The organism is Streptomyces griseobrunneus, assembly GCF_046713465.1.
Taxonomy (GTDB): Bacteria; Actinomycetota; Actinomycetes; order Streptomycetales; family Streptomycetaceae; genus Streptomyces; species Streptomyces microflavus.
Map to the genome: position 1 here is coordinate 902,351 of NZ_CP177080.1, position 56,423 is coordinate 958,773.

A 56,423-nucleotide genomic window follows, 5' to 3' on the forward strand; every position below is an offset into this window, starting at 1 on the left:
AGTACATGACCTTCAGGAACTCGGCGACGGCCTGCGGGTGCTTCGTCTTCTTCACCACGGAGTAGAAGTTGTTGGTGTTGCCGACGACGTTCGCCTGCTCACCCTTGCCGCCCGCGACGGAGGGGAAGGCGCTGTATCCGAGGTCGCTCTTCGCGAACTCGGGGTGGGCGTCCTGGTGCGTCGAGTACGCCCACGAGCCCATCAGCTCGAAGCCCGCTCTGCCGGTCGCCAGGAGCGTGGGGGAACCCTGGTCGGTGAACTTCACCGAGTCGTAGTTGGTGCCGAAGGCTCCGGCGTCCACCAGTTCCTTGATCCTGCTCAGCGCCCTCCGGCTGTCCGGACTCGCCCAGGCTTCCCGGTCGCCGTCCAGGGCCTTCTGGAAGAGCTCCGGGCCGGCGATGCGGTCGTACAGGTACTCGAACCACATCAGCGTCGGCCACCGGTCCCCGCCGCCCAGCGCGATCGGGGTGACGCCGTCGGCCTTCAGCGCCTCGACCGCCGCCAGCAGGTCGTCCCACGTCTTCGGTGGTTCGACGCCCGCCTTCTTGAGGACCTTGCCGTTGTTGAACAACAGCACGGGCTGCGTACCGCGCATGGGGATCCCGTAGGACGTGCCGTCGACTACCGCGCTGTTGAACACGGACGGCAGGAACTTCGCCTTGAGGTCCGGGTCCTTGGCGATGAAGGGGTCCAGCGGGAGCAGCAGGTCTGCGTCGACGAACGGCTTGATACTGCCGCCGCCCCAGTTGAAGAAGACGTCCGGTGCCTGCTTGCTGTTGATGATCGTCTGCAGCTTCGCCTGGTAGTCGGCGCCAGGGATCGTGTCCAGGACGGCCTTCACCTTCGACGTCTTGTTGAAGGTGGCGACGATCTCCTTCTCCACCTTGTTCGCCGCGTCACCGTAGACGAGGACGTGGATGGTGTCGTCGCCGGCCGCGTCGGAGTCCTCGCCGCATCCGGACAGGGACAGCACCAGGGCCAGCACGGCACCACCGACGACAAGGGTCCGCGAGGACCGTGCGCGTCGCTTCATCGGCACACCTTTCGAAACTTTTTCGGAGTAGTTACCGAAACTTCCTGAGTCGGGACGCTAGAACTCCTCATCTGGGGGGTCAACCCTCAGTCGCGGCGTTATCAAAGCGTTACGCCTGGGCGGCAGTTGTCCCGTGCTTTATGCTCCTCGCCATGCGCGATGACGAGAAGATGGGCCGCATCACCCTGGCCCAAGTGGCCGAACGGGCCGGCGTCTCCATTTCGACAGTTTCGAAGGTCCTCAACGGACGGCAGGACGTGGCGACCTCCACGAGGATCAAGGTGGAACGCCTGCTGGAGGCCCATGCGTACCGACGCACGCCCCGGTCGGCCGGCGAGGCGCCCCTCATCGAGATCGTGTTCCACGAGCTGGAGAGCATCTGGGCGATGGAGCTGATCCGGGGAGTGGAGAACGTCGCCAAGGCCCACGGCGCCGGGGTGGTCCTCACCGAAAGCGGAACCCGTCACTCGCCCGGCCCCGACTGGATGGAGGCCATGCTCCAGCGGCGGCCGCTCGGTGTCGTCCTCGTCTTCTCCACTCTGCCCAGCGAAGTGAAGCAGCAGCTCAGGGCGCGTTCCATCCCGTTCGTCATCATCGACCCCGCGGGCGACCCCGACCCCGACGTTCCCTCGGTCGGCTCGGCCAACTGGAATGGCGGACTGGCCGCCACCCGCCATCTCATCGAGTACGGCCACCGGCGCATCGGGGTCATCACCGGACCCGAGGACATGCTCTGCTCCCGCGCCCGGCTGGACGGCTACCGGTCGGCGATGACCATGGCAGGGCTGGAGGTGGACCCCGGACTCATCCTGTTCGGCGACTTCCACGTGGAGGGCGGATACGACCGCGCCACCGAGATGCTGTCCCGCCCCGAGCCGCCCACCGCGATCTTCGCGGGCAGTGACCTCCAGGCGCTCGGCGTACTCGAAGCAGCCCGGGTGCACGGCCTGCGAGTCCCCCACGACCTCTCGGTGGTCGGCTATGACGACGTGTCGATCGCCCGCTGGGCCAGCCCGGCCCTCACCACGGTCCACCAGCCGCTGCTCCAGATGGCGGAGGAGGCCGCGCAGATGCTGATGCGGCTGCGGGCCCAGGAACCGGTGTCCACGCGGCTGGAGCTGGCCACGAGCCTGGTCGTACGCAAGAGCACCGCGCCGCCCCGCCCATGAGGTCGCGGGCGGGGCTCCGGTCGGCCGGAGCCCCGCCCCCTGTTCGGTCGGTCAGCCGGACAGGTCAGCCGGTGGGGAAGGAATCGGGGGTGCTGATGCGACTCTTGAGGAGCGCCCCCGATTCGGTCAGCACACCGCTGCTGCTGTAGTCACCGCCGTCGCACGTGCCCGGCCTGAAGGCCGCGCTGCTCTCGTTCGCGTCGGAGTAGGTCCAGTTCGCGTAGCCGATCTTCAGCTGATCGAGCAGGTCCAGCCAGGCCGTCGTGCTCGCCCGGTCCATCGCTCCCCCGCCGGTGGCGCTCACCGTGCCGAACTCGGTCACGAACAGCGGCAGCTGGGAGGCCGCGCGGCTCAACGTGGCGCGGTAGGAGTCCTTGTGACTGGCGGCGTAGAAGTGGAAGGCGTACATGATGTTGTCCGCCCGGACGGGGTTGTTGACGACCTCGCTCTCGTTGGACCCGTCCGAGACGCCCAGTGAGGACCAGCCGCGGGTGCCGACGATGATGACGGCGTCCGGGTCCGCGGCCCGGATCACTGGGATGACCTGCTCGGCGTAGGACTTGATGGCCGTCCAGCTCACGCCGTTGGGCTCGTTGGCTATCTCGTAGATCACGTTCTTCTTGTCGGCGTTGCGGGCCGCGACGGACGCGAAGAACGTCTTGGCCCGGTCGAGGTTGTGGTTCGGATCGCCCGGCGTCAGGGTGTGGAAGTCGATCATGGCGTACATGCCACGCGCCTCGGCCATGTCGACGAGGCCGTTCACCCGGCTGGTGAAGCCCGCCGGGTCGGTCTCGTAGCCGCCTTCCTGGACGTACATGGCCACGCGCAGCAGGTCGGACTTCCAGTCCTGTGCGAGCGCGTCCACGGACGCGGCGTTGTAGCACTTGCTGAACCACTGGATGCCGTGGGTGCTCATGCCCCGCAGCTGTACGGGGCGGTCGTACTGGTTGCACAGGTGCACGCCGCAGACGTGGAGCTTGCCGTTGACGTCCACGGGGGTGCCGGTGCCCGGGACGGGCGGGTCGACGGGCGGGGGGCCGTCCACGGAACCCGTACAGGCGACGCCGTTCAGTGTGAAGGCCGTCGGTTTCGGGTTGGCGCCCGTGAAGGACCCCACCATCCCCAGATCGGCAGACGCACCGGTGGCCAGGGTGCGGTTCCAGTCGACGGGGACGGCGGTGACCGCGGAACCGGACTGCGACCAGGTGGCGTTCCAGCCCTGGACGAGCTTCTGCCCCGCGTCGGGCATCGTGAACTTCAGGGTCCATCCGGTGACGGGGTCACCCAGGTTGGTGACCTTCACTCCGGCCTGGAAACCACCCTGCCACTGGCTGGTGACCGTGTAGTCGACCTTGCATCCGGCGGCAGCCGCCGCCTGGGGACTGAACAGGGCGGTGAGGCCCAGGGCCATGGCACAGGCGGCCAGTAGAGCGAGTAGGCGTTTCACAGCGATTCTCCTCTTACACGGTAGGAGCGGGCCGGCCGCTCATCGTCGTGATGCCGTCCCGCAGGCCTTGCCGTTCAGCCTGAAGACCTGGGGGTCGTGCACGAGGCCGGTGGGCAGGCCGTTGAAGCCGAACCGCACGGTGCCGCCGGGCGCGAGAGCGGCGTTCCAGCTCAGGGCCTCGGCGGTGACCCGGGGCCCGGTCTGCCCGATGTCGGCACCCCAGGCGTCGGTCACCCGCTGCTGGTCGGCGAACGTCCAGTCAAGCCGCCAGGGCTGGACGGGGCGGTCGCCGGTGTTCTTCAGCGTGACGTGGGTGGTGAACCCGTTGCTCCAGCGCTGCGAGGTGTAGGTCACCTCGCACTGCGTCCGCACGGGCTCACCGCCGCCCAGATCGTCCACGTAGGACGCGACCCACGCGAGCGGGGCGTTCCAGTTGATGGTGATCTCGTTCGTGGCCCAGGACTCGATGTCGTCGATGTAACACATCGCCGGTGCGCAGCCCTTCAGCTTGGCCTGCGCGACCGGGTCCTCGATGGACGCGTTCGGACCGCCGGCCAGGGATCCCGGTGCGGGATTCGGCAGGGCCGGGTCGAGCTGGTCGGCCCAGAAACGGTGGTGCTGGTTGCGCGAGTCCCGCTCGCCGTACCCGGTGACATAGGACTGGTTCAGCGCGTTGCGGCCCAGCAGGTAGTCGAGTCCGCGCAGTACGGCGTCACGGTAGGCGGTCCTGCCGGTCAGGTCGTGCGCGGAGCCCAGGACGACCATGTTGTTGGCGACCTGACTGTTCGAGCCCCATACGTAGTGCCCGTCGTCGGGGGCGTACGGAAGGCCGTAGGCGGCCCCGGCCGAGTCTGCCGCGTAGCCGTCGGCGGCTTCGGTCACCATGCCGCGCACCGCAGCCAGTTGCTCGGCGGACAGCTTGCCCGGCACACTCGCGAGGTTCAGGGCTCCGAGCCCGGCGACCGAGCCCCACGACATGCCACCACGCGGGAAGACCGCGTCGGTGTCACCGTGCAACGGGGAGCGGAGGAGTTCCTGGCGGTAGCCGTCCTCACCGGTGGTGAGGAAGAGCTCCGCCGCCGCCCAGTAGAACTCGTCCCGTACGTCGTCGTCGTTGTAGGCGCCGCCGCCCGTGGCGTCCTGCGGGTCGGCGAGGATGTCCGGGTGGGCCTTGGCCGCTGTCCACGCTGACCGCGCGGCCGACCGGCACTGCGCGGCGAAGTCCGCGTCGTAGACCCGGAAGAGGCGGGCGCACTGGGCCGCGGTGGCCGCCAGGTTGAGGGTGGCCGCCGTGGTCGGCGGATGCAGTTCCCGGGGCTGGGGGTCACGGTCCGGCCGGAGCGGCAGTCCGGTCCACGCCTTGTCGTGCAGCTTGTGGTGGGCCATACCGGCGAGCGTCTCCCCTGCGGGCACCTGCATCCGCATGAGGAACTCCAGCTCCCAGCGCGCCTCGTCGAGGATGTCGGGGGTGGCGTTCCCGTGCTCGGGCAGCCGGAGTGCGCCGTCGCCGAGCGGCCCGGCTTCGGCGGTCTCCGCGTACAGGGTCCGTTCGAACGTGGACATCAACTGGGCTACCGATATACCCCCGTTGACCACGTACTTGCCGTGGTCGCCGGCGTCGTACCAGCCCCCCGCCGCGTCGAGGCGGTAGTCGCACACGCCCGGCTGGCAGGGCACGTCGTTGTCGCCCTGGTTGGGGCTCACCCCGACATGGCCGGCGGGCCGTGCGTACTGCTCGCCCACGATGTCCGCGTCGATCTCGATGCCGCTGCGGTTGTGGTAGAAGTACGCGAGCGCGTCGGTGCGCAGTGACGCGTAGAGGTCGTCGCCGATGGCGAACGGCTCGCTCTTCTCGCCCGCGACCGTGACGGTGTACCCCTCCCCCGCGGTCGCCACCGCGCTGAAGTCGAAGGTGTGGACGTTTCGCCGCGAGGCGGTGTCCACGCCCGCCGGAGTGGTGGTGCCGTCGGCCACGCGTGTCCCGGCGGCCGATTCGAGTGTCCAGGGCAGCGGGTCGGTCCCGTCGGTGACGACGGTGCCGGCCTTGGGGCCGTGCGTGAGGTACCCGACCTGGTTGACCCGGACCGGGGAGCCGGTGTCCGGTTCGTACGGCGGCGGCGCGGTCCCGCCGAGCAGCGACACATCGTCGACGCAGAAGGTCAGGGCCTCGGCACTGCCCCCGATCTGGAAGGCGAGCTGCGCCGCGTCGTGATCGGCTCCGGCCGTGAAGGTCTCCGTGACGCGTTCGGCGGTCGCCCCGACCGGCTGCGCGGTGGAGAGCTCCGTGGTCCACGGCTCGGTCGCCATCTGCACGTTGGTGCGGATGGTGACCGGCACGGTGGACGTCGCCGTGTAGCTCAGGGTGTATCCCTCGCCGGCGGTCAGGGCGAGCCCGTTCTGCCCGATGATGGCGTCCCACGCGTTGGCCGTGCCCCCGGGGACGTCGGCACAGAGACGTCCGTCCGAGACGGCGACGGGGCTGTTGGCCGTCGACCACCAAGGGGCGGTGCCCGCGGAGAAGTCCCCGTTGACGATGAGCTCGGGGGCCTCGGATGCCTCGTTGACGGGTTGGGCCGCACCGGCGGGTGCGGCGAGAGTGCCGGCCAGCAGCCCGGCGGTGGCTGCGAGGCCGGCTAACAGGCTGACGCGTCTGGTTCGGTTCGGTCGGCGGAGCCTACGGGACGGGCGGGGAACGAGTGGTTGGTGTTGCGGCACACCGAAGTCCTTCCGGGAGGGGGCAGAGCACGCGGTGATAGGGCACCCGCTTGTGTCCGGCGGGGTACGACCAGGAGTGGGAGCGCTCCCAACAACTTCGGGGTCGGGAGCCGCGCCGTCAAGCGGTTGCACAGGATTCACCGCTCGCTCCCGCGGACTCATGGGAGGTAGCCGTCCGGACTGACGACACCACACGACTCCGGCCCGACAGGTCCCGGCGTCGCGCGTTTGCCGCCGCCTCGTCAGGGCGTAAGGCCGGTCACCGCTCTTCCGCTCTTCTCGCAGATCGCGCGAGCCGTCGGGGACGCGCTGATCGAGGCCGGCGGGCGGCGGGCGATGGCCGCGCTCATCCGGCGTACCCGTAGGGCGAGACCTGTTTGGCCGCATCGGACAGCGTGACCGCGCCCGACTGCGGCCGTCTTGCAGCGGGGCGGTACGTGCCTTGCGGGCGGCGTGTCCCTCCCGGGCGGCGGGGTGGTGAGTACCGCAGAACGCGGCCGGGGTCGCCGGGCGTGGCGGTGACCGCAGGGCGTAGCGGTGACCGCAGGGCGTGGCGGGCGACGGCTTCGAGACGGCGGAGCAGAAGACAAGACCGAATCGCCGCTGTCGCCCGTCGGCGGCCGATGAAGGGGAGCGGCGGGATCACGGTGCGTCCGCTGCTGGAGGAGCCGGGCCCTGACCCGCGACCCCGTCGATCCGCGCGACACATCTTCCACGATGGGTTGTCAGGAGCACGGCAACGCTCCTACAGTCCGAAGTGTCAGCGAGTGGGAGCGCTCCCATGACTGAACCACCGGGCGCTGCCGATTCCGTGATCGCCCCATCCGGTCGTTCCTCCCAAAGAGGCTCCGCATGCGAGCGTCCGTCACCGCAATCCCCCAGTACCCCGCGCACCCTGCCTATCACTCCTGCCCACTTCGGCCCGAAGCGGCCCGGTCCCCGCCGGATCCCGCCCGTGCCGGACCGGCCTCACCGGCACGGCCGTATCTGAACCGATCCACGCATCCGCACACAAGCCGGCCCGGCCTTCATCACCTTCCGGTACAGGGCGGAGGCCCGGCGATACGCTCAGCGCCGCACGCGGCGCCGCGCGTTTCGGTCCGCACATCGTCGACCCCCGCGGTGCGACAGGCGGTCCGCGCTCGGCGGCCGCCGACCGGGTTCGGCCGGTTCACCTCCGGTGGGACCGATGACTACGGATTGCACCGGCCCCAGCGATAACGCCTGCCTGGCAGCGGCGCTCGCCCGGGCCGGCGCCCCGCTGATCCAGGTGCCCCCCCCCAGACTCCTCGGCCGACGGTTGCCGCAGGAGAGAAGTACAGACGGAAGTCCATCCCCTCACGGCACAGGAGACCTCATGGCCCGACGCAAGAAGCTGTTCACCTCTCTGGTGGCGGTGCTCGCGACGCTGCTAGGCGGAATCGGCCTGACCTTAATGGGCCAGGACAACGCCCAGGCGCACGGCGTCACGATGACACCGGGATCGCGCACCTACCTCTGCATGCTGGACGCCAGGACCGGCACCGGCGCTCTGGACCCGACGAACCCGGCGTGCAGGGCCGCGCTCGACGAGAGCGGCCCGACCGCGCTGTACAACTGGTTCGCCGTGCTCGACTCCAACGCGGGTGGACGGGGGGCGGGTTACGTCCCGGACGGAAAGCTGTGCAGCGCCGGTGACCGGTCGCCGTACAACTTCACCGGCTACAACGCCCCACGTTCCGACTGGCCCCGGACGCACCTGACGTCCGGGAAGACGATCCAGGTCCAACACAGCAACTGGGCGGCGCATCCGGGCTCCTTCCGGGTGTACCTGTCCAAGCCCGGCTACTCGCCCAGCACCGAGCTGGGCTGGGACGACCTGGAACTGATCGAGACCGTTTCCGACCCGCCGCAGGCCGGCGGTCCCGGCACGGACGGCGGCCACTACTACTGGGACCTGGACCTGCCCTCGGGCCGCTCGGGTGACGCCGTCATGTTCATCCAGTGGGTGCGCTCGGACAGCCAGGAGAACTTCTTCTCCTGCTCGGACATCGTCTTCGACGGCGGCAACGGCGAGGTGACCGGCATCCGCGGCTCGGGCGGCACTCCGACCCCGACGCCCACTCCGACCCCGACCCCGAGACCCACCGACCCGCACACCGGGTGCATGGCCGTCTACAGCGTGACCAACTCCTGGGGCGGCGGCTTCCAGGGTTCCGTCGAAGTCATGAACCACGGCACGACGGCGCGTGAGGGCTGGGCCGTGCAGTGGAAGCCCGGCGTGGGCGCCAACGTCAACAGCGTGTGGAACGGTGCGCTGACCACAGCACCCGATGGCACGCTCACGGTCAGAAGCCTCGATCACAACCGCAAGATCGCCCCTGAGGGCAGTGTCACCTTCGGGTTCACTGCGACATCGACCGGAAACGACTTCCCTGTCGGCTCGATCAGCTGCGTCACCCCGTAGCGACTGACGCGCGCGGCGCCGGTTCCCGCACCCTGCGGGAACCGGCTCTGTCGTGTGGTGAGGGCGACGGCTGGGCCATTGCGAGGCCACGGCCCCCACATCGCCACGCCCTCCCAGGGCACTGCGTTCGAGTGATGCGAACCTAGTTGTTTTGGTACGCGAACGGAGCGACTCGACGCGTTCGCCGCACCGGACAGGTAGCGAAGCGACGAGCGCGCCCTAATCGGTCAGGGAGCCAACGAACAGCGACAACGCCTTTCGCCTGTGTCGCTTTCCACGCCGAAACAGCTGCGGAATCCAGCACAACACACCCCACGCCACATCAGCCAAGCCATCGCCGAGTCCCGCCCCGTCTGGCGCGGGCAAGACGGCGACCACAGCGCGACCTGAGCGTGCACAGGGTGACTCCGGCGTTCGCCGTTCAACCCACGGTATCGAAACTTTCGAAAGGAACAGGGAAACTTTTCCCTGTCGAAGGCATTGACGATGCATCACCAACACCTCAATCATCCTGTTTGGGGAACCGGCCACAGTTCGTTCGACACTCCGATCGCACCGGCCTTGGGGAGTCCGTGCCGCACAGCAGATCCGCGCATCAAAGCACCTGCACCACCTGTTTCACTCCGGTGAGGTTCGCACCAACGCATCCTGGCTCTTCACACAGTGGGAGAAGTACGCGGTGCGGCTTGGTGGCCATGACCCCCGGCTGAACCCCGATGGAGCCCCCGTGACCTGTCTCGAGAATCATCCCCTGCCATGACCGCGGTGTTCGGTGGTTCCGTGCTGCCCGGGCTCCGGCCCGCCCCGTCGGCCCGTCCGACGGTCCGTCCGTCCGTCAGCCCGTCGAATGGGCGCGGCCGACGCACCCCCTGCGCTGTCGGCCCTTCCGTGATTTCTACCTAGGAGGCACAGTCATGGGCTCGTATGCCCTTCCCAGAACCGCTGTCCGACCGAAGATCCGCAGCCTGCTGTTAGCGCTGGTCGTCGGCGTCCTCGGCGTGGTCACCATGCTGGTGGCCCCGCCGACCTCGCACGCCGCCGAGAACACGCTCGGCGCGGCGGCGGCGCAGAACGGCCGGTACTTCGGCACCGCCATCGCCTCGGGCAAGTTGAGCGACTCGGCGTACACGACGATCGCCGGCCGTGAGTTCAACTCGGTGACGGCCGAGAACGAGATGAAGATCGACGCCACCGAACCGCAGCGGGGCCAGTTCAACTTCACCGCCGCCGACCGCGTCTACAACTGGGCGGTGCAGAACGGCAAGCAGGTGCGCGGCCACACCCTGGCCTGGCACTCCCAGCAGCCCGGCTGGATGCAGAGCCTCAGCGGCAGCACCCTGCGCCAGGCGATGAATGACCACATCAACGGCGTGATGGCCCACTACAAGGGCAAGATAGCCCAGTGGGACGTCGTGAACGAGGCTTTCGCCGACAGCAGCTCGGGCGCCCGGCGGGACTCCAACCTGCAGCGCACCGGCAACGACTGGATCGAGGTCGCCTTCCGCACCGCGCGCGCCGCCGACCCGGCGGCCAAGCTCTGCTACAACGACTACAACGTCGAGGACTGGACCTGGGCCAAGACCCAGGCCATGTACGCCATGGTCCGGGACTTCAAGCAGCGCGGCGTGCCGATCGACTGCGTCGGCTTCCAGTCGCACTTCAACAGCGGCAGTCCCTACAACAGCAACTTCCGCACCACCCTCCAGAACTTCGCCGCCCTCGGCGTGGACGTGGCCATCACCGAACTCGACATCCAGGGCGCCCCGGCCTCGACCTACGCCAGCGTGACCAACGACTGCCTGGCCGTCCCGCGCTGTCTCGGCATCACCATCTGGGGCGTGCGCGACAGCGACTCCTGGCGGCCGGATCACACGCCGCTGCTGTTCAACAACGACGGCAGCAAGAAGGCCGCCTACACCTCCGTCCTCGACGCGCTCAACGGCGGCTCGTCCACACCCCCGACCGGTTCCGGAGGGATCAAGGGCGTCGGTTCAGGCCGGTGCCTGGACGTGCCGAACTCCAGCACCACCGACGGCACGCAGCTACAGCTGTGGGACTGCAACAGCAGCACCAGCCAACGGTGGACTTCCACCGCAGCAGGCGAGCTCCGGGTCTACGGCAACAAGTGTCTGGACGCCGCCGGGACCGGCAACGGAGCCAAAGTCCAGATCTACAGCTGCTGGGGCGGCGACAACCAGAAATGGCGCCTCGACTCCAACGGCTCCATCGTCGGCGTGCAGTCCGGCCTCTGCCTCGACGCCGTCGGCAACGGAACTGGCAACGGAACCCTGATCCAGCTCTACTCCTGCTCGAACGGCAGCAACCAACGCTGGACCCGCACCTGATGGGAGCTGCCATCGACGAGCGGGCGACACCGTGCGGGCCGACAGTGCGGATTCTCCCGCCCACTCCAGGAAGACAACATTGATGGTCCTGGGGGTCGCCGCCGTGGTGGCGGCGACCGCCGGGAACGGGTATCAGCCCCGCGCTGAATCCGGCGCCCGCCGAACCCGCGACGGTGGACACCGGCGAGGGGCCGACCACGACGGGTCCAACCAGCAGTGCTTTCACCCGGACGTCCACAAGATCACGGCTGCCGGGGCGGCGCTCTCTGCCCACTTCAACGTGCGGCGCACCACTCTCACCGCCGAGCCCCAAAGTAATGACTCGCTGACTCGGTCAAGGACGCCGGTCCCCAACTGGTCCCCAAAAATGATCAAGGGCCGGTTTCGTATTGCTCCGAAACCGGCCCTGATCTGCGACTGTCTCCAGTCGGGACGACAGGATTTGAACCTGCGACCCCTTGACCCCCAGTCAAGTGCGCTACCAAGCTGCGCCACGTCCCGGTGCCCGTCTGACCTGGGGTTTCCCCTGGCTGAACGCGCATGAGAACAATACCGCACTTGAGCAGGTGGTCACGAACCGCTTTCCCGGCTTGACCTCAACCTTGGTTGATGTTGAACGCTCGGTGTCATGACGAACACGACCGCCGCCCCGGTACGCGGCCTCCGCCACTCTCCTGACTTCCACGACCTCGGCCGCCTGATCAGCCTGATGACCGGCGCCGAGAAGCACGCCCCCGCCGCGCATTCCACGATGGACGCGTTGTGGGTGCTCTACGACAGGGTTCTGCGCGTGACGCCCGCCACCGCCGACGATCCCGGGCGGGACCGCTTCCTGCTCTCCAAAGGGCACGGCCCCATGGCGTACTACGCCGTCCTGGCGGCCCACGGGTTCTTCGACGAGGAGGTGCTGCGCGGCTTCGGGACGTACGGCTCACCGCTGGGCCACCACCCGGACCGGCTGCTCGTGCCGGGGGCGGAGATCGGCAGCGGCTCGTTGGGGCACGGACTGCCGCTGGCCGTCGGGACCGTCCTCGGGCTGCGGGCCCAGGGGCTCACCGACCCCCGGGTGTGGGTGCTGGTCGGCGATGCCGAGCTGGACGAGGGCAGCAATCACGAGGCCATCGCCCATGCCGGCCCGGCCGGTCTCGAACAGCTGCACACCCTCGTGATCGACAACGCCTCCGCCACCCATGGCTGGCCCGGTGGCATCGCCTCCCGGTTCGAGGCGGCCGGGTGGTCGGCGGCGACGGTGGACGGCCGCGACCACGAATCCCTGTACGCGGCGTTCACCGCTCCCCACCCCGGCCGGCCCCGGGTCGTGGTCGCCCGGGTCGAGCCCAAGCGCTGACCCCGACCCCCGTAAACCCAGCTCAGGCCGGTCCGTCACCGGCGGATTCTCAGGAGGACCCCTTCATGGACACCATGCGTGACCGCTTCATCGCCACCACCTCACAGCTCCTGGGCGAGGAGCCCCGGCTGGCCGTCGTGCTCGCCGACATCAGCGCCGACGGCTTCGCACCGGCCCGGCGGGCCCACCCGGACCGGGTGATCAACGTCGGCATCAGGGAGCAGCTGCTGATCGGGGCCGGAGCGGGGATGGCCCTGACCGGGATGCGGCCGATCGTGCACACCTTCGCGAGCTTCCTGGTGGAGCGGCCCTTCGAGCAGGTCAAGCTGGACTTCGGACATCAGGGGGCCGGCGGGATCCTGGTCAGCGCCGGGGGCTCCTACGACTGGCCCGCCGGGGGCTTCACCCATATGGCACCGGGCGATGTGGCGCTCCTGGACACGCTCGACGGCTGGACGGTCCATGTGCCGGGCCACCCCGACGAGGCCGAGGCGCTGTTGCGGAAGGCGGTGGACGGGGACGACCGCGTGTACGTACGCCTCTCGCTCCAGGCGAACCGGGAAGCGCGGCCGGTGGGCGTCGGCGCCGGGTTCTCCGTGGTCCGCGAAGGGCGGGGCGGGACCGTCGTCGCGGTCGGCCCGATGCTCGACAATGTGCTCGCGGCCACCGAGGGGCTGGATGTGAGCGTGCTGTACGCGACGACCGTGCGGCCGTTCGACGCGGCGGGCCTGCGCCGTGCCGTCGGGGCGGGTCCGGGCGCCGACGTGGTGATCGTGGAGCCCTATCTGGCGGGCACGTCGACGGCCCCGGCGAACGAGGCGCTCATGGAGCTGCCGCATCGGGTCCTCGGCCTCGGGGTGGGGCGCGCCGAGCTGCGGCGGTACGGGCGGATGGACGAGCACCTGGCGGCACACGGGCTCGACCCGCAGGGTCTGCGGGAGCGGATCACCGGGTTTCTGCGGGCCTGAGTCGCCGGACGGGCCGGAAGGGCCCGCAGTAGCGCCCGCCGGGCGGACCGCCCTGTACCGCCGGACGGGCCCGCCGGACGGGGCCCGGGCGGCGTCCGCCCCGCACCCACCGGGCAGCGCCTCCCCGATCGCCGCCCGACGCCCCCGGCGACGCGCAACCCCTCACCCCTCCCCCTCCCCCGGCCCCTCCGGCTCCGGATGCTCCGCCTGCAGCAGGCGCGGGGCCACCTGCCGCCAGGAGTCGGCGAGGATGGCGGCCAGCTCCCCGGCGTCCTCCAGTGCGGCCAGCCGGACCCGCATCCAGGCGTAGTGGTCGTCGTGCCCCTCCTTGAGGAAGAACTTCTCCGGCTCGGCGGCGATCAGCTCCGCGCGGTCCTCCTTGGGGCACTTCACCCCCATCGCCGTTTCGTCGTCGCCCAGTGAGGCGAAGATCTTGCCCGCCACCCGGAAGGTGGGCTGCCCCCACGCGAGCTTCTCGGTGGTGTCGGGCAGGGACAGCGCGGCCGAGCGGACGTCAGCGGCGGTGAGGGTGGAGGTGGTGGCCTTGCTCCGGGGACTTCTGGGGCTTCTCGGGCTTCTCGGGCTTCCTGCGGTCATCCCGGCTCTCCGATCGGGTGGACCCCGGCGGCCGTTGCCGGGATTCGACCGTAACGCCCGGGACTGACATCCACCCCCGGCCGGAACCCCCGGCGCACCCGGACCGACGGGCCCCGCAGACCCATTGACCCCGTCGGAGCGGTTAACCTGCCCTGAACGGCGTACTTCAGAAAGCGCTTTCTGCACCCCGCAGTCGGCATCCACCGCACAGGGAGCGCCCCATGAAACGCCGTTCGTCACGCCGGGCCGGCCGCGTCGGCCGATCCCCCGGCGCCCCGTCCCCCCTCATCGCCGTCACCTCGCTCCTGGCGCTGGTCCTCGCCCTGCTGGTGGCCGCGCCGCCTTTTTGTGGCGCAGGCGGCGGCCCCGTACCGGATGCTCGTCTACTCCGAGGTCACCAACTTCACCCATGACTCCCTTCCGGCCGGAATCGGGGCGGTGAAGAAGCTCGGGGCCGAGCACGGCTTCGAGGTGGAGGCCACCGATGACTCCGCGGTCTTCAACGACGCCGACCTCGGCCGCTTCCAGGCCGTCGTCTTCAACAACACCAACTCCACGCCGGAGAAAGGCGACTTGCTGACCGCCGACGAGCGGTCGGCGTTCCAGCGGTTCATCCGCGCGGGCGGCGGCTGGGTGGGCGTGCACGCCGCGGCCGCAGTACGCGGCGACGGGTGACAACACCGACCCGTTCGCCTCGGACGGCTTCACGCCCATCGACGAGGGCGAGGGGCGGCGCGCCTGGGACGCGCAGATGACCGCGGGCAACACCAACGACCTGCGCGGCAAGGTCCTGCGGATCACCCCGCAGGACGACGGGACGTACACCGTTCCGGAGGGGAACCTGTTCGCCCCGGGCACGGAGAGGACGCGCGCGGAAATCTACGCGATGGGCATGCGCAACCCGTTCAGGATCACCTCCGATCCGCGCAGCGGCGCGCTGATGGTCGCGGACTACGGCCCCGACGCACGGGCAGCGGTGGCGGACCGGGGGCCCGAGGGGACCGTCGAGTACACCCGTATCACCGAGGCGGGGAACTTCGGGTGGCCGTACTGAGGCGGGAACAACACCCCTTTCAACGACTACGACTTCGCGGCGAAGAAGTCCGGCCCGAAGTTCGACTGCGCGGCGCCGGTCAACGACTCGCCGAACAACACCGGCCTGCGTGAGCTGCCGCCCGCCCAGCCCGCCACGGTCTGGTACGCGTACTCCGCCTCGGCCGAGTTCCCGGAGCTGGGTACGGGAGGCGGCGGGCCCATGGGCGGTCCCGTCTACGACTACGACCCGGACAACACCTACCGCACCAAGTTCCCGCAGCACTTCGAAGGGAAGGCGTTCCAGTACGAGTTGACCCGGCGGTGGTTCAAGACCTTCTCGTTCCAGGAGGAGGACCAGACCTTCACCGATCCCCGGTTCGACCCGGTGGAGGCGGGTGACCTCCACTCGATCAACGGCATCTTCGAGGACATGGAGTGGAACCAGCCCTTCGACGCGGACTTCGGTCCCGACGGGGCGTTGTACGTCATCGACTTCGGGCTCGGCAGCGGGACCGGGCGGGGTGGCAGCAACGAGGGGGCCGGTATCTACCGGATCGACTACGTCGGTGACGGCCGGCTGCCCGACGCCAAGCTCTCCGTCGACCGGGACAGCGGCCCCGCCCCGCTCACGGTGGAGTTCTCCAGCGAGGGATCGGGCCTGCCCGGTGATCAACCTGTCGGCTATGACTGGGACTTCGACGGGGATGGCACCACGGACTCGACCGAGGCCAACCCCTCGCACACCTACACCACGAAGGGGCTCCACACAGCCCGGCTGACCGTCACCGGGCCCGACGAGCTGACAGCGCTGGCGGTGCAGGACATCACCGTGGGCAACACCCGGCCCGAGGTGACCATCCAACAGCCCTTGGACGGGGGGACGTTCAACTTCGGCGACACGATTCCCTTCACGGTGGAGGTGACCGACGAGGAGGACGGGCAGAGCGGTCCGATCGACTGCTCGCGGGTCGTGGTGCAGTCGCAGCTCGGCCATGACACCCATCTGCATCCGCTGGACAACTACACCGGCTGCACAGGTGAGATCGCCACGGATGCGGGGGACAGCCACGGGCCGGGACAGAACCTCTACTACGGGATCACCGCCCAGTACGAGGACAAGGGCGCTCCCGGCGCTCCTGCACTGACCGGCTCCACTTCCCTGACCCTGCGCACCTCCTACCGCGAGGCCGAGCACTTCACCGCGACCGGTGGTGGCAACGGCGGTGCCGAGGTGGGGAGTCGGACGGACACATCGGGCGGGAAGCAGCTGATCGAGATCGAGGACGGCGACTGGGTCACCTTCGATCCGGTGAACCTGAAGGGGGTCGGCTCCGTCACGGTCGGCGCGTCGTCCGGCGGGCTCGGCGGCACGGTGGAGTTCCGGGCCGGCTCCCCCACCGGCGAGTTGCTCGGTCGGTGACCGTTCCGAACACCGGCTGCTGGGAGAGGCCGATCTCGCCGACGACGGAGCTCAAGGATCCGGGTGGCACGACAGAGCAGTACGCCGTCTTCACCAACCCGGAGTGGAACACCGGCAAGGCCGACCTGCTCTCGGTCGACTGGCTGCACTTCAACGGGCCGGGCGTGGAGAAGGCGGGCGGTACGGAGGTGACGCTGAAGGCACAACCTGCCTCCGGTGCAGCCCCGTTGACCGTCGCACTGAGCAGCACGGTCGAGCCGGCGGAGGACCGGACGATCTCCTCGTACCACTGGGACTTCGGCGACAGCGTGAAGCCGACCGGGCCCGAAGGTGCGACAGCGACGCACAGGTACGACCGCAAGGGCGTCTACACCGCGCACCTGACGGTCACCGACAACAAGGGCGACACGAGCACCGGTGCCGTGCGCGTCGACGTGAAGTGAGAGGCGGAGAAAGCGTGATCAGCACACGGAGAGCCTTTCTCGGTACGGCGCTGGGTGCGGCCGCCGCCGGCACGGGCATCGGCGCGGCACCGGCCTCGGCGGCCTCGGAGGCATCGACGGCTTCGGCGGCCGGACGGCGGGGCTGCCGGCGCGTCCCGCCGTCCGGGATCGGGATGCATCTGTACACGATGCGGACGCCACTCGCGGTGGACTTCGCCGGGACGCTGGAGCAGCTCGCCGAGATCGGATACGCGACGGTCGGAGTGAGCGGAAGGCACGGCAACTCCCCTTCCGCGATACGGCAGATGCTGGTCCGGGTCCGGCTGAAGGCGGTCCTGGAGCACGTCGGCTACGACATCGTGACCGGCTCCGGGCTGCCGCAGGCACTGGAGGACGTCCATACCCTCGGCGGCCGGTGGATCGTGGTGCCGAGCCTGCCCGGTCCACTCCACTCCCCCGCCGGATACCGGGAAGTGGCAGGGCAGTTCAACCGGGCGGGGCTCGCCGCCCGGGAGTCCGGGCTGAAGCTGCTGTACCACAACCATGGCGGCGACCACGAGGTGGTGGACGGGGTCAGCCTGTACGACATCCTGCTCGCCGAGACCGATCCGGAGCTGGTCGGGTTCGAGCTGGATCTGTACTGGGCGGCCAAGGGCGGCTCCTCCGCCCCGGGCGAGCTGTTCGTGCGGCATCCCGGGCGGTTCCCGGCGCTCCATGTGAAGGACATGGCGCCGAACGGGGAATTCGCGGACGTCGGTTCGGGGGTGCTGGACTTCCCGAAAATGTTCGACACCAGGCGCCAGGGCGGGGTGCGGCAGTGGCTGGTGGAGCATGACGCTCCGGCCGATCCGTTCGCCTCGGCTCGGGCCGGCTACCGGTATCTGTCGCGGCTGCGCTACTGAGGGGTGGTGCGTGCGGTGGTCCGGCCCCGGGTGTGCGGTTCCTACCCTGGGCCGGGCCGCGAGAGGGGCCGGGGGCCGGCCGTGCCCAGTAGTGCGCGCCCAGTAGTACACGGCGGTCCGGGCCGTCTTCAGTGGTGCGCGGCGAGGAGTTCGCCGTACCAGCCGAGGGTGGCGTCGACGGCTTCCTCCAACGGGGTGGGGGTGAGCCCGAACTCCCGCTCGATGGCCGAGGAGTCGACGATCTGCGCCTCCGTGTGCTGGTAGAACATCTCCGCGTACTCCGCCATGAAGGCCTCGTCGAAGGGGCCGAAGGGGCGGGGTTCGGCGATCACGGTCAGCTCCAGCGGGCGGCCGATGCGCTCCTCGACGAGGGCGAGGACCTGGCGGGTGGTGCGCGCGGGGGCGGTCGGCAGGTGCCAGACGCGGCCGTCGCCTTCCGGGTGCTCCCCCAGCGTGGCGAGCCCGGCGGCGACGTCCCCGATGTATGTGTAGCTGTGCGGCAGGTCGATGTCGCCGAGCGCGGGCACCGGCTGCCCGGTGAGGGCGGCGGGGAAGACGGCGCCCCCGAGCGTGGAGCTGAGGACCCCGGGGCCGACGAAGTCGGCGGAGCGTCCGAGGACCACGGGCAGCCGGCCTCCGCGGTGGGCGGCGAGGTAGCGGGCGTCGAGCTCGGCGCGCATACGGCCCTTGCGGGTGGTCGCGTTCCACGGGGAGTCCTCGGTCATCACCGCGCCGCGCGTCTCGCCGTACGGGTAGAGCGTGTCCAGGACGACGAGCCGGGCGCCCTCCTGCTCGGCCGCACCGAGGACCGCCTCCTGGATCTTCGGCATCACCTCCACCTGGAGGTGATATCCCACGTTGACGCAGTGGTACACGACGGCGGCTCCGGCCACGGCCGCGCGGGCGCCCTCGGGGGTGGCGACATCGGCGGCGTACCGCTCGACGCCCTCGATCGCCGGGCCGCTGCCCGACCGGTCGACGAGCCGGACCGGGTGGCCGCGGCGGACCAGCTCCGTGGCCAGCGTCGTACCGGCGGGCCCGGAGCCGAGGACGGTGTGCAGAGCGGGTGCGGTGGTCATGGTGTGCCCCTTCGGGATCGGCCGGCCGGCCACTCCGACCTGTCGCGCCGCGTCGCCGCCGCACCATCGGAATGGCTAGTCACTTATGTTAGAGACCATAACTCGTGCGACAGATCATCGCAATAGCGCTTGTTAGACTCTGTAACAGAAGTGAGTACGGTCGGCGAGAGGGGACCGTGATGGAACGGGCCCAGCAGGGACCGCGCGCCCGGTACCGGGAACAGACCCGCGCGGAGATCAAGGACCTGGCGCTGCGGCAGCTCGCGGAAGGCGGCGGCACCGCCCTCGCACTGACCCGGATCGCCAAGGAGATGGGCCTCTCCGGCCCTGCTCTCTACCGCTACTTCGCCGGACGGGACGATCTGCTCGACGCCCTGATCAGGGACGCGTACGACGATGCCGCCGCCGCGATGGCACGGGCGGCGGCCCGCTCGGCGAAAGGCTCCCAGGGCGTCCGCGCACAGCTGCACCACCTGGCCGAGGCGTACCGCGCCTGGGCCGTCGCCGAACCCCACCGCTACCTGCTGCTCCAGGGCACCCCGGCGCCCGGCTATGTGGCCCCGCCGGACACGCTGGAACGGGCCCGCGCGGTGCTGGGCCCCTTCCTGCCGCTCTTCGCCACCGGGAACCCCGGGCCTGCGGTGGCCGCCACGGTGAACGAGATGACGGCCTGGCTCACGGCGGAGGAATCGGTGAGGGCGTGGGTGGCCCGGTACGCCCCGGAAGCCGCAGAGGTCACGGAGGCCACAGAGGGCACGGAGACCGGCGGCGCGGCGACCGCCGCGGCCGCGCATGCCCTGGCGGGCGCCGTGCTGGCCTGGGCGCAGCTGCACGGCTCGGTGAGTCTGGAGGTGGCCGGCCAGTTCGCCGGGATGGCGCACCGGGGCGGCACGCTGTTGGGCGCCCAGATGGAGCTGCTGGCGGACGCCTTCGGGCTGGAGTGAGGGAGGGCGTCAAGGACGTGGTGAGGGGCGGCGTGAAGGACTGCGCGAAGGACGCGGTGAGGGACGGGCGCAGGACGGCGTGAAGGCCCGGAGTGACGGACGCGGTGAGGAACGGGCACAGGAGGGCGTAAAGCCCGGAGTGACGGACGCGGTGAGGCCGCCCCCGTACGGCAGCCTCCCCCGCCGCCCCTCACTCCTGCGCCGACACCGCCCCCAGCAGGTCGCGGATGTGCGCCGTGGCCGCGCGGAACTCCGGGCGCCCCAGGGTCTCGGCGTAGTCGCGCTCGGCGGGCAGCCCCACCTCGATGATCTCCGTGATGGTGCCTGGCCGCGGGCTCATCACCACCACCCGGTCGGCCAGATAGACGGCCTCCGAGATCGAGTGGGTGACCAGCAGGACCGTGGTACCGGTGGACCGCCAGATCCGGTTCAACTCGGTGTTCATCTGCTCGCGGGTCAGGGCGTCGAGCGCGCCGAACGGCTCATCCATGAGCAGGACCGGCGGCTCGTGCAGCAACGCCCGGCAGAGCGCGACCCGTTGCTGCATCCCGCCGGAGAGCTCGTGCGGGTAGGCGTCCTCGAAACCGGTCAGGCCGGTCATCCGGATCAGGTCGTCGGCCGAGCTGAATCCGTATGTCCGCGCGGGCGGCCGGGTGGTGGTGGTCAGCCGGCACCGGTCGCTGCGGGTGGACACCGTGCAGCCGGAGAACCGGGCCGGGGCGGCGGAGCTCGCGCGGGCGCTGGTGGCGCTCGGGCACCGGGAGTTCGCCGTACTGACCGGGCCGCCCGAACTGACCACGGTGGCCGCCCGGTTGGCGGGGTTCCGCGAGGGTCTCGCCGGGGCGGGCATCGGTCTCGGCCGGGTGGTGCGGGGGGCGTTCACCCGGGAGGGCGGGCATCTGGCGGCGCGGCGGTTGCTGGCGGCCGAAGGCCCCCGGCCGACCTGCCTCTTCGCGGTGACCGATGTGATGGCGGTCGGTGCGCTGGACGCGCTGCGCGAGGCGGGGGTGCGGGTCCCGGAGGACATGTCGCTGGCGGGGTTCGACGACATCCCCCTCGTACGGGAGTTGTCGCCGCCGCTGTCCACGGTGGCGCTGCCGCTCACCGAGATGGGCGAGCGCGTGATCGCCCTGGCCCTGCGCGCACCGTCGGCGGCGGCCCGGTCCCGGGTGGTGCGGATCGACGGGGAGGTGGTGCTGCGGGGCAGCACGGCCGCGCCGCCCGGGAGTTGAGGAATCCTCGGCCCGACGGGCCGGTCAGGGACGGTGGTAGCCCTCCCGGTGGTCGATCTGCAGGACGAGTTCCTGGGCGAGGGACTTGATGGTGTCGAGACCGGCGCGGCCCCAGGGGCGCGGCACGGTGTCGACGGCGCAGACGGTCCCCAGGGCGATGCCCGTGCGGTCGATGAGCGGCGCGCCGAGATAGGAGCGGACGCCTATCTCGTCGACCACCGGATTGCCCGCGAACCGCGGGTAGTCGCAGACGTCGTCCAGGACGAGCGCCTTGCGCCGCACGACGACGTGCGGGCAGTAGCCGTGGTCGCGGGCCATGTAGCGGGCGCTGCGGTTGCTGCCCGCCGCGGCCGCCCCGAGGTCCTGGCCGCCGCGGTTGCCCGCCGGGGTGTGCAGCCCGGCGAAGAACTGCCGGTTCTCGTCGATGAAGTTGACCATCGAGAAGGGTGATGAGGTCACTTCGGCGACCTTGTCGGCGAAGGCGTCGAAGTCGTCGAACGAGGCGTCGGGGCGTTCACCGAGGTCCAGCCTCCGCAGCCGCTCCGACCGGGCCGGGCCGTCCCGGTCGGCGGGGGTCAGCAGCATCCGGCCGGTGGCGAAGGACGTCACTGGTGGGCTCCGAAGGCCTGGAGCGGAGCGGGAGGCGAGGTGGCGTTGATGAGGTGCTGTACGAGGGTGACCAGCGCCCCGGTACTGGAGCTGGCGATCCGGGCGTCGCACAGCACGACGGGCACCTCGGGTCCGAGGTCGAGTGCGGAGCGCACCTCGTCGGGCTCGTAGCGGTAGGCGCCGTCGAACTCGTTGACCGCGACGATGAATCCGATGCCGCGCCGCTCGAAGAAGTCCACGGCGGCGAAGCACTCCGCCAGCCGCCGGGTGTCGGCGAGCACCACGGCTCCGAGCGCGCCCTGGGAGAGCTCGTCCCACATGAACCAGAACCGCTCCTGGCCCGGCGTCCCGAACAGATAGAGGACGTGCTGCTCGGAGAGGGTGATGCGGCCGAAGTCCATGGCGACGGTGGTGGCCGTCTTGGACTCGACGCCCTCCAGGTTGTCGGTCCCCACACTGACCTGGGTCAGCAGTTCCTCGGTGCTCAGCGGAGCGATTTCGCTGACCGCGCCGACGAAGGTCGTCTTGCCGACGCCGAAGCCGCCCGCGACCAGGACCTTGAGGGCCACGGGGAAGAACTCGGTGGTTCCGGTGCGGTCAGAGCTGTCGTCGTAAACCATCGAGCACTGCCTCCAGCAGGGATCGGTCGGTGGGTGTGTCATGGAAAGCGGGGGCGTGCGCGGTGACCGCGCCGCAGTCGACCAGGTCCGAGAGGAGGACCTTGGTGACGACCGCGGGCAGCCGGAGGTGTGCGGCGATCTCGGCGACGGACATGGGCCCGTCGCACAGTCCGAGGGCCACGGTGTGTTCGGGGCCGAGGTGGATGTCGGGCTGGATGCCCGTGGCCATGACCAGGGAGAGCAGATCGAATCCGGTGGACGGCCGGGTGCGGCCGTTGCTGACGGTGTACGGGCGGATCAGCCGGCCGGCCGCGTCGTCGAGCAGGGGCCCGTCCTGCGGGGCCGGCATCCTCACAGCCCCGAGGTGAAGGGCGCCCCGGCCGGCTGCCGCAGCGGGGTCATCAGATACGGGCGGACGCTCTTGACCAGCATCGCCATCTCGTAGCCGAGCACCGCGGCGTCCGCCTCACGTCCGGCCAGGACAGCGAGACAGGTGCCGGATCCGGCGGTGGAGACGAACAGGAGCGTGGAGTCGAGTTCGACGACCACCTGCCGGACATCGCCGTTGTCGCCGAAGCGGGCGCCGGCGCTGCGGCCCAGCGAGTACAGCCCGGCGGCCAGGGCGGCCATGTGGTCGGCGCTGTCGGGGTCCATGCCGTGGACGGATTTCACCAGCCCGTCGGCCGAGAGCAGCACCGCGCTGCGCGTGTAGGGCACGCGTTGGACCAGTCCGCTCAGCAGCCAGTCCAGGTCCGAGACCTGGCCGGCCTGCATGTCGCTCGCCATCGTGTCTACTCCTTGAAAGTCGTGTCTTTACGGGGTTCCGGCACGGCGTGGCCCGGCAGGAAGGGGTCGTGCCCGGTCTGCGGGCGGCCGATGGGCGCGGGCGCTCCGGCCGCTTGTCCGGCTCCGCGTACGGGGAGGGGGGCGAGGGTCTCCAGGGGGGCGTCGAGCGCGGTCGGCGCGGGGGTGGCACCGCCGTATCCGGTGCCGGTCCCCTCCTCCTCGGCGGTCTGGGCCTCGGCGAGGTCGACACCCCGCCGGAAGGCGGCCATGAGGCCCGGGTCGTGCAGGGCGTGCTCGTCCTCGACCCGGGGGGCGGGCGCTTCGCGGAGTTGCGGGACGAGGTGTTCCTGGTTGGCCCGCTTGGGCAGTTCGGGGCGGGCCGCGGGCGGTGCGGGCCGGTCGACCCGCTCGGGCACGAAGGCGGCCGGTGCGGGCCGGTCGGGGGCGGACGCGGCCGGTGCGGGCCGGTCGGGGGCGGACGCGGCCGGTGCGGGCCGGTCGGCCCGTTCGGCGCGCAGCGGGAGGGGTGGGGCCTCGTCACGGGGCTGCGGCGGACGGCTCTCCGGCGCGGCATGTGCGTGCGAACCCGGGGCCTGGGCGTCGCGCGGGTGGCCGGCGGGCGCCTGGGCGGGGGAGGCGGGGACGGCCGACGGCCGGACCGCCTGAACCTGGGGCGGTGCGGGCGGGGCCGGTGGCCCGTCGTCGGCGGGTGGCCGGTGTACGGCTCCGGGCGGCGGTACGGGGGCGGTGCCGGGCGGGGCCGCGGTGTCGGGGTCGGTCCCGAGGAGGGTCTGCGGCAGGACGAGGACCGCTTGGGTGCCGCCGTAGATGTTGCTCTGCAGGCGGACCGCGATGCCGTGGCGGCGGGCCAGGGCCGAGACGACGAACAGGCCGATCCGGCCGTCCTGGAGCAGGTGGGCGACGTTGACCTGGTCGGGGTCGGAGAGCAGGGCGTTCATCCGGTTCTGCTCGTGGTCCGGCATCCCGAGGCCTCGGTCCTCCACCTCCAGCGCGAGCCCGGCGGTGACGCGCTGGACGCGCAGCAGCACCTGGGTGTGCGGGGCGGAGAACACCGTGGCGTTCTCGACCAGTTCGGCCAGCAGGTGGATCACGTCGGCGACGGCGTGGCCGCGCAGGGTGCCGTCCATCGGCGGGACCAGCTTGACCCGGGGGTACTGCTCGACCTCCGCGATGGCCGAGCGCAGCACCTCGGTCATGGTGACCGGGTTGCTCCACTGGCGCCGGGAGACGGCCCCGCCGAGGACGGCGAGGTTCTCCGCGTGGCGGCGGATGCGGGTGGCCAGGTGGTCGACGTGGAAGAGGCCCTTGAGCAGGTCGGGGTCCTCGACCTCGTGCTCCAGCTCGTCGAGGATCTGGATCTCGCGGTGGACGAGGGATTGCAGTCGCCGGGCGAGGTTGACGAAGACCTCGACCTTCTGTTCGTTGCCCGTGGAGCTGAAGAGCTGGGACGCCTGGACGACGGCGGTGACCGCGGCGTCCTGGGCGCGCCCCAGCTCCTGGGCGAGGAGGTCGAAGGCGTCGCCGTCGGGGGTGGGCGGCGGCGGGGGGCGCCGCGGACCGACGGGTTCCCCGGCGCGGAGCTGCTCCACCACCCGCTGGAGTTCGGCCTGGCCCTGGGCGCTGGCGCGGCGGAGCGTCAGCGCGCGGTCGAGCACGGCGCCGGCCACGCGGTGGGCGCCGAGGTAAGCGGCCGCGACGGCGGCGACGGCCAGGGCGGCCGATCCGCCGAGCGCGGCCCAGAGGCTCGGGGAGGGGTCGACGGCGCCGTCGCGGATGGTGAAGATGACGGCTGCCGCGCCGCTGAGCAGGGCGGCGATGGTGGGAAGCAGTGCGGTGCGCAGCAACTGGGGGCGTATACGGCCCTCGGGGGAGGGCTGGGCTGCGCGCGGCCTGCTCGTGGCCGAGTGGGCGCGCGCGCCGGGGCGGCCGTGCCGCCCGCCCTCGCGGCGGTCCGGTCGCGCGGCGGGTGCGCGAAGTTGAGACATCAGCGTCCTCGGTACAGGGGGCACCAGGAATCGGCGTTCCTGTCGGCGTTCATGCGGTGGCACCTACGGTGGTCGGTCGGGGTCCGGGTCATCGGTCGGGCCGACCCGACATCCAGGAGCCCCCCGTTGATCACCGAGCACACACGGTAGTCGCCATCGACCTGTGCGCGACGGGCAGTTGTCGAACTTGCCCGCCATCCGTCCCGCTCTGGTATGACCTCTCGCACGGGCGCCCGATTACGCCGCATCGACACCGGTGCGTCCGCCCCTGACTCTCCGGGCGGGACCACCTGAATGATGAGCAGACCGGGGCGGCTACCATATGAGCGCCGCCTAGCTCGAAAGATAAACACGTGACTGTCAATGACGACTCGTTCACCAACTGGATGCACCGCGAGGAGATCGCGGAGTCGATGATCCCGATCATCGGGAAGCTGCACCGTGAGCAGGACGTGAACGTCCTGCTGCACAGCCGCTCCCTGGTGAACAAGTCGGTGGTCAGCATCCTCAAGACCCACCGCTTCGCCCGGCAGATCGCCGGTGAGGAGCTGTCCGTCACCGAGACGATGCCGTTCCTGCGGGCCCTGACGACGCTGGACCTCGGCCCCGCCCAGATCGACATAGGCATGCTGGCCGCGACGTACCGCGCCGACGACCGCGGCCTGACGGTGGAGGACTTCACCGCCGAGGCCGTCGCCGGGGCGACCGGCGCAAACAAGATCGACCGCCGCGAGTCGCGCGATGTCGTCCTCTACGGCTTCGGCCGCATCGGCCGCCTCATCGCCCGCCTCCTCATCGAGAAGGCCGGTTCCGGCAACGGGCTGCGGCTCCGCGCCATCGTCGTACGCAAGGCCTCCGGCCAGGACATCGTCAAGCGCGCCTCACTGCTGCGGCGCGACTCGATCCACGGCCAGTTCTCGGGCACGATCACCGTCGACGAGGCGAACAGCAAGATCATCGCCAACGGCAACGAGATCAAGGTGATCTACTCGGACGACCCGACGTCGGTGGACTACACCGAGTACGGGATCAAGGACGCCATCCTGATCGACAACACCGGCAGGTGGCGCGACCGCGAGGGGCTCTCGAACCACCTGCGCCCCGGCATCGCCAAGGTGGTCCTGACCGCCCCGGGCAAGGGCGACGTCCCCAACATCGTCCACGGGGTCAACCACGACACGATCAAGGACGACGAGCAGATCCTGTCCTGCGCGTCCTGCACAACCAACGCGATCGTCCCGCCGCTCAAGGCGATGGCGGACGAGTACGGCGTTCTGCGCGGCCACGTGGAGACCGTCCACTCGTACACCAACGACCAGAACCTGCTGGACAATTACCACAGCTCCGACCGGCGCGGCCGCTCGGCGGCGCTCAACATGGTCATCACCGAGACCGGCGCCGCGTCCGCCGTGGCCAAGGCCCTGCCCGACCTGGACGCCCCGATCACCGGCAGCTCCATCCGCGTCCCGGTGCCGGACGTCTCGATCGCGATCCTGAGCCTGCGGCTGGCGCGCGAGACCACCCGTGAGGAGGTCCTCGACTACCTCCGCAACGTGTCGCTGGCCTCCCCGCTCAAGCGCCAGATCGACTTCATCAGCGCACCCGACGCGGTCTCCAGCGACTTCATCGGCTCGCGCCACGCCTCGATCGTCGACGCGGGCGCCACCAAGGTCGACGGCGACAACGCGATCCTCTACCTCTGGTACGACAACGAGTTCGGCTACTCGTGCCAGGTCATCCGGGTCGTCCAGCACGTCTCCGGCGTGGAGTACCCGACGTACCCGGCCCCGGCGGTCTGACCCGGCACAAGGAACGGCACCACCGCACGGCCCAGCGGGCCGGCACCCCCGTACACCGGGGTGCCGGCCCGCTCGTGTTCGACCGCCGGCCGGGAAAGAACGGGAGCTGTGTCCGCAGCATTCCTGAGCGCAAGGAAGCCCAATTTCATGACAGGCAGGCATGATATGGATGAATTGCGCGGAGATCGCGGTTCCCTATCAGCGCAGTTACGTTCCCTGCGCATGCGCCGCGGCCTGACCCTCAGCGCATTGGCCGAACGCACCTCCTGCAGCCGGTCCTCCTGGGAGCGTTACCTCAACGGCAAGGCGCTGCCGCCGGCAACGGCGGTCACCGAATTCGCGACGGCTGTCGGGGTCCCCGCGACCGCTCTGCTGATCCAGCGCGAGCGGGAGCAGGACGGCCGGAGACCCGGAGCCCGGAGCGCCCCGCTCGGGCCGGAAACAGCTGCTCCCGGCGAGGACTTACCGCCCGGGGCCCCACAGCACGAGGGCTCGGCCGAGCCCGTCCCGCCGGGCGGGGCGTCCCGCACGAGAGTGACCCTCGTCTCCGCGGTTTCCGCATGCATGGCGCTGGTGGCCGGAATACTGATCGGTGGCTGGATATTCGGGGGAGCCGACGCCGTGGGGCAGAACCAGGGAAAAGCACAGGGTGAACCCCTGTGTCTGGAATTCGAATGCCGGGACAAGGATTCCCAGCGGATGGGCTGCCACATCGGGGCCTGGACGGCCGCCGCGACCTGGTCGGACCGCACTTACATCGAACTGCGCTACAGCCCCCGCTGCCGGGCCGCCTGGGCCCGTATCACCGACGCCCATGCCGACGACACGGCCAGGGTGGAGGGCACCCGAGGAGCCCGCAACGAGCGCTCGGTGACGTATGAGAACGACACCTACTCCCCCATGGTCGAGGCGCCCTACCCGGCTTCCGCGCGGGCCTGCGGGGTGATCAGGGGCAAGGAGACCCGCACCTCGGCCGGCGGAGCCTCCCCCATGCCGCCCGCGCCGACCGATGAGCGCGAGCCGGCCCGCAAGCCCGCACCGACCGGGAGCGGCCAGCACTTCTCCCAAGGGCCGGGAGGGGGAGCGAGCGCCCGGAGGGCCCGCTCCCCCATCCCCTTCGTCACCGCTTCCCCTTCGTCACCGCTCGCCCGCCACATCGAGGTCCCGCCGCGCGACCGGTGCGCCGCCCGGAACCGCGTCCGGTGTCGCCGTACGCCACTGCGGGGCGGCCATCGGGACGGAGACCGCGCGCCACCAGGGCTCCACCGGGAGCGTTCCGGCAGGTTCGAAGGGTTCGCCCGGCCGGGGGAACGCCACCGGCTGCTCGGCCTCCTCCGCGGCGTCCTTCGTCCACTCGGCGGGCTCGGCCCAGGCGTGCGGGGCCAGGTTGAAGGTGCCCCAGTGGATCGGCACCATCACACCGTGCGGGCGTCCGCCCTGGAGGTCCAGGTGGGCGCGCATCCCCTCGGCGGGGGTCATGTGGATGTCCGGCCAGTACTCCGAGTAGGCGCCGATCTGGATCATCGTGGCGTCGAATGGGCCGTGCTCCGCGCCGATGTCGCGGAATCCGGGGAAGTAGCCGGTGTCCCCGCTGTGGTAGATCCGGTGCTCCGGGCCGGAGACGGCCCAGGAGGCCCACAGGGTGTGCTGGTTGTTGCGCAGGCCACGGCCGCAGAAGTGGCGCGCGGGGGTGGCGGTGAGGCTGATCCCGTTGACCTTCGCGGTCTCGTTCCAGTCGAGTTCGCGCAGCCGGTCGGGAGCCACTCCCCAGCGCTCCAGATGGGCACCGACCCCGAGCGGCACGGCGAAGACGGTGTCCGTGCCCGCCAGCGCGCGGATCGTCGGCAGGTCGAGGTGGTCGTAGTGGTCGTGGGAGATCACCACCACGTCGACGGGGCCGAGCGTGGCCAGCGGCACCGGCACCGGGTGCAGGCGCTTGGGTCCGGCGAAGGGGAACGGGGAACACCGCTCACCCCAGACCGGGTCGAACAGAACGCGGCGGCCGTCGATCTCGGCGAGGACGCTGGAGTGACCCATCCAGGTCAGCCGAAGCCCCGTGGCGGGCGGTGCGGCCAGATCGGCGATGGTCGTGGCATGGACCGGGACGGTGCCTGCCGGAGCCCTGCGGAGCCGCTGCTCCTTCTGGAAGTAGATCTTGGCGAATTCCAGCGTGGAACCGGACGGTCTGGTCCGGGCACCCAACGGGTTCTGGAACACCCCGTCGGCGAAGTTCGGCGAGCTGAGGATGCGCTGCATCCGCGCTCCCGCGGGATCGGCCCCGAAGGGCTCGGAGCGCATCGAACGCATTTTCGTACGGAAGGGAACAAAGTAGTCGGCGCCGGTCACAACATCTCCTGGGGGAGTCGGTGTCGTCTCATTATCGTCGGACTGTCCGACAGGGCGAGAAGAGGATGCTGAACGGAGGAGAGGCCGTTCGGTGGGGGTTCAGCCACGTGGCTGCCCGTAGACGTGCTCGATGCGCAGGGTGAGCACCACTCTGCGGTCCTGGACCATGACCCGTCGGTAGTCCTCCCAGTCCGGGTGCTCACCGCGGACGTCGCGGTAGAGCGCGACAAGGGCCTCCACCGTGGCGTCGTCCCGTTCGGCGGCTGGCGGGGTCAGCTCGGCGGTGCCGTCCACGACGGTCCAGGCCCAGCGGTCGTCACTGGTGACGTGGTAGCTCGCGCGGGGGTCCCGCCGCAGGTTGCGGGTCTTCGCCCGGCCCTCGGTGACCGATACCCGGATCGCCTGCTCGTCCGGGTAGTAGGCGTGGTTGACGTTGGACAGCTGGGGGCGCCCGTCCTGTTTCAGAGTGACCAGCACTCCCCCGTCGTGCTCGCCGACGAGGCTGAGCAGCGCTTCCTGTGCCGGTTCGAATGACGTCATGCAGAGTCCAACGTGCTTGCCGCCCCGAGGATTCCGGCCCGGCAGCCCGGCAGGCGGCAGGGTGACGTCAGGCCCCTGGGGGTGTCACACCGGCGGCCTCCGTCGCGTCATGTCGGTGAGGGCAGGAATTTCGGTGACCGGCAGTGACCGGAACATTGACTAGGGTGGTCGGGTGGCAAGAGTCCGGTTGAACGTGGCGGAGCGGCGCGAGGAGCTGTTGAGGGCGACGGTCGAACAGATCGAGATCCGTGGGGCCTCCTCCGTGCGGATCGCCGATGTGGCGTCCGCGCTGGGGGTGAGCAACGCCCTGGTCCTCTACCACTTCTCGACCAAGGAGAAGCTGGTCGCCGCCGCCTTCGCGTACGCGGCCGAGGCCGACCTCGCCCATCTGCGGAAGCTGCTGGCCCGCCGCACGTCCGCCGTGCGGCGGCTGCGGGCCGCGGTGCGGTGGTACGCGCCGACCGGGCAGGCCAAGGGGTGGCGGCTGTGGATCGAGGGCTGGGCGGCCTCCCTGCGGGAGCCGGCCCTGCGCGAGGTGGCGGGCGACCTCGACCAGCGGTGGAAGGCGGAGCTGGCCGAGGTCATCGAGGAGGGCGCCGCCGCCGGTGAGTTCCGGTGCGACGACCCGGAGTCGGCGGCCTGGCGGCTGACCGCCCTGCTGGACGGCCTGGCCGTGCAGATGACGTCGTACGCGGGTCCGCTCTCCCGGGCCACGATGCTGCGCTGGACCGACGACGCGCTCGCCCGCGAGCTGGGCATCGACCACGCCGCGCTGACCGGCTGACTCCTCAGGTCTGGCGCACCGGGGCGTAGGCGGCGCCGTCCAGCCCGAACGTCCAGGCGACCCCGTCCTTGGCGGTCCGCGTCGCGGGCGGTACGCGGAGCCAGTAGGTGCGGTGCGTGCCGTCCGGCTCCGGGGTGGAGTTGACCACCTCGACCATCACCACGTCCTCGTCCCCGTCGAGCGCGATGCGCCAGAGGATGCCCGTCTCGTCGCGGTGGACGGGCTCGGCCCCCGACTCCGTGAGATAGCGGTCGTAGCCGTAGTACTCCAGCATCACGCGGCGCAGCTCCGCGTTCTCCTCCTCCCGTATGCGCTGCGGGGTGAGGGTCGCCAGCTCCGCCAGGAACGCGGCGGGCACCGGCATGCCGCGCCACGCGTGGAGGGCGAACCCGTCCCGGTAGGCGAGGGCCGCCCCTTCCCCGTGGTCGAGCCTGCCCGCCTCGTCGCGGTGCAGGACCTCGGGCCGCTCGCTGATCACGACGGCCCTCTCGTACGGCCACCACCAGCCGGCGTTCCGGGCGACCTCGGCCAGGCCGGTGAGGCGGTCGCCGCGCCCGTCGAAGGCTGCCAGCCAGGCGGCGTCGTGCTGCCCGAGCACCGCGTCGAGCAGCACCAGCCGCACCGCGCCCTCGTCCTCCGGCCGCGCCGCCAGATCGGCGACGACCCCCGACCGTATGCGCTCGGCGAGCGCGGCCGTGGTCTCCCACAGCTGGGCCCCCGTGGCGGACCAGAGAGCGGACCAGCCCGCCGGGCCCAGCTCGTCGTACATCCGGCGGCGCTCCTCGGCCCACGGCCGGGTGCGGACCTCTTCGCGCACCGAGCGTCCGGCGTCGGCCAGCTTCCCGACGGCTTGGACGGCGGCCCGGGGCGATTGGGCCCAGACGATCCGCTCGGGCTCGGCGAGGCCGGCGGTGCGGTAGGCGCGCCGCACGCCCTCCTCGGCGGCCGCCCGGTCCGCCGCGCCGGTCGCCGCCGCCACGTCCCGCCAGGAATTCACGTGCTGCATCGGTTGTCCCGTCCCCTGTTGTGCTCGGTCTGATGTCTGTCTTCTGTGCGGGTGGTCCGCCGTGGCGGCCGCAGGCGGCCGGCGGCTCCGGTCCCGGTCAGTCCGCGACGATGCGGATCGCGCCGGGCGCGTACTCCCGCTGGCGCACCACCCGGAACCAGCCCTGCGGCAGGGCGATCGTGGCGTGCTCCTCGTGCACCACCCGCCCGCCCTCGGGGAGATGGAGCAGCATCGGGCCGAACGGTCCCGCCTCCCGGATCAGTCGGCCGGGCCCCTGCACGGCGTGCGCGTGCCCGGTCACCTCCCCAAGCGCGAGCACCAGACGCCCCCGCCCGTCGCGCAGTTCGCCCGAGGCCTTGAGGAAGGGGGCGGGCACGGCCGACTCCTCCAGCGCCACGATCAGTACATCGCCCTGCCGGTACACAGACGTCTCCCCTCGATCGCGGCACCCGCTGTGCCGGCCATGGGAAAAACGCTACGGGCAGGGTCTGACAACGGGCCCTCCCCCGCAGGCTCGGAGAGTGCCGGCGGCCTCGGAGCCGTCCCGGTCGCGGCGTTGTCAGTGCGGCTTGATAAACCTTGCGGACATCAGCCGTCCCCAGGACCAGGAGTTCAGTGCGATGTACGGTGCGGAGCATCTGCAAGCGTTCGGCGGCCTTCCGGCCGTCGACTTCCAGCTCAAGGACGATCCGGCCGACCGGCCCGCCGCCGATGATGTGGCCTGGCGCATCTCCGTGGAGCCGTACGGCGACGACGACCGGGACCGGCCCTGGGAGCAGGAGTTCGCCGACTTCCTGGGCGCGGTCGACCCGGCCGGGGTCCGGGCGCTGATCATCGGCCAGTGGGGCGAGGCGTACGACGAGAACTCCGCCGTGCCCATCGGCCTGGTGATCGCCGCCGCCGACCGGCTGACCTCGCTGGAGGCGGTGTTCGTCGGGGATCTGGAGGCGGAGCAGGCCGAGATCACCTGGATCGAGCAGTCGGACGTCACGGCCCTGCTGGCCGCGTTCCCCGCGCTGACGGAGTTCGGGGCGCGGGGCGGCACCGACCTGGTGTTCCCGCCGGTGAAGCACGAACGGCTGCGGGCGCTGACCATCCAGGCGGGCGGCCTGCCCGTCCAGGTGGTCCGCGGGGTGCTGGACAGCGAACTGCCCGCCCTGGAGCGGCTCGACCTCTGGCTCGGCGTGTCGGCCTACGGTGGCGACACCGATGTGGCGGACCTCGCGCCGCTGCTCTCCGGCACCCGCTTCCCCCGCCTCCGCCACCTGGGCCTGCGCAACAGCGAGGTGCAGAACGAGATCGCGGCCGCCGTCGCATCGGCCCCGGTCGTCGCCCGGCTCAAGACCCTCGACCTGTCGAACGGGACGCTGGGCGACGAGGGTGCGGCCGCGCTCCTCGAAGGGCAGCCGCTCACCCATCTCGACACGCTCGATCTCCACCACCACTTCCTCACCGAGGCGATGGAGGAGCGGGTCCGCTCGGCCCTGGAGCCGCACGGGGTGCGGGTCGACCTGTCCGAGCGGAACGAGCCGTGGGGCGACCGGGGCGCCGAGGGCCGCTACACCGCCGTGTCGGAGTGAGGTGTCATGACGTACATCCGTATTCAGCATCCTGAGCACTTCCACGGCCTGCCGGTCCACACTCCGGCGGCGTCCGTGCCTCTGCCGGCCGCCGACGCGGTGGCCTGGCGGCTGGAGTGCGACTACGACGAGCAGACGGACTTCGGCGTCCTGTGGCAGCAGTTCCTCGACACCGTGGACACGGCCCAGGTGCGGGCGCTCGTCATCGGCCCCTGGTGGCGTGAGGAGTACACACCGTTCGCCCCCGTGGTGGAGCTGATCGTCGCTCACGCGGGCCGCTTCCCGGCCCTGCGGGGGCTGTTCCTCGCCGATGTGGTGGGCGAGGAGTGCGAGGTGTCGTGGCTGCGCATGTGCGACATCACGCCGGTGCTCGAAGCGCTGCCGCTGCTGGAGGAGTTCACGGTGCGGGGCTGCGGCCAGGAGGGGCTGGGGCTGCGGGCCATCCGTCATACGGCTCTGAAGTCACTGCGCTTCGAGTCCGGCGGGCTGCCCGGTGATCTGGTGCGGGCGGTCGCCGCGAGCGAACTGCCCGCGCTGGAGCGGCTGGACCTGTGGTTCGGCAGCTCGTGGTACGGCGCCGACGCCACGGTCGAGGACATCGGGCCGGTCCTGTCGGGCGGCACGTTCCCCCGGCTGCGCCACCTGGGCCTGCAGAACAGCGAGATCCAGGACGAGATAGCGGCCGCCGTGGCGTCCGCTCCTGTCGTCGCCCAGCTGGAGACCCTCGCGCTGTCCATGGGCACCCTCAGCGACACGGGCGGCGAGGCCCTGCTGAACGGGCAGCCCTTGAACCACCTGTCCACGCTCGACCTGCGCCACCACTACCTCACCGGCCCGGTGCTGGACCGCATCAGGGCCGCGTGCGCCCCGGCCGTGGTCGAGGGCGACGAGGCCGAGGAGGACTACGGGGACCCGGACGACGAACCGGAGCGCTATGTCGCCGTCAGCGAGTAGCCCCGGGAGCGCGCCGGCAGCGCGCTTCGCGGTGGTGGGCAATCCGGAGAACCGCCGGGTCGCCTTCTTCCAGGAAGCCGTGCGGGCCGCCGGGCTGGAGCCGCCCCGGGTCGTGTCCTGGCTCCAGGTGCTGGGCGGCGAGGCGGCGTTCGAGCCGGGCGAGACCGTACGGATCGACTCGCCCGGCGAGAACGCGGAGGTGGAGCGGCTGCTGCGCGGCGTCGACGATCCGACCCGGGTGGAGGGGTCCGCGCGGTGGTACGCCGGGTTCCTCACCGCGGTGGGAGAGGTGGCGCGGGCGGCCTCGGCAGCCGGTGCCGAGGTGCTCACCTCCCCCGGTGACATCGCCGCCCTCTTCGACAAGCGGCTCTGCCACGCCCTCCTGGAGGATGCGGCGGTCCCCGTGCCCGCCTCACCGACGTCCGGCCCCCGCGCGGCCCGGGTGCGGGACTGGTCCGACGTACGGGCGCTGATGCGGGAGCACCGGATGCCCCGGGCGTTCGTGAAGCTCGCCCACGGCTCCTCCGCCTCCGGGGTGCTGGCGGTGGAGACCGCCGGTCCCGGCCGGGTCAGGGCGAGCACCTCGGTGGAACGGGACGCCGAGGGACGGCTGTTCAACTCGCTCCGGGTCCGCCGGTACACCACGGAGCGGGAGGTGGGCGCACTCGTGGACGCGCTCGCCCCCGACGGGCTGCACATCGAGCGCTGGCTGCCGAAGGCGTCCCAGCGGGGGCGGGCCGCCGATCTGCGGATCGTGGTGGTCGGCGGCAGGGCGACCCACGCCGTCGTCCGGACGAGTCTCTCCCCCATGACCAACCTTCATCTCGGGGGCGCCCGCGGGGATCTCGACGAGGTCCGGGCCGCCGTGTCGGCGGTGGGCGGCTGCTGGCGCGAGGCGCTGGCGATGTGCGAGCGGGCCGCCGCCTGCTTCCCCGGGACGCTGTGCGTGGGCGTCGACCTGCTGCCCGGGGCCGGCTGGCGGCGCTTCGCCGTCGGTGAGGTCAACGCCTTCGGTGATCTGCTCCCCGGGCTGACCGGACTGCCGGGCAGCGGCGCCGAAGGACTGGACACCTATGCGGCGCAGGTCGCCGCCGTACTGGACCGAGCGAGGAACCACCGTGCCGTCACCCCTCTCTGAACCCGTCACCGACCCCGGACTGCCCGATATGGCCGAGGTCGTCGGCAGCCATGACCTGTTGCTGGTCACCCTGGACACCCTGCGCCACGACGTCGCCGTCGAGCTGGCCGCCGCCGGACGCATCCCGAACCTCGCCCGGCAGCTGCCCGGCGGCGTCTGGGAGAAGCGGCATGCGCCCGGCAGTTTCACCTACGCCTCGCACCAGGCGATGTTCGCCGGGTTCCTGCCGACGCCCGCCGCCCCCGGCCCGCATCCCCGGCTGTTCGCGGTGCGCTTCGCGGGCAGCGAGACGACGGCGGACGGCACGTTCGTCTTCGACACCCCGGACCTGGTGTCGGGTCTGGCCGCCGAGGGCTACCGCACGGTGTGCGTCGGCGGGGTCGGGTTCTTCAACCGGCAGGGGCCGCTGGGGTCGGTGCTGCCGTCCATGTTCCAGGAGAGCCACTGGGAGCCGGAGTTCGGCGTCGCGTCGCCGACCTCGTTCGAGGAGCAGGTGACCCGGGCCGAGAGGGTCGTGGCGGAGCTGCCGCATGAGCAGCGGCTCTTCCTCTTCGTCAACGTGGCCGCGCTGCACCAGCCGAACTGGTTCCACACTCCGGGCGCGACCCGTGAGGCGGGCGACTCCCGGGCCACCCACGCGGCCGCCCTGGAGTACGTCGACCGGCACATCGGCCGGCTCTTCGCCGCCGCGAGCAGCCGCCGCCGCTGTTTCGCGATCGTCTGCTCCGACCACGGCACTGCCTACGGCGACGACGGCTACACCGGCCACCGGCTCGGCCACGAAGCCGTCTGGACCGTGCCGTACGCCCACTTCTTCCTCGAACCGGGGGCCTCCCGATGACCATCAGCACCGCCACGGCAACCGCCACCGGTACGCCCGCACCGCCCGCCGTCCGGCCGTACGAGAGTTACGTCTACGCCTATCCGCACAAGACGGCCTACCGCCCCCTGCCGGAGCGGCCCGCGCTGCGCGAACTGTGGGCGGCGGAGCCCAAGGACGCGCTCTCCCTCTACCTCCACATACCGTTCTGCGAGGTCCGCTGCGGCTTCTGCAACCTCTTCACCCGGATCGGTGCGCCCGAGGAGCTGACGACCCGCTATCTCGACGCCCTGGACCGGCAGGCCGTGGCGGTGCGGGACGCGCTCGGCGACGACGCGCCGGTGCGGTTCGGCGCCGCCGCGTTCGGCGGCGGGACCCCGACCTTCCTCACCGCGGACGAGCTGGAGCGGCTCTGCGACATAGCGGAGAAGCGGATGGGCGCCGACCTGCTCGCGGTGCCGCTGTCGGTGGAGACGTCCCCTTCGACCGCGACCGCCGACCGGCTGGCGGTGCTGGCGGGCCGGGGCACGACCCGGGTCAGCATCGGTGTGCAGAGCTTCGTGGACGAGGAGGCCCGGGCCGCCGTCCGCCCGCAGCGCCGGGCCGAGGTGGAGGCCGCCCTCGGCCGGATCCGGGACGCCCGGATACCGGTGCTGAACATCGACCTGATCTACGGCATCGACGGCCAGACCGAGCGCACCTGGCTCACCTCGCTGGACGCCGCGCTCGCCTGGCGCCCCGAGGAGCTGTATCTCTACCCGCTGTACGTCCGCCCGCTGACCGGCCTGCACCGCCTGGGCGCAGCGGCCGGCCCGGAGGCGGAGGCCCTGGAGCAGGCCGCCTGGGACGAGCAGCGGCTGCGGCTCTACGCGGTGGGCCGCGACCATCTGCTGGCGCGCGGCTACGAGCAGGTGTCGATGCGGATGTTCCGGCACGCCGACGCCCCCCGGGAATCACAGGACGGCCCCGAGGACTACGCCTGCCAGACCGACGGCATGATCGGGCTGGGCTGCGGAGCCCGGTCCTACACGGCGGCCCTGCACTACTCCTTCGACTACGCCGTGGACATGCGGGAGATCCGTTCCATCATCGACGGCTTCACCGCCACCGGGGACTTCTCCCGGGCCGAGGTCGGCCGGTACGTCGACGCGGCCGAGGCCCGCAGGCGTCACCTCCTGCAGTCGCTGCTCCAGGCGGCGGGCCTGCCCCTGGCCGACTACCGCGCCCGCTTCGGCACGGATCCCCGCGAGGACTTCCCCGCCGAGCTGGAGCGGTTCGCGGAACGGGGCTGGCTGGACGCACAGGCGCCGGAGGGCCTCCTGCGGCTCTCCCCGCTGGGGCTGGCCCACTCGGACGCGCTGGGGCCCGCGCTGTTCTCCCCCGGGGTACGGGCCGCGATGGCCGCGTACGAGCGGAAGTGAGCGGGTCATGGACCTGACCATCCTGTACCGGGGCCCGCTGGCCTCGTGCGACTACGACTGTCCGTACTGCCCGTTCGCCAAACGACGCGACAGCAGGGCCCAGTTGACAGCTGACCGGGAGGCGCTGGAGCGGTTCACCGCGTGGGCCGCCACGCAGACCGGCGACCGGCTGTCGGTGCTGTTCACCCCGTGGGGCGAGGGCCTGGTGCGGTCCTGGTACCGGCGGGCACTGACCGAGCTGTCCCGGCTGCCGCACATCGGCAGGGTAGCCATCCAGACGAACCTCAGCGGCCGCACCACATGGCTGGCGGACGCCGATCCGGAGAAGATCGCGCTCTGGTGCACGTACCACCCGGGGCAGACGCCGTACGAGCGGTTCCTCGGCAGGTGCCGGGAGCTGTCCGCACGAGGCGTCCGCTACAGCGTGGGCGTGGTGGGGTTCGAGGCGCACCTTCCCGAGGCCCGGCGGCTGCGGGCGGCGCTGCCCGAGGAGGTCTACCTCTGGGTGAACGCCGCCGAGGGGCAGACGTACACCGACGAGGAGGCGGAGCGGTGGACCGAGCTGGACCCGCTCTTCCCCTACAGCAGGCACCCGCACCGTTCGGCGGGGCTCCCCTGCCGGACGGGCGAGTCGGTGATCTCGGTGGACGGCGACGGCACGGTGCGGCGCTGCCACTTCGTCAAGGCGGAGCTGGGCAACCTCTACGACGGCAGCTACCGCCGGGCGCTGGGGCCGCGGGCCTGTCCGCTCGCCGTGTGCGACTGCCACATCGGCTATGTGCACCTGGAGACGCTGCCGCTGTACGACGTGTTCGCGGGCGGCGTCCTGGAGCGGGTACCCGCCGGGTTCGCCGCGGGCGGGCCGCCGGCCGGGCCCGGCACCGCGGGCCTGTCCCGGCGTGCGCTTCCGCTGCTGGAGCCCTGACCGGAAAGGCGTCCTACAGGGGCAGCAGGTCCGGCCGTTTCGCCTCGACGTGGTCGCCGGACGACTCGCCGCGCAGCCGCCGGCCGATCCACGGCACGAGGTACTCCCGTGCCCACTGGATGTTGTCGCGCCGCGCGTCGAAGGGGCTCCGCTGGGCCTGCGGCGGCCAGGGCTGGTCCGGGTCGGCCGGCACCTCGTGGCCGAGGACCTGGGCGGCGCGCAGCGCGACGCGGGTGTGGCCCTCGGGCGACAGGTGGAGCCGGTCGGCGTCCCAGGCGCGCCGGTCCTGGACCGACCGCAGCGACCACAGGTCGAGCACGGGGCAGTGGTAGCGGTCGGCGATGGCCCTCAGGTGGACGTTGTACGTGGCGATCTTGCCGCGCATGTGGCGCAGCACCGGAACGCCCCGGGTGTCGAACCCGGTGGTGACCATGACGGTGCCGACCGCGTCGGTCAGGTCCGCGACGGCCCGCTCGAAGCGCTCGGCCAGATCGTCGGGGTCGGTGCCGGGCCGGATGATGTCGTTGCCGCCCGCGCAGAAGGTGACCAGGTCGGGGGCCAGTTCCTTGGCGCGGGGGAGCTGCTCCTCGACGATCTGGTCGAGAAGGCGTCCGCGTACGGCGAGATTGGCGTAACGGAAGTTCCCGTGCCGGGTCTCGTCCGGGCTCGTCGCTGCGTCGGGGGCCGGGAGCCGGTCGGCGAGCAGAACCGCGAACCGGTCCGCCCAGCCGACAAAGGTGCCGTCGGGGCCGGGGTCTCCGACACCTTCGGTGAAACTGTCCCCGATCGCCGCGTACGACCCGATGGTGTTCTGCTGCTGGGTTCTCGAATCGTCTGCCACAAGCACATATCCTGCACCGTTCAATGTGACCTACGCGACCGTAATACGGGGTTGACGGGTGGTGAGATAGACCACCCGGTCAGGTTTTGGTAAAGCCGGAATAAGTGGAGGGGCGGTGCGCCGCTGCGCACCGCCCCTCGATCACTTCTTGCTGCCCTCGGGTCAGAGGGAGACGCCGTGCTGTCGCAGGTAGGCGATCGGGTCGACGTCGGAGCCGTAGCTCGGGCCTGTGCGGACCTCGAAGTGGAGGTGCGGGCCGGTGGAGTTGCCGGTGGAGCCGGAGAGGCCGATCTGCTGGCCGCCGGTGACGGTCTGGCCGACCGAGACGTTGAGCGAGGACTGGTGGGCGTACTGGGAGTACATGCCGTCCTCGTGCTGGATGACGACCTCGTTGCCGTACGAGCCGCTGTTGCCGGCCGAGACCACGGTGCCCGGTCCGATGGCGAGGACGGGGGTGCCGGAGGCGGCCTGGAAGTCCGAGCCGGTGTGGTAGCCGCTGGACCAGCTGGCGCCGGAAGCGCGGTACTGGGTGGTGACGTTGGCGCTGGCGAGCGGGGCGGACCAGCCGGAGCCGTTGGCCTCGGAGGAACCGGTCTGCGCGGAGGTGCCGGCCGGCGCGGCGGCGTCGGACTCGTCGGCCGAGAGGGTGTCGCCCTTCGGGGCCTGCTCAGCCTTCTTCGGCGCGGCCTTGGGGGCGGCCTTGGGGGCGGCCTTGGGGGCCGGAGCGGCCTTCTTGGCCTCCGAAGGCGCGGCGGAGCCGGACGCCTTGGCGCCGAGGGTGAGCTTCATGCCCGGGAAGATCAGGCTGGGGTTCTCGCCGACGGCCGAGCGGTTGTCCTGGTACAGCTTCTGCCAGCCACCCTTGACCTGGTGCTCGGCCGCGATCTTCGCGAGGTAGTCGCCGGAGACGACGGAGTACGTCTTCGGGGCGGCCTTCGCCTTGGCGGGCGCGGCCTGCGGGGCGGACTGCACTGCGGCGGCCGTGGCGGCCGCGGGGGCCGCCTTCTCCGCGGCGTGGGCGCCGGTGGCGCCGATCAGCGGGAGGGCGAGTACGGCGCCGCCGGTGCCCGCGGCGATGACGCCGCGGTGGATCGGGCCGGACTTGGTACGACGGTGCTTACCCTTTGCGGGCATGGGGAAGTTCCTCTCCGGCGCCTGCGAGGTGAGCTGTCGGGTTCGGGCTGGAGATGCCCGGTCGCCGGGTGGCGACTTCACCCCGAGCCGGTCCGGATCGCTCCGGGCCGGCGGCTTACCTGGTTCCCCCGCTCCTGCCACGCGTGAGTGGGTTGGGTGCGAATTCCGGGCGGCGGCAGGATTAGGCGGTCCGTCCGGATTGACGGTGACCGTAAACGAGTGAGGACGGCAGGAACAAGCCGTCGGTTGCACACCGGAATCATCGATTCAATTTCGCTCCGGATTTCCCGTCACACTCCGTGGATTACGGATCTTGGCTTTCCGTACGGATACCGGGAAAACATCCGGGCGCAGCCGCCACGGTCCGTCACGGATATGATCCCGCTCACCTACGGAATCCCATCTCCCCCATTAGCGGGGCATGTTCTACGAAATACACCAATACGGACACACCGTGCGCGCCTCCCCTGACACACCATCAGCGGACCGCTGATTTTCCGCCGAATCGATGTCGTATCGTCACAGGGGCGCCCTCGCCGGAGAGCCGCGCCGACGCCAGAGATCCAGGAGCCACCGTGACGCAGCAGGTGCCGCAGGTCCCGCCGACAGAGACCGCACTCACCGGAGTGCGCAACTTCCGCGACGTGGGCGGGCTCCCCACCGCGGACGGGCGGCGCACCGCCTTCGGCAGGCTCTACCGCAGCGGTCACCTGGCGCACGCCAGCGCCGATGACGCGCTCTTCCTCGGCGGGCTCGGGCTGCACACGGTCTTCGACTTCCGCAACTCCGCCGACCACAAGCTCGACGGGTACGACATCGAGCTGGCCGGTGTCCGTAATGTCAGCATTCCGCTCTCCGACCCGGCCGACGGAGCCGAGTTCTGGCGGCTGGTGCGCGACGGGAACATCGAGCAGCTGCGCTCGATCCTGGCGAACGGCAAGGGCACTGAGCGCATGCTGACCATGTACCGCTCGACCATCGTGGACCGCACCGCCGAGCACAGCCGGGTGCTGCACGCCCTGGCGGAGGACAGCGTGCCCGCGCTGATGCACTGCGCGGCGGGCAAGGACCGGGCCGGTCTGTCGATCGCGGTCTCGCTGCTCGCGGTCGGCGTCGAGCGCGAGGCGATCGAGGCGGACTACCTCAAGTCCAACGATCCCCACCGGCGGTACAAGGTGAAGCGCTCGGACATGTCCGAGACAGGGATGTCCGCCGAGGTGATGGAGCTCCTCAACCCGCTCTTCGGGGCGGAGGCCGCCTATCTCGCGGCGGCGTTCGCGGCCATTGACGAGACCTGGGGCACGACGGACCGCTACCTGGCGGAGGGGCTGAAGGTCTCCCCCGAGACCCGGGAGCGGCTGCGCGAGCGGCTGCTAGACCAGGGCTGAGAAGGCAAAGGCCGCAGGATCAGGGCTGCGGGATCAGCCGGGCGGTCACTCCGCGCCCGCCACCACGAAGAGCAGGTAGAGGAAGGCCGCGATCACATGGCCGACCACCAGGTAGGCGAAGAGCCGGATGATGAGACCGCGCGGCATCCGCCGCTCCTGGGTGTCCTTCGTGGCCTTGGGGTTCCTCGGGGTCAGCGGGTCGTAGCGCTCGGAATCGGACATGACGGTCCTCTCTGCCGGCCTCGCGGCCGGGGGAACGAAGGGGTCAGCGCGCGTGCAGTGCGTTGCCGAGGCAGAGCTCGGCCGCGGGGCTCTGCAGCAGGGAGTGGACGAAGAGCAGCTCCGCCCCGCCCCGGTCCAGGGCCGCGATCCGGTGCGGGGTGAGCGAGTCGAAGTGGGCGCTGTCGCCCGGGTCCAGATCGTGCACGGTCTCCCCCAGCGCGACCCGCAGCCGCCCGCCGAGGACGTACAGCCACTCCTCGCCGGGGTGCACCCGCACCAGATCGCCCTGGGCGCCGTACGGGACGCGGACCCTCAGCGCCTGCATGGCGCGGCCGGAGCCACCGGCCCGGCGGTACATCCAGCCGTCGGCCTCGGCGCCCTCGAAGGCGCCGCCCCGGATGACCGCCTCCCGCTCTGGCGGCTTCTCGCCGAGGAGTTCGGAGACCGTCGTACCGTAGATACGGGCCAGGCCGAGCAGCATGGGCAGCGAAGGCTGCCTGCGGCCCGTCTCCAGCCGGGAGAGGTGGGCCGGGGAGAGTCCGGCCCGCTGGGCCGCGGTCTCCAGGGTGAGATCGCGCCCGCGGCGCAGCTCGCGCAGTCGGGGTGCGACGCCGGGGAGCTCGTCGGCCACCCCTTCGTCCGGAGGATTCATGCCTCCATTGGGCCAGGAACTTTCCTCCCGGGCAAATAATTTGCCCCGGAGGCAAAAACTCAACGGTTGGCGACCGCCTGTTTGACGAGGGTCCGGCCGAAGTCCCACATCAGGCCGCCGCCGCTGTGCGCGTCGTCCATGACCTCCGTGAACGCCGCCACGAAGCGGTCCACCTCCGCCTCCCCGATGATCAGCGGCGGGATCAGCTTGATCACCTCCAGGTGGTCGCCGGAGACCTGGGTGAGGATGCGGTGCTTCTGGAGCAGCGGCACCACGACCATCTGCGCGAAGAGACCCTTGCGGGCCGCCTGGAGCATCGTCCAGCGGCTGCGGAGCTTCAGCGAGGACGGACGGCCGAACTCGATGCCGATCATCAGCCCGCGCCCGCGCACCTCGTGCAGCAGCTCGTAGCGGTCCACCAGCGCCGCCAGCCGCTCCCGCAGGAGATCACCGGTGCGCCGGGCATTGGCGACGGTCTCCTCGTCCTCCATCACCGCGAGCACCGCGAGCCCCGCCGCCATGGCCTGGGCGTTGGAGCCGAAGCTCGCGGAGTGGACGAGGACCCGGTCCATCGAGGAGTAGACCTTGCGGAAGATCCAGTCCTTGCCGAGCGTCGCGCCGACCGGCACATAGCCGCCGGAGAGCGCCTTGGCGACGCAGACGAGGTCGGGCTCCACGCCCTCCTCGTGCTGGTAGGCGTAGAAGTCCCCGGTCCTGCCCAGGCCGGTCTGCACCTCGTCGGCGATCAGGAGCGCCCTGTGCCGGTGCAGCAGCTCCTGCGCCTCACGCAGGAAGCCGGGCGGCGCGGCGTGCACCCCCTTGCCCTGGACGGGCTCGACGATCAGCGCGGCGACGTCTCCGCGCTTCAGCTCCCGTCGCAGCGCGTCCAGGTCACCGAGCGCGATCGGGGTGTCGGGCAGCAGCGGGGCGAAGCCGTCCCGGAAGCCGCTCTCGCCGTTGACCGAGAGGGAGCCGGTCGTCAGCCCGTGGAAGGCGTGGGTGCAGTACAGGACACGGGGTTTACCGGTGGCGTACCGGGCGAATTTCAGTGCCGTCTCGACCGCTTCGGTACCGCTGTTCCCGAAGAAGACGCGGTCCAGGTGCGGGCTGTGGCCGAGCAGCTTCTCGGCGAGCAGTCCGGGCAGCGGCTGGCAGTCGAAGCGGGTGAGGTCGGCGAGCTGGGCGTCGAGCACGTCGTGCAGGGCCTTGCGCACGACCGGGTGGTGCCGGCCGATCCCCATCACACCGAACCCGGCGAGCATGTCGAGGTAGTCGTTGCCCTCCGCGTCCCAGAAGTACGCCCCCTCGGCCCGCTCGTAGACCTTGTCGAAGCCGATGGTGTGCAGCATGCGCGGCAGCTGGTGGTTGAGGTGACGCGCATGCAGCTCGTACCGCTCGGCCCCGCGCTCCGCCAGGAGCCGTCCCAGGTCGAAGCCCTGGGGACCGCCGTCCGTCATCGCCCGATCTTCTCCTTCGGTACGTTCCGGGGGCCGGAGCAACCGGCCCCCTCCCCCGTCACGGTGTCACCGGTTGCTGCTGATGGTCTCCCGGGCCGCGCGCAGGGACTCCTTCAGCGACCCCATGGTGGCGAGCACCGCCGTGGGCTCGTAGCCGCAGTGCGCCATGCAGTTGGCGCAGCGCGGGTCCTTGCCCCGGCCGTACTTCTCCCAGTCGGTCTCCTCGATGAGCTGACGGTACGTCGGTACGTAGCCGTCGCTCATCAGGTAGCAGGGCCGCTGCCAGCCGAAGAGGGAGTAGTTGGGGATGGCCCACGCGGTGCAGGGGAAGTCCGCCTTGCCCTCCAGGAAGTCCAGGAAGAGCGGTGAGTGGTTGAGCCGCCAGCGGGCCCGGTTGCCGCCCGCGAAGGCCTTCTTGAAGAGTTCGCGGGTCTGGTCGACGCCGAGGAAGTGCTCCTGGTCGGGGGCCTTCTCGTACGCGTAGGCGGGCGAGATCATCATCTCGTCGACCTTGAGGTCGTCGTTGAGGTAGTTGAGGACCTCGATGATGGTCTGCGGGGTGTCGGTGTTGAAGAAGGTGGAGTTGGTGGTGACGCGGAAGCCGCGCCGCTTGGCCTCCTTCATCGCCGCGACGGCCTCGTCGAAGACGCCTTCCTTGGCTACCGATTCGTCGTGCCGCTCGCGGAGTCCGTCGATGTGCACGGCGAAGGCGAAGTAGGGCGACGGGGTGAACTTGTCGAGCTTCTTGCGCATGAGCATCGCGTTGGTGCAGAGGAAGACGTACTTCTTCTTCGCGACGAGCTGGCGCACGATCTCGTCGATCTGCGGGTGCATCAGCGGCTCGCCGCCGGCGATGGAGACCATGGGGGCACCGGATTCGAGGACCGCACCCACTGCCTGTGCGACCGGCATGCGCTGCTTCAGGACACCCGCCGGGTGCTGGATCTTCCCGCAGCCCTCGCAGGCGAGGTTGCAGGCGAACAACGGCTCCAGCTCGACGATCAGCGGGAACTTCTCACGCTTGCGGAGCTTCTGTTCGAAGAGATACGTCGCAACCTTGATGGACTGACGGAGCGGCATGGCCATCTAGCTCACCTCCTGGGGAGCAGTAAAGATCGGTGCCATTCGTAGAAAGCCGGTAGGACGGCTCGGAGTACGCGGAAGGCTGATATTCCACCGCGTACCGTGCCGATGCGGACGAGCTCATGCTCTGGAGCGTCCACGACCACCCGGACGGCCGCAACCGGGCGTGGTCCGTGGCACAGGGCGGTACGCAGTGTCGCGGCGGATTCCATGTCCACCGCGATGGCCCCGGTGGACCGCAGCGCGGCCCGCTCGGGGCCGCGTACGACATGGTCGGAGCCGGTCAGCGAACCGGTGTGGACCCGGCTGCCGGGGGCGGCCCTGGCCAGGGCCGCGACCAGCAGCCCGGTGCCGGTGCAGGGGGTGGCGCCGTCCGCGTCCCGGGTCTCCTCGGCGACGACCAGGTCCCCGGGGTGCATCCCGGGGGCGAGGCCGGCGCAGAAGCCGGAGGCGATGACGGCGGCGTCCGGTAGGCCACCGGGGGCGAGGGCCGCCGCCACGGCCGCCTCCGCCGCCCGGGGGCCCATACCGGTACGCAGGACCCGCACGGGGCCCCCGGGGCGCTTCCCGCTGCGCAGGGCCAGCTGCTCGATGCCCAGCGCGCAGGCGACGAGCAGCGGCGCCTGGGGGGCCGCGGGCCCCGGTGCGCCGGCCATCAGGCGCCCTTGGCCGCGCCCGTACGGTCGGCGAACGGGTCGCCGTACGCGTAACGCCCGAGTGCCGTGAGGGGGAAGACCTGGCGGTAGAGGTGGTAGTTGATGGAGAAGTCCCAGGGAAAGCCGGTGCCGGTGAAGTACGGCTCGTCCCAGGAGCCGTCGGCCTGCTGGGCCTCGGTCAGCCAGGTGACCCCGCGGGCGACGGCCCGGCTGTCTCGGCGCCCCGCGGCGAGCAGGGCGAGCAGCGCCCAGGCGGTCTGGGAAGCGGTGGACTCACCGTGCCCGATCCACTTCTCCTCCGTGTACGAGCGCAGGTCCTCGCCCCAGCCGCCGTCGTCGTTCTGCACGGACTCCAGCCAGGTCACCGCCCGGCGGATCGAGGGGTGCGCGGCGGGCAGTCCGGCGGCGACCAGTGCGGGCACCACCGACCCGGTTCCGTAAACGTAGTTGACGCCCCAGCGGCCGAACCAGGCACCGCACGCCTCCTGTTCGGCGAGCAGCCATTCGATGCCCCGCCGGGTACGGGGGTGGCGGCCGAGCCCCTCGACGGCGAGCATCTCCACCACGTGCCCGGTGACATCGGCCGAGGGCGGGTCGATGACCTCGCCGAAGTCGCAGAACGGCAGGCGGTTGGGGAAGGGGCTGGTGTTGTCGGCGTCGAACGCGCCCCAGGCCCCGTTGCGGGACTGCATGCCGAGGTTCCAGCGCACCCCGCGTTCGATGGCGGCTTCCAGCCGGGCGGGGTCGGGGTGGCGGACCCGGCGCAGCGCCAGGACGACTTCGGCGGTGTCGTCGATGTCCGGGTAGTTGTCGTTGTGGAACTCGAACGCCCAGCCTCCGGGGGCGAGTTCGGGTCTGCGTACCGACCAGTCGCCGGGCCGGGTGATCTCCTCGGCCAGCATCCAGTCGGCGGCCCGCACCAGCGCCGGGTGGTCGGGTCTGAGTCCGCCGTCGACCAGGGCGATGGTCGCCAGGCAGGTGTCCCAGACGGGCGACTGGCAGGCCTCGACCATGCGGGCGCCGTCCTCGCGGTGGACGGCGAACCGTTCCAGCGAGGCCAGTCCGGCCTTCATCACCGGGTGGTCGAGGTCGTAGCCGAGCAGATGCAGGGCGATGACGGAGTAGACGGCCGGGGGCTGGATGCCGCCCCAGCAGCCGTCGTTCTCCTGGCGCTCGATGATCCAGCGGGCCGCCACGTTCATCGCGATCCGGCGCAGTGGGCGCGGGGCGAGCCGGTGGTAGAGGTGCAGCCCCTTGTCGAGGCGCTGGAAGAGGCCGTCCCAACTGGCCGCCGGGGCAGGCTTCCTGGGCGGGTTGGGGTGGGCGGGATCAGTGTGCAGCTCGTCCAGGGCGAAGGGCGCGGGCCGTACGGGGCGCTTCGCGGAGACGATGGTCAGCGGAACGATGGTCTGCCGGGCCCAGCAGCCGAAGTCGTAGATGTTGAGCGGGACCCATTTGGGGAAGAACATCAGCTCGGGCGGGAGTTCGGGGAGGTCGTCCCACTTCCACCAGCCGAACAGGGCCAGCCAGATCCGGGTGAAGACGCGGGCGGCCGCGATGCCGCCCTGCTCCCTGATCCAGGTGGAGGCGCGGGCCATGTGCGGCTCGTCGGGGCGGTCCCCGGCCAGTCGCAGGGCCACATAGGCCTCGATGGTGGCGGAGAGGTCGCTCGGTCCGCCATAGAAGGTGTTCCAGGTGCCGTCGCCGAGCTGTTCGCCCCGGATGAAGAGGGCGGCCGCCCGGGTGGTCTCCGGGTCCAGGATTCCGAGGAACTGGCGCAGGAGGAGGTCCTCGGCGTCCATCGTGACGTTGGTGGCCAGGTCGCCCTTCCACCAGCCCTGCTCGTCCTGTCTGCCGAGGAGGTGCTCCACCGAGCGTTCCGCGGCCCGCCGCGCGGCGTCGAGCACGTCGTCCGCGGCGGTGGTCGTGTCGGCCGGATGTCCCGCCGGGGCTGCGGAGAGGTTCGCGGCCCCGGTGGATCCGTCGGTCGTCGCTGTCATGAGCTTCCCCTTACGTGCAGTGGTTTCTCTGCTGTGCTGGGGTCTCCGTCGGCCGGCGCCCCTTGTCAGGGCGCCGGCCGGCGACTGCGAGTCATATGCGCGTGCTGATCATCTCTTCCGCACCACCACGAAGTCCGCGAGCGCGGTGAGCTGCTCCCGTACCTGGTGCGGCATGTCGACACCGTGCAGTGCCTCGATGGCGACCGCGTGCTGACGACGGGCTTCCTGGGCGGTCCACTCGCGGCCGCCCGCCTCCTCGATGAGCGCCGCGCGGGCGGCGAACTCCTCTTCGGAGAAGCTGTCGAAGTCGCTGCTCTTGGCGTCGGCCGCGAGCAGTTCGCCGAGCCGCTCGGAGGCCGGGCCGCCCGCGGCGAGCGCGGCGACGACCGGGAGGGACTTCTTGCGCTGGCGCAGGTCGCTCCAGGTCTGCTTGCCGGTGGCCTCCGGGTCGCCCCAGATGCCGAGCAGGTCGTCGACGGCCTGGAAGGCCAGGCCCAGGTGGTAGCCGTACGCCTCCAGGGTGTCGGCGGTGCGGTCGTCGGCACCGCCGAGCACCGCACCGATGGAGACCGCGCAGGCCAGCAGGGCGCCGGTCTTGTTGCCCTCCATCTCCAGGCACTCCTCGACGGTGACCCGCTCGCGGTGCTCGTAGGAGATGTCCTGGGCCTGCCCGTCGATGAGCTTGCGGGTGGCCGAGGTCAGTCGGCGGGCGGCGCGGCCCGCCTCGACCGTGCCGAGCTCCAGCAGGACGTCGTACGCCAGGGCGAAGAGCGCGTCGCCGACCAGGATCGCCTGGGCGGGGCCGTGCACCTTCCACACGGTGTCGCGGTGGCGGCGCTGTTCGTCGCCGTCCATCAGGTCGTCGTGCAGCAGCGAGAAGTTGTGTACGAGTTCGACGGCCACGGCACCGGGGATGCCCGCTTCGGCGGGGGCGCCGGCCACCTCGGCCGACAGCAGGGCGAGCGCGGGGCGCACGGCCTTGCCGCCGTCACCGTCAGAGGGCCGTCCTTCGGCGTCGATCCAGCCGAAGTGGTAGGCCGCGACGGTGTCCATGGGCGGCGCCAGCCGGTCCACGGCAGCCCGCAGCACCGGCGCTGACAGGGCTCGTCCGCGCTCCAGAAGCGCGGTGACATCCGTGGTCTGCGCCACGGTGTCGGAAGCCGGATTCGCCGGGGTCACTGACTCTCCTTCTGTTCCGGTGGTAATGCTCATGCCGCCTCCTGCAGCGGATGTCCATGGGGCCGGCCGAGGGCGTGGAGGGCCGCGTCGGCGGCCTGGAAGCCACTGCGCACGGCACCCTCCATCGTCGCGGGCCAGCCGGTGGCGGTCCAGGCGCCCGACAGATGCAGTCCGGGCACCCGTGTGCGGGGGCCGGGGCGCAGCCGGCCGACGCCCGGGGCCGGGGCGAAGGTGGCGGTGCGCTCCCGGGTGACGAAGAAGTCCCGGACACCCGCACCGCGTGCGGCGGGCAGCAGCCGCTCCAGTTCGGGCAGGTAGCGGGTCCGCAGCTCGGCCACGGGGAGGTCGATCTCGTCCTGGGCGGCGGACTGGGAGACCGCGAGATACTGCCCGGGGCCCTTCAGCCCCGAGGAGTGGGTGCGGTCGAAGACCCACTGGACCGGGGAGCCGATGGCGGCGAAGAACGGGCGGCGCAGCACCTTGCGGTCGTAGACGACGTGCACGTTGAGGATGGGTGCGTTGTCGATGTCGAGGAGCAGGTCCGGTTCGTCCAGGGCTCCCGCGGGCAGCAGGTCGTGCGTCTCGGTCTGCGGTACGGCGAGCACGACGGTGTCGGCGGTGATCCGCTCCCCCGCGCTCTCGACGCTCCAGCGGCCGTCCTCGGTGCGGGTCAGGGAGCCCACCTTGGCGCGCAGTTCGGTGCGGACGCCGGCGGTGTCCAGGGCCTTGCGGGCGAGGGTGTCGTGCAGCTCGCCGAGCGGCACGGTGGCCCAGCCGATGTCGGCGGCGCCGGGCTCCGAGAGCAGGCCGGTCTTGAAGACCTTGGCGGCCAGGGCCATGGAGGCGTTGGGGGCGGTGGCGTTGAGGGTGGCGACGCCGACGAGGTCCCAGAGCGCCTCGATGGTGCGGTCCGACTGGCCGTGCTGCCTCAGCCAGGTGGCGAAGTCGATGCGGTCGAGGGCCGGGTCGGCGGGGTCGAGGCGGCCGAGCGCGAGGGCGGCGCGGCCGACGTTCGCCTTCTCCTTGAGGGAGAGGTGCGGGTAGGCCGCGAGGCCGCCGGCGAGGTGCAGCGGTACGGGCAGGCCGGTGCGGCGCAGCCTTCCCAGGCGGGGTCCGGCTTCGCGGCCGACGTCCAGGACGGGGACGTCCAGGCGGTCCTGGAGCGGGGCGAGGTGCGTGCCGTCGACGCGGTCCAGGAACCAGCGGTAGCCGGTGCAGCAGCGCAGATAGACGTGCTGGCCGTTGTCGACGGTGAGGTCGCCGCGCTGGAAGGAGAAGGCGAGGCCGCCGAGGCGGGGCCGTCCTTCGAGAAGGGTGACGTCGAGTCCGGCGTCGGCCAGGCGCAGGGCCGCCGTGATGCCGGCGAGTCCGCCTCCGACGACGACCGCGACGGGGCGCGGGGTCTCGTCGCTCATGCCTGCCCCTCTCGCCGGGTCGTCACGGATCGCCGGGTCGCCCCGGAAGGAATCGTCGCAGTCGTGGACGCGTCGGGCCACCGGAGGGTTGACCGGGCGCCGGAGCCGCCGGGACGCATCAGGTCCGCCCCCTGGAGGTCAGCCGGGAGACATGGCGGGCGTCCAGGCCGGAGAGGCCGCGCACCGCGACGTACGCCTTCTCGTGGCCGGGCAGCGAGACCCGGCCGCGCAGCACGGCCTCCGGGTCGCGCTCGATCCGGTCCAGCAGGCGGCGGTAGATCCCGGCCATGGCGGCGACGCAGGCGCCGCTGCGGCGGTCGAGCATCGGCAGCAGGCGGTACCCCTCGGCGAACAGGGCGCGGGCCCGGCGCACCTCGAAGTGGATGAGGCCCGCGAAGTCGGAGCCGGGCGGCGGGGTGGACCGGTGGAATCCGGCGGAGCAGCCGAACTTGGCCAGGTCGTCGGCGGGGAGGTAGGTCCGCCCGTTGCCGGCGTCCTCCCGGACGTCGCGCAGGATGTTGGTGAGCTGGAGGGCGAGGCCGAGGGTGTCGGCGTACTCCGGGGCCCGCTCGGCACCGGGTGCGCCCGGTTCCGTACCGAAGACGCCGAGGCTGAGGCGTCCGATGGCGCCGGCGACGCAGCGGCAGTAGGTCTTGAGGTCGTCCCAGGTCTCGTACGTGGCGCCGCGGACGTCCATCAGGACGCCGTCGATCAGTTCGTCGAGGCCGTCGAGCGGCAGCGGGAAGCGGTGGGCGGCGTCGGCGAGGGCGACGGCCACCGGGTCGGTGTCGTCCTCCTCGACCTTGCCGTGCCTGATCCGGTCGAGCAGCTCACGGGTGCTCTCCAGCCGGGTCCGCTTGGTGCCCGGGTCCAGCTCTCCGTCGCCGATGTCGTCGACGCGACGGGAGAAGGCGTACAGCGCCGACATGGCCTGCCGCTTCTCGTACGGCAGCAGCCTGATCCCGTAGGCGAAGTTCCGGGCCTGCTGTCCGGTGACGGCCTCGCAGTAACTGTATGCGGCCTGTACCGGCGGCGACATGTACGTCGTCTGTCCCTCCACGGTCCGGCTCACCCCTCTCTACGCGCTCTTCGCAGGACGACTGCGACTTCGCGCAGCATGCTGGGCTTGGTGGGCTTGGGCGGCCCGGGCAGTACGTCGAATCCGGCGGCCGAGACCGCCGCGAGGGCGGAGCGCCCGCCGCCGACGAATCCGGCGAGCAGGAGCTTGAGTCTGCCGTCGACACTGCCCACCAGCGGGATGCCTTCCTTCAGCAGCTCGCTCGCGCGTTCGGATTCGTAGGCGATCAGGGCACGGACCGAGGCGCCCGCGGACGGCCGGGCCAGGTCGGCCTCGGTGACCCGGAAGCGGTCCATGTCCTCGGCGGGCAGATAGATCCGGTCGCGTCCCAGGTCCTCGGCCACGTCCTGGAGGTGCTCGACGATCTGGAGCGCGGTGCAGACCGCGTCCGAGAGGCGTACGCGCTCCGGGCTCGTGGTGCCGGTGAGGGCGAGGACCAGCCGGCCGACCGGGTTGGCGGAGAGCTCGCAGTAGGCGGAGAGCTCCCCGTAGGTGGCGTAGCGGCGGACCTTCTGGTCCTGCCGGTTGGCCTCGATCAGGCCGAGGAAGGGTTCGGGGGTGAGCGCGCGGCGCCGCACGGTGGGGCGCAGGGCGCGCAGCAGGGGGTGGTGCGGCTCCTGGCCGGTGGTGGCGAAGACCCGGTGCAGGTCGGCCTCGAACGCGTCGAGCATGGCGAGCCGGTCGTCGCTCTGTTCCGGGTCCAGGCCCAGGTGGCGGGCGTCGGCGCCGCCGGGGGCGAGGTCGCCGTCGCCGATGTCGTCGACGAGCCGGGCGTAGCCGTAGACAGCCATCAGGTCGTCGCGCCAGGCGCGGGGCAGGAAGAACGGGGCCACGGGGAAGTTCTCGTCCGCGGCCTTGCCGAGCGTGGCGTCACCGGTGCGCGCCTGCTGGGTGGAGGTCACTGCGGACCGCCCGGCGCGGGGACGGCGAAACCACGTCGGAGCTGGAGAATTTCCGTCATTGCCGTCACATCACCCGTTCTACACTGCTGATCCAAAACATCCCTTTTCGGACACGCCGCTCGTTCTTCCGAGTGCACTGCGGCACAGCGGGCGAAGCGCCGGGGGCGTATCGCCCCACTTGCCATGAATCAGCACCGCTACAGCTTACGTTGTACAGCTCACAGGGGTGTGGCGGGGTGGAGCGCCCGCGGCGCGGACACCGCATCGCTTGTCAACCTTCCCCGTACGCCGGTGGATTGACGTCATCCGCCGGGAGGAGATCGCCCCCGCAGGCGTACTGCGGGTGGCCTCCGCCGCCCCCGCACACCGCAGTGGCCCCCACCGGAAGCGGTCCGGCGGGGGCCACGGTCGGCTGCGGAGCTACTTGCCCGTCTCGCGTTCGTACGCCTTGAGGACTTCCTCGGTGGGGCCGTCCATAAGGAGCTCGCCCTTCTCCAGCCAGAGCGCCCGGTCGCAGGTGTCCCGGATCGACTTGTTGTTGTGGCTGACCAGGAAGACGGTGCCCGCCTCCTTGCGGAGCTCGCGGATCCGCTCCTCGGAGCGGACCCGGAACTTGCGGTCACCGGTGGCCAGCGCCTCGTCGATCATGAGGACGTCGTGGTTCTTGGCGGCGGCGATGGAGAAGCGCAGGCGCGCCGCCATGCCGGAGGAGTACGTCCGCATCGGCAGGGTGATGAAGTCGCCCTTCTCGTTGATGCCGGAGAAGTCCACGATCTCGCGGTAGCGCTCGCGGATCTCGTCCCGGGTCATGCCCATGGCCAGACCGCCCAGCACCACGTTGCGCTCGCCGGTGAGGTCGCTCATCAGCGCCGCGTTCACGCCGAGCAGCGAGGGCTGCCCGTCGGTGTAGACATGGCCGGACTCGGTCGGCAGCAGGCCGGCGATGGCCCGCAGCAGCGTCGACTTCCCGGAGCCGTTGGTGCCGATGAGGCCGATGGCCTCGCCGCGGTAGGCCGTGAAGGAGACACCGCGCACGGCGTGCACCTTCCTGACCCCGCGCGGCTCGCCCTTGCCGCGGCGCATCATGCGGCTCAGCGCCGCGGTGGCGCTGCCCCGCCCGCCGCCGGTGCCGTTGACCCGGTAGACGATGTGGACATCGTCGGCGATGACCGTGGGAATCCGTCCCTGCGTGTTTTCCTCAGCCACGGCCGTACCGTTCCTCTGCCTTCCAGAAGTACACGAATCCCACGACGCCCAGCAGCACGGCCCAGGCCAGGCCGACGGCCCAGACGTGGTCCGGCAGGTTCTCGGAGCCGTAGCCGTCGATCAGGGCGAAGCGGACCAGGTCCATGTAGATCGCCGCCGGGTTGTACTGGAGCACGTCGGCGATCCAGGCCGGCTTGTCCTTGAGCATCACCGGGATGGAGAACATGACGCCCGAGGCGTACATCCAGGTCCGCATGACGAACGGCATCAGCTGCGCGAGGTCGGGGGTCTTGGAGCCGAGCCGCGCCATGACGAGGGCCAGGCCGGTGTTGAAGAAGAACTGGAGGATCAGGGCGGGGATCACCAGGAGCCACGAGAGCGACGGGTAGCTGCCGAAGATGATGGCGACCGCGACCAGCACGATCATCGAGAAGAGCAGCTGCTGGAGCTGCTGGAGCGAGAAGGAGATGGGGAGCGAGGCCCGGGGGAAGTGGAGGGCCCGGACCAGTCCGAGGTTGCCGGAGATCGACCGGACGCCCGCCATCACGGAGCTCTGGGTGAAGGTGAAGACGAAGACGCCCGTGACCAGGAACGGCACGAAGACCTCGTTGGGGATCCCCTCCCTGGTCCCCAGGATCAGCCCGAAGATCAGGTAATAGACAGCGGCGTTCAGGAGGGGGGTGACCACCTGCCACAGCTGGCCCAGTTTGGCCTGGCTGTACTGCGCGGTCAGCTTCGCCCGGGAAAAGGCCAGGATGAAGTGGCGCCGGCCCCAGAGCTGTTTCATGTATGCGAACAGCCCCGGCCGGGCGCCGCTCACGGTCAGGCCGTACTTGGCGGCCAGCTGGGCCGCGCCGAGGCCCTCGTCGGCGGACGGAGGGGTCCCGAGGGCTACCCCACCGTCGTGGGTCGTGTCACTCACAAGTTGAAACTCTCGTCTTCACGCGCAGCCAGTCGCGGGCGCGGCTCAGGCGGACAGGTCCCGGAAAGAAAATACGCCTCATGCTCTCAGAGGAAAGCCTCTCAGATGACCGGAGGTCGGCCCAGCCTCGTCAGCCGCCACACCGTACGCCACTTCATCGGGCGCCGGGGTCCGCAGGGCGTCGACCAGCCTTCCCGGAAACCGCCGAACCATGCCTTCAACGCGGGTGGCGACGGGCGTCTGACCAGGGTGAGGAGCAGCCAGACCCCCACGTAGAGGGGGACCAGCGGGGCGGGCAGGTTCCGGCGGGCGAGCCAGACCCGGTTGCGGGCCACCATGCGGTGGTAGACCGCGTGCCGGGAGGGGGCCGTGGTGGGGTGGTTCAGCACCATGTCCGCGCGGTAGTCGATCATCCAGCCCGCGTCCAGCGCCCGCCAGGCGAGGTCCGTCTCCTCATGGGCGTAGAAGAACTCCTCCGGCAGCGGGCCGACCTCGGCGACCACCCGGGTGCGTACGGCGTTGGCGCCGCCGAGGAAGGTCGTCACGCGCGAGGAGCGCATCGGGTCGGCCGCCCGGAGCCGGGGCACGTGCCGGCGCTGGGTGGCGCCCGTCTCCGGGTCGGCGATCCGGAAGGTGATGATGCCGAGCTCCGGGTCCGCCTCGAACGCCCGGCGGCAGAGCTCGGCGGTGTCCCGGTTCGGCAGCAGCCCGTCGTCGTCGAGGAAGAGCAGGGCGTCCACGTCCGCGCCGGAGGGGCCGAACGCCTCGATGCCGACGTTGCGGCCGCCGGGGATGCCCAGGTTCTCGGGCAGTTCCACGGTCCGTACACCGGCCGGGACGTCCGGTACCGGGGCCCCGTTGCCGACCACCACGACCTCGATGCGGTCACCCTCCTGCGCGGTGACCGAATCGAGGAGGGCGCGGAGCTCGTCGGGGCGGTTGCCCATGGTGATGATCACCGCGCCCAGTTTCATGGGAGAGGTCACTTCAGCCTGCTGGAGGCCAGGACGGACACCAGGTGCAGCAGGGTCTGCAGCAGCGCGATGCCGGCCATGACCGCCACGGTCAGGCGGGTGTAGAAGAGGTCGCCCCCGATCGCGTCCACGACGGCCACCACGAGGATCACCAGCGAGGCCTCGATGCCGAGGATCAGCCGGTGGAACTTGAGCGCCCCGGCCGCCCGGCGGGCCAGCGCCATGCCGGAGGAGCGCGGCTCGGACGCCGCCTCCTTGACCGGCGGCAGCCCGCCCTGGTGGCGGGCCACGCCGACCAGGTCCGTCTCGGCCTTGATCAGGATCGCGCCGAGGGCGGCGAGGGTGCCCAGGAAGGCCCAGAGCCAGTCGATCCGGCCCTCGCCCCAGATGTCGGCGGCACGCAGGCCGAGGCCGACGAGCACCGCCGCGTCGCACAGGTAGGCGGCGACCCGGTCCAGGTAGACGCCACTGAGCGAGTACTGCTTCTTCCAGCGGGCGAGCTCGCCGTCCACGCAGTCGAACAGCAGGTAGAGCTGGACCATCACCACGCCGAGCACGGCGCCCCAGATGCCCGGCACCAGCAGGGCCGGGGCGGCCAGCGCGCCGGCCAGCGTCATCACGTACGTGACCTGGTTGGGGGTGACCCGGGTGTTCACCAGGTAGCGGTCCACGCGCAGGGAGACCTCACGCATGTACATACGGCCGGCCCAGTGCTCGCCGCTGCGCCGGTCCTTCACCCCCGGGGGGTGTACGACCGGACGGAGTTCAGCTACTGATGGTCGTCGCATAGTCGGCGTACGCGTCCCTGATCTGGTCGGTGGACAGGTTGAGGTGCTCCAGGATCGTGAAACGTCCCG

47 protein-coding genes, 1 tRNA gene, 4 pseudogenes and 1 riboswitch (2 of these 53 running past the window's edge) are annotated in these 56,423 nt (G+C 71.0%); of the genes and pseudogenes, 19 read left to right on the forward strand and 33 right to left on the reverse strand.

Annotated elements, in window-relative coordinates:
- Nucleotides 1–1,033, reverse strand: partial view of an ABC transporter substrate-binding protein gene (locus ACK8N7_RS04255; protein WP_500441016.1) — the 5' portion only. Its footprint begins 269 nt before the window's first position; 1,033 of the gene's 1,302 nt are visible here — the first part of the coding sequence; its start codon is at nt 1,031–1,033; the stop codon falls past the left edge of the window.
- Between the two features lie 140 nt (nt 1,034–1,173).
- Between ACK8N7_RS04255 and ACK8N7_RS04260 the strand changes: the two genes are divergently transcribed.
- Nucleotides 1,174–2,202, forward strand: a complete 1,029-nt coding sequence (locus ACK8N7_RS04260; protein WP_500441018.1) for a LacI family DNA-binding transcriptional regulator — start codon at nt 1,174–1,176, stop codon at nt 2,200–2,202.
- Nucleotides 2,203–2,266: 64 nt separating this feature from the next.
- Here the strand turns inward: ACK8N7_RS04260 and ACK8N7_RS04265 are convergent, their stop codons facing one another.
- Complete coding sequence (locus ACK8N7_RS04265) at nt 2,267–3,649, reverse strand: cellulase family glycosylhydrolase (protein ID WP_403210580.1); 1,383 nt, start codon at nt 3,647–3,649, stop codon at nt 2,267–2,269.
- A 39-nt stretch (nt 3,650–3,688) separates the two neighbouring features.
- Nucleotides 3,689–6,256 (reverse strand): glycoside hydrolase family 9 protein, encoded by a 2,568-nt coding sequence (locus ACK8N7_RS04270; RefSeq protein WP_500445685.1) that lies wholly within the window; start codon nt 6,254–6,256, stop codon nt 3,689–3,691.
- 1,465 nt (nt 6,257–7,721) lie between these two features.
- Between ACK8N7_RS04270 and ACK8N7_RS04275 the strand changes: the two genes are divergently transcribed.
- On the forward strand, nt 7,722–8,810 hold the full coding sequence (locus ACK8N7_RS04275; protein WP_500441020.1) for a lytic polysaccharide monooxygenase auxiliary activity family 9 protein: 1,089 nt from the start codon (nt 7,722–7,724) through the stop codon (nt 8,808–8,810).
- 914 nt (nt 8,811–9,724) lie between these two features.
- A complete protein-coding gene (locus ACK8N7_RS04280; protein ID WP_500441022.1) occupies nt 9,725–11,155 on the forward strand; it encodes an endo-1,4-beta-xylanase in 1,431 nt (476 codons plus the stop codon).
- 427 nt (nt 11,156–11,582) lie between these two features.
- On the opposite strand, the gene ACK8N7_RS04285 is transcribed toward ACK8N7_RS04280, so the two are convergent.
- A tRNA-Pro gene (locus ACK8N7_RS04285) sits at nt 11,583–11,656 on the reverse strand.
- Between the two features lie 127 nt (nt 11,657–11,783).
- Here ACK8N7_RS04285 and ACK8N7_RS04290 point away from each other — a divergent pair.
- A complete protein-coding gene (locus tag ACK8N7_RS04290; protein WP_403210574.1) occupies nt 11,784–12,503 on the forward strand; it encodes a thiamine pyrophosphate-binding protein in 720 nt (239 codons plus the stop codon).
- 65 nt (nt 12,504–12,568) lie between these two features.
- The gene (locus tag ACK8N7_RS04295; RefSeq protein ID WP_403210572.1) at nt 12,569–13,471 is read left to right on the forward strand and encodes a transketolase family protein; all 903 of its coding nucleotides are present in this window, start codon (nt 12,569–12,571) and stop codon (nt 13,469–13,471) included.
- A 162-nt stretch (nt 13,472–13,633) separates the two neighbouring features.
- Here ACK8N7_RS04295 and ACK8N7_RS04300 read toward each other — a convergent pair whose 3' ends face one another.
- On the reverse strand, nt 13,634–14,068 hold the full coding sequence (locus tag ACK8N7_RS04300; protein WP_500441025.1) for an MmcQ/YjbR family DNA-binding protein: 435 nt from the start codon (nt 14,066–14,068) through the stop codon (nt 13,634–13,636).
- A gap of 221 nt (nt 14,069–14,289) precedes the next feature.
- Here ACK8N7_RS04300 and ACK8N7_RS04305 point away from each other — a divergent pair.
- A pseudogene (locus ACK8N7_RS04305) lies at nt 14,290–16,966 on the forward strand (ThuA domain-containing protein).
- Nucleotides 16,967–17,139: 173 nt separating this feature from the next.
- Complete coding sequence (locus ACK8N7_RS04310; protein WP_500445686.1) at nt 17,140–17,868, forward strand: sugar phosphate isomerase/epimerase family protein; 729 nt, start codon at nt 17,140–17,142, stop codon at nt 17,866–17,868.
- A 128-nt stretch (nt 17,869–17,996) separates the two neighbouring features.
- Here ACK8N7_RS04310 and ACK8N7_RS04315 read toward each other — a convergent pair whose 3' ends face one another.
- Complete coding sequence (locus tag ACK8N7_RS04315) at nt 17,997–18,947, reverse strand: NAD-dependent epimerase/dehydratase family protein (RefSeq protein WP_403210568.1); 951 nt, start codon at nt 18,945–18,947, stop codon at nt 17,997–17,999.
- Nucleotides 18,948–19,126: 179 nt separating this feature from the next.
- On the opposite strand from ACK8N7_RS04315, the gene ACK8N7_RS04320 reads away from it, so the two are divergent.
- The gene (locus tag ACK8N7_RS04320) at nt 19,127–19,891 is read left to right on the forward strand and encodes a TetR/AcrR family transcriptional regulator (protein ID WP_500441027.1); all 765 of its coding nucleotides are present in this window, start codon (nt 19,127–19,129) and stop codon (nt 19,889–19,891) included.
- 190 nt (nt 19,892–20,081) lie between these two features.
- Here the strand turns inward: ACK8N7_RS04320 and ACK8N7_RS04325 are convergent.
- Nucleotides 20,082–20,510: pseudogene (locus ACK8N7_RS04325) on the reverse strand (ABC transporter ATP-binding protein); the annotation flags it as partial.
- Between ACK8N7_RS04325 and ACK8N7_RS04330 the strand changes: the two are divergent.
- A pseudogene (locus ACK8N7_RS04330) lies at nt 20,509–21,123 on the forward strand (LacI family DNA-binding transcriptional regulator); the annotation flags it as partial. The pseudogenes ACK8N7_RS04325 and ACK8N7_RS04330 overlap by 2 nt on opposite strands.
- Before the next feature lie 24 nt (nt 21,124–21,147).
- Here the strand turns inward: ACK8N7_RS04330 and ACK8N7_RS04335 are convergent.
- The 5 genes from ACK8N7_RS04335 to ACK8N7_RS04355 are packed head-to-tail and all read right to left on the reverse strand — an operon-like array spanning nt 21,148 to nt 25,144.
- Nucleotides 21,148–21,732, reverse strand: a complete 585-nt coding sequence (locus tag ACK8N7_RS04335) for a GAF domain-containing protein (protein WP_403210564.1) — start codon at nt 21,730–21,732, stop codon at nt 21,148–21,150.
- On the reverse strand, nt 21,729–22,352 hold the full coding sequence (locus tag ACK8N7_RS04340; RefSeq protein ID WP_403210562.1) for a GTP-binding protein: 624 nt from the start codon (nt 22,350–22,352) through the stop codon (nt 21,729–21,731). Before ACK8N7_RS04340 ends, ACK8N7_RS04335 begins: the two co-directional genes overlap by 4 nt.
- Complete coding sequence (locus ACK8N7_RS04345) at nt 22,330–22,701, reverse strand: DUF742 domain-containing protein (protein ID WP_403210998.1); 372 nt, start codon at nt 22,699–22,701, stop codon at nt 22,330–22,332. The genes ACK8N7_RS04340 and ACK8N7_RS04345 overlap by 23 nt, the downstream gene beginning before the upstream one ends.
- Before the next feature lie 2 nt (nt 22,702–22,703).
- Nucleotides 22,704–23,138, reverse strand: coding sequence for a roadblock/LC7 domain-containing protein (locus ACK8N7_RS04350; protein ID WP_015612730.1), 435 nt, complete (start codon nt 23,136–23,138; stop codon nt 22,704–22,706).
- A gap of 5 nt (nt 23,139–23,143) precedes the next feature.
- Entirely contained in the window at nt 23,144–25,144 is a 2,001-nt protein-coding gene (locus tag ACK8N7_RS04355) for a sensor histidine kinase (RefSeq protein ID WP_500441031.1), read from the reverse strand.
- A 353-nt stretch (nt 25,145–25,497) separates the two neighbouring features.
- Between ACK8N7_RS04355 and ACK8N7_RS04360 the strand changes: the two genes are divergently transcribed.
- The gene (locus tag ACK8N7_RS04360; protein ID WP_403210558.1) at nt 25,498–26,943 is read left to right on the forward strand and encodes a glyceraldehyde-3-phosphate dehydrogenase; all 1,446 of its coding nucleotides are present in this window, start codon (nt 25,498–25,500) and stop codon (nt 26,941–26,943) included.
- Nucleotides 26,944–27,108: 165 nt separating this feature from the next.
- Nucleotides 27,109–27,870 (forward strand): annotated as a pseudogene (locus ACK8N7_RS04365) (helix-turn-helix domain-containing protein); the annotation flags it as partial.
- Nucleotides 27,871–28,080: 210 nt separating this feature from the next.
- Here ACK8N7_RS04365 and ACK8N7_RS04370 read toward each other — a convergent pair.
- The gene (locus tag ACK8N7_RS04370) at nt 28,081–29,289 is read right to left on the reverse strand and encodes an MBL fold metallo-hydrolase (RefSeq protein WP_500441032.1); all 1,209 of its coding nucleotides are present in this window, start codon (nt 29,287–29,289) and stop codon (nt 28,081–28,083) included.
- Between the two features lie 99 nt (nt 29,290–29,388).
- A complete protein-coding gene (locus tag ACK8N7_RS04375; RefSeq protein WP_500441033.1) occupies nt 29,389–29,829 on the reverse strand; it encodes a PPOX class F420-dependent oxidoreductase in 441 nt (146 codons plus the stop codon).
- 172 nt (nt 29,830–30,001) lie between these two features.
- Here ACK8N7_RS04375 and ACK8N7_RS04380 point away from each other — a divergent pair, with 172 nt between their 5' ends.
- Nucleotides 30,002–30,613, forward strand: coding sequence for a TetR/AcrR family transcriptional regulator (locus ACK8N7_RS04380; protein ID WP_031123563.1), 612 nt, complete (start codon nt 30,002–30,004; stop codon nt 30,611–30,613).
- Nucleotides 30,614–30,617: 4 nt separating this feature from the next.
- Here the strand turns inward: ACK8N7_RS04380 and ACK8N7_RS04385 are convergent, their stop codons facing one another.
- Nucleotides 30,618–31,619: a DUF6745 domain-containing protein gene (locus ACK8N7_RS04385; protein ID WP_403210552.1), complete on the reverse strand. Its 1,002-nt coding sequence runs from the start codon at nt 31,617–31,619 to the stop codon at nt 30,618–30,620.
- A gap of 97 nt (nt 31,620–31,716) precedes the next feature.
- The gene (locus tag ACK8N7_RS04390; RefSeq protein ID WP_018513243.1) at nt 31,717–32,043 is read right to left on the reverse strand and encodes a DUF8820 family protein; all 327 of its coding nucleotides are present in this window, start codon (nt 32,041–32,043) and stop codon (nt 31,717–31,719) included.
- Between the two features lie 196 nt (nt 32,044–32,239).
- Between ACK8N7_RS04390 and ACK8N7_RS04395 the strand changes: the two genes are divergently transcribed.
- From ACK8N7_RS04395 to ACK8N7_RS04420, 6 genes are read left to right on the forward strand one after another with little or no spacing between them, the layout of a single operon-like run.
- Nucleotides 32,240–33,199, forward strand: coding sequence for an STM4015 family protein (locus tag ACK8N7_RS04395; RefSeq protein WP_403210550.1), 960 nt, complete (start codon nt 32,240–32,242; stop codon nt 33,197–33,199).
- Nucleotides 33,200–33,205: 6 nt separating this feature from the next.
- The gene (locus ACK8N7_RS04400; RefSeq protein WP_500441034.1) at nt 33,206–34,153 is read left to right on the forward strand and encodes an STM4015 family protein; all 948 of its coding nucleotides are present in this window, start codon (nt 33,206–33,208) and stop codon (nt 34,151–34,153) included.
- A complete protein-coding gene (locus tag ACK8N7_RS04405) occupies nt 34,134–35,291 on the forward strand; it encodes an STM4014 family protein (RefSeq protein WP_403210546.1) in 1,158 nt (385 codons plus the stop codon). The genes ACK8N7_RS04400 and ACK8N7_RS04405 overlap by 20 nt, the downstream gene beginning before the upstream one ends.
- Nucleotides 35,292–35,319: 28 nt before the next feature.
- Nucleotides 35,320–36,132, forward strand: a complete 813-nt coding sequence (locus ACK8N7_RS04410; RefSeq protein ID WP_403210996.1) for an STM4013/SEN3800 family hydrolase — start codon at nt 35,320–35,322, stop codon at nt 36,130–36,132.
- Complete coding sequence (locus ACK8N7_RS04415; protein ID WP_500441036.1) at nt 36,129–37,532, forward strand: STM4012 family radical SAM protein; 1,404 nt, start codon at nt 36,129–36,131, stop codon at nt 37,530–37,532. Before ACK8N7_RS04410 ends, ACK8N7_RS04415 begins: the two co-directional genes overlap by 4 nt.
- Before the next feature lie 7 nt (nt 37,533–37,539).
- Complete coding sequence (locus ACK8N7_RS04420; RefSeq protein ID WP_500441037.1) at nt 37,540–38,457, forward strand: STM4011 family radical SAM protein; 918 nt, start codon at nt 37,540–37,542, stop codon at nt 38,455–38,457.
- A gap of 13 nt (nt 38,458–38,470) precedes the next feature.
- Here the strand turns inward: ACK8N7_RS04420 and ACK8N7_RS04425 are convergent, their stop codons facing one another.
- Together ACK8N7_RS04425 and ACK8N7_RS04430 are read right to left on the reverse strand one after the other, a co-directional pair.
- Nucleotides 38,471–39,298, reverse strand: coding sequence for an SGNH/GDSL hydrolase family protein (locus tag ACK8N7_RS04425; protein ID WP_403210540.1), 828 nt, complete (start codon nt 39,296–39,298; stop codon nt 38,471–38,473).
- 162 nt (nt 39,299–39,460) lie between these two features.
- Nucleotides 39,461–40,432, reverse strand: coding sequence for a M23 family metallopeptidase (locus ACK8N7_RS04430; RefSeq protein ID WP_500441039.1), 972 nt, complete (start codon nt 40,430–40,432; stop codon nt 39,461–39,463).
- 3 nt (nt 40,433–40,435) lie between these two features.
- Nucleotides 40,436–40,601, reverse strand: a riboswitch (cyclic di-AMP (ydaO/yuaA leader).
- 406 nt (nt 40,602–41,007) lie between these two features.
- Between ACK8N7_RS04430 and ACK8N7_RS04435 the strand changes: the two genes are divergently transcribed.
- Nucleotides 41,008–41,820, forward strand: a complete 813-nt coding sequence (locus ACK8N7_RS04435) for a tyrosine-protein phosphatase (RefSeq protein WP_403210536.1) — start codon at nt 41,008–41,010, stop codon at nt 41,818–41,820.
- Nucleotides 41,821–41,865: 45 nt separating this feature from the next.
- On the opposite strand, the gene ACK8N7_RS04440 is transcribed toward ACK8N7_RS04435, so the two are convergent.
- From ACK8N7_RS04440 to ACK8N7_RS04510, 15 genes are all read right to left on the reverse strand, one after another.
- Nucleotides 41,866–42,042, reverse strand: a complete 177-nt coding sequence (locus tag ACK8N7_RS04440) for a DUF6126 family protein (RefSeq protein ID WP_015612712.1) — start codon at nt 42,040–42,042, stop codon at nt 41,866–41,868.
- A 43-nt stretch (nt 42,043–42,085) separates the two neighbouring features.
- Entirely contained in the window at nt 42,086–42,694 is a 609-nt protein-coding gene (locus ACK8N7_RS04445; RefSeq protein ID WP_403210534.1) for a helix-turn-helix domain-containing protein, read from the reverse strand.
- A 59-nt stretch (nt 42,695–42,753) separates the two neighbouring features.
- Nucleotides 42,754–44,151 carry an aspartate aminotransferase family protein gene (locus ACK8N7_RS04450; protein WP_403210532.1) on the reverse strand — a complete coding sequence of 466 codons (1,398 nt, stop codon included), beginning with the start codon at nt 44,149–44,151 and terminating at the stop codon, nt 42,754–42,756.
- 66 nt (nt 44,152–44,217) lie between these two features.
- Nucleotides 44,218–45,237 (reverse strand): adenosyl-hopene transferase HpnH, encoded by a 1,020-nt coding sequence (gene hpnH, locus ACK8N7_RS04455; RefSeq protein ID WP_403210530.1) that lies wholly within the window; start codon nt 45,235–45,237, stop codon nt 44,218–44,220.
- A gap of 5 nt (nt 45,238–45,242) precedes the next feature.
- Nucleotides 45,243–45,890 (reverse strand): phosphorylase family protein, encoded by a 648-nt coding sequence (locus tag ACK8N7_RS04460; RefSeq protein WP_403210528.1) that lies wholly within the window; start codon nt 45,888–45,890, stop codon nt 45,243–45,245.
- Nucleotides 45,890–47,890 (reverse strand): squalene--hopene cyclase, encoded by a 2,001-nt coding sequence (gene shc / locus ACK8N7_RS04465; RefSeq protein WP_500441044.1) that lies wholly within the window; start codon nt 47,888–47,890, stop codon nt 45,890–45,892. The genes ACK8N7_RS04460 and shc overlap by 1 nt, the downstream gene beginning before the upstream one ends.
- 108 nt (nt 47,891–47,998) lie before the next feature.
- Nucleotides 47,999–49,102, reverse strand: a complete 1,104-nt coding sequence (locus ACK8N7_RS04470) for a polyprenyl synthetase family protein (protein ID WP_015612706.1) — start codon at nt 49,100–49,102, stop codon at nt 47,999–48,001.
- Nucleotides 49,099–50,484: a hydroxysqualene dehydroxylase HpnE gene (hpnE, locus tag ACK8N7_RS04475; protein WP_500441046.1), complete on the reverse strand. Its 1,386-nt coding sequence runs from the start codon at nt 50,482–50,484 to the stop codon at nt 49,099–49,101. The genes ACK8N7_RS04470 and hpnE overlap by 4 nt, the downstream gene beginning before the upstream one ends.
- A 118-nt stretch (nt 50,485–50,602) precedes the next feature.
- Nucleotides 50,603–51,523 carry a presqualene diphosphate synthase HpnD gene (gene hpnD, locus ACK8N7_RS04480; RefSeq protein WP_403210994.1) on the reverse strand — a complete coding sequence of 307 codons (921 nt, stop codon included), beginning with the start codon at nt 51,521–51,523 and terminating at the stop codon, nt 50,603–50,605.
- 29 nt (nt 51,524–51,552) lie between these two features.
- Nucleotides 51,553–52,464, reverse strand: coding sequence for a squalene synthase HpnC (hpnC, locus tag ACK8N7_RS04485; protein ID WP_500441048.1), 912 nt, complete (start codon nt 52,462–52,464; stop codon nt 51,553–51,555).
- Nucleotides 52,465–52,884: 420 nt separating this feature from the next.
- Nucleotides 52,885–53,670 carry an ABC transporter ATP-binding protein gene (locus ACK8N7_RS04490; RefSeq protein WP_403210520.1) on the reverse strand — a complete coding sequence of 262 codons (786 nt, stop codon included), beginning with the start codon at nt 53,668–53,670 and terminating at the stop codon, nt 52,885–52,887.
- Nucleotides 53,663–54,592, reverse strand: coding sequence for an ABC transporter permease (locus ACK8N7_RS04495; protein ID WP_403210518.1), 930 nt, complete (start codon nt 54,590–54,592; stop codon nt 53,663–53,665). The genes ACK8N7_RS04490 and ACK8N7_RS04495 overlap by 8 nt, the downstream gene beginning before the upstream one ends.
- A gap of 101 nt (nt 54,593–54,693) precedes the next feature.
- Nucleotides 54,694–55,566, reverse strand: coding sequence for a glycosyltransferase family 2 protein (locus ACK8N7_RS04500; RefSeq protein WP_403210992.1), 873 nt, complete (start codon nt 55,564–55,566; stop codon nt 54,694–54,696).
- An 8-nt stretch (nt 55,567–55,574) separates the two neighbouring features.
- The gene (locus ACK8N7_RS04505; protein ID WP_403210516.1) at nt 55,575–56,354 is read right to left on the reverse strand and encodes a CDP-alcohol phosphatidyltransferase family protein; all 780 of its coding nucleotides are present in this window, start codon (nt 56,352–56,354) and stop codon (nt 55,575–55,577) included.
- A protein-coding gene (locus tag ACK8N7_RS04510) for an iron-containing alcohol dehydrogenase family protein (RefSeq protein WP_403210514.1) crosses the window boundary here: on the reverse strand, nt 56,332–56,423 show its 3' portion. It continues 970 nt past the right edge of the window; the window shows 92 of its 1,062 coding nt (coding positions 971–1,062); the start codon falls outside the window, past its right edge; the stop codon is at nt 56,332–56,334. Before ACK8N7_RS04510 ends, ACK8N7_RS04505 begins: the two co-directional genes overlap by 23 nt.

Excerpts from the sequence above, each read along its gene's own strand:
- ACK8N7_RS04260 (WP_500441018.1), top strand. The coding sequence starts at position 1,174 with ATGCTCCTCGCCATGCGCGATGACGAGAAGATGGGCCGCATCACCCTG.
- ACK8N7_RS04275 (WP_500441020.1), top strand. The coding sequence starts at position 7,722 with ATGGCCCGACGCAAGAAGCTGTTCACCTCTCTGGTGGCGGTGCTCGCG.
- ACK8N7_RS04280 (WP_500441022.1), top strand. The coding sequence starts at position 9,725 with ATGGGCTCGTATGCCCTTCCCAGAACCGCTGTCCGACCGAAGATCCGC.
- ACK8N7_RS04290 (WP_403210574.1), top strand. The coding sequence starts at position 11,784 with ATGACGAACACGACCGCCGCCCCGGTACGCGGCCTCCGCCACTCTCCT.
- ACK8N7_RS04295 (WP_403210572.1), top strand. The coding sequence starts at position 12,569 with ATGGACACCATGCGTGACCGCTTCATCGCCACCACCTCACAGCTCCTG.
- ACK8N7_RS04300 (WP_500441025.1), bottom strand. The coding sequence starts at position 14,068 with ATGACCGCAGGAAGCCCGAGAAGCCCGAGAAGCCCCAGAAGTCCCCGG.
- ACK8N7_RS04310 (WP_500445686.1), top strand. The coding sequence starts at position 17,140 with ATGCATCTGTACACGATGCGGACGCCACTCGCGGTGGACTTCGCCGGG.
- ACK8N7_RS04315 (WP_403210568.1), bottom strand. The coding sequence starts at position 18,947 with ATGACCACCGCACCCGCTCTGCACACCGTCCTCGGCTCCGGGCCCGCC.
- ACK8N7_RS04320 (WP_500441027.1), top strand. The coding sequence starts at position 19,127 with ATGGAACGGGCCCAGCAGGGACCGCGCGCCCGGTACCGGGAACAGACC.
- ACK8N7_RS04340 (WP_403210562.1), bottom strand. The coding sequence starts at position 22,352 with ATGGTTTACGACGACAGCTCTGACCGCACCGGAACCACCGAGTTCTTC.
- ACK8N7_RS04345 (WP_403210998.1), bottom strand. The coding sequence starts at position 22,701 with ATGCCGGCCCCGCAGGACGGGCCCCTGCTCGACGACGCGGCCGGCCGG.
- ACK8N7_RS04350 (WP_015612730.1), bottom strand. The coding sequence starts at position 23,138 with ATGGCGAGCGACATGCAGGCCGGCCAGGTCTCGGACCTGGACTGGCTG.
- ACK8N7_RS04355 (WP_500441031.1), bottom strand. The coding sequence starts at position 25,144 with ATGTCTCAACTTCGCGCACCCGCCGCGCGACCGGACCGCCGCGAGGGC.
- ACK8N7_RS04375 (WP_500441033.1), bottom strand. The coding sequence starts at position 29,829 with ATGACGTCATTCGAACCGGCACAGGAAGCGCTGCTCAGCCTCGTCGGC.
- ACK8N7_RS04385 (WP_403210552.1), bottom strand. The coding sequence starts at position 31,619 with ATGCAGCACGTGAATTCCTGGCGGGACGTGGCGGCGGCGACCGGCGCG.
- ACK8N7_RS04395 (WP_403210550.1), top strand. The coding sequence starts at position 32,240 with ATGTACGGTGCGGAGCATCTGCAAGCGTTCGGCGGCCTTCCGGCCGTC.
- ACK8N7_RS04400 (WP_500441034.1), top strand. The coding sequence starts at position 33,206 with ATGACGTACATCCGTATTCAGCATCCTGAGCACTTCCACGGCCTGCCG.
- ACK8N7_RS04405 (WP_403210546.1), top strand. The coding sequence starts at position 34,134 with ATGTCGCCGTCAGCGAGTAGCCCCGGGAGCGCGCCGGCAGCGCGCTTC.
- ACK8N7_RS04410 (WP_403210996.1), top strand. The coding sequence starts at position 35,320 with ATGGCCGAGGTCGTCGGCAGCCATGACCTGTTGCTGGTCACCCTGGAC.
- ACK8N7_RS04415 (WP_500441036.1), top strand. The coding sequence starts at position 36,129 with ATGACCATCAGCACCGCCACGGCAACCGCCACCGGTACGCCCGCACCG.
- ACK8N7_RS04420 (WP_500441037.1), top strand. The coding sequence starts at position 37,540 with ATGGACCTGACCATCCTGTACCGGGGCCCGCTGGCCTCGTGCGACTAC.
- ACK8N7_RS04430 (WP_500441039.1), bottom strand. The coding sequence starts at position 40,432 with ATGCCCGCAAAGGGTAAGCACCGTCGTACCAAGTCCGGCCCGATCCAC.
- ACK8N7_RS04440 (WP_015612712.1), bottom strand. The coding sequence starts at position 42,042 with ATGTCCGATTCCGAGCGCTACGACCCGCTGACCCCGAGGAACCCCAAG.
- ACK8N7_RS04445 (WP_403210534.1), bottom strand. The coding sequence starts at position 42,694 with ATGAATCCTCCGGACGAAGGGGTGGCCGACGAGCTCCCCGGCGTCGCA.
- ACK8N7_RS04450 (WP_403210532.1), bottom strand. The coding sequence starts at position 44,151 with ATGACGGACGGCGGTCCCCAGGGCTTCGACCTGGGACGGCTCCTGGCG.
- hpnH (WP_403210530.1), bottom strand. The coding sequence starts at position 45,237 with ATGGCCATGCCGCTCCGTCAGTCCATCAAGGTTGCGACGTATCTCTTC.
- ACK8N7_RS04460 (WP_403210528.1), bottom strand. The coding sequence starts at position 45,890 with ATGGCCGGCGCACCGGGGCCCGCGGCCCCCCAGGCGCCGCTGCTCGTC.
- shc (WP_500441044.1), bottom strand. The coding sequence starts at position 47,890 with ATGACAGCGACGACCGACGGATCCACCGGGGCCGCGAACCTCTCCGCA.
- ACK8N7_RS04470 (WP_015612706.1), bottom strand. The coding sequence starts at position 49,102 with ATGAGCATTACCACCGGAACAGAAGGAGAGTCAGTGACCCCGGCGAAT.
- hpnE (WP_500441046.1), bottom strand. The coding sequence starts at position 50,484 with ATGAGCGACGAGACCCCGCGCCCCGTCGCGGTCGTCGTCGGAGGCGGA.
- hpnD (WP_403210994.1), bottom strand. The coding sequence starts at position 51,523 with ATGTCGCCGCCGGTACAGGCCGCATACAGTTACTGCGAGGCCGTCACC.
- ACK8N7_RS04500 (WP_403210992.1), bottom strand. The coding sequence starts at position 55,566 with ATGAAACTGGGCGCGGTGATCATCACCATGGGCAACCGCCCCGACGAG.
- ACK8N7_RS04505 (WP_403210516.1), bottom strand. The coding sequence starts at position 56,354 with ATGCGACGACCATCAGTAGCTGAACTCCGTCCGGTCGTACACCCCCCG.